At 69.1% G+C, this 45922-nt stretch carries 41 protein-coding genes; 20 read left to right on the top strand and 21 right to left on the bottom strand.

Annotated elements, in window-relative coordinates; genetic code table 11:
* Positions 1 to 111 precede the first annotated feature (111 nt).
* A complete protein-coding gene (locus O1Q03_RS32285; RefSeq protein ID WP_269508633.1) occupies positions 112 to 4137 on the bottom strand; it encodes a DUF3683 domain-containing protein in 4026 nt (1341 codons plus the stop codon).
* A 577-nt stretch (positions 4138 to 4714) separates the two neighbouring features.
* On the opposite strand from O1Q03_RS32285, the gene ilvA reads away from it, so the two are divergent.
* Both ilvA and queF read left to right on the top strand, forming a co-directional pair.
* On the top strand, positions 4715 to 6238 hold the full coding sequence (gene ilvA, locus O1Q03_RS32280) for a threonine ammonia-lyase, biosynthetic (protein WP_269508630.1): 1524 nt from the start codon (positions 4715 to 4717) through the stop codon (positions 6236 to 6238).
* Positions 6239 to 6250: 12 nt separating this feature from the next.
* On the top strand, positions 6251 to 7081 hold the full coding sequence (gene queF / locus O1Q03_RS32275; protein ID WP_269508627.1) for an NADPH-dependent 7-cyano-7-deazaguanine reductase QueF: 831 nt from the start codon (positions 6251 to 6253) through the stop codon (positions 7079 to 7081).
* Between the two features lie 52 nt (positions 7082 to 7133).
* Here the strand turns inward: queF and O1Q03_RS32270 are convergent, their stop codons facing one another.
* The 5 genes from O1Q03_RS32270 to O1Q03_RS32250 form a co-directional block, all read right to left on the bottom strand.
* The gene (locus O1Q03_RS32270) at positions 7134 to 7553 is read right to left on the bottom strand and encodes a bleomycin resistance protein (protein WP_269508625.1); all 420 of its coding nucleotides are present in this window, start codon (positions 7551 to 7553) and stop codon (positions 7134 to 7136) included.
* 114 nt (positions 7554 to 7667) lie between these two features.
* On the bottom strand, positions 7668 to 8105 hold the full coding sequence (locus O1Q03_RS32265) for a hypothetical protein (protein ID WP_269508623.1): 438 nt from the start codon (positions 8103 to 8105) through the stop codon (positions 7668 to 7670).
* A gap of 177 nt (positions 8106 to 8282) precedes the next feature.
* Positions 8283 to 8669 carry a RidA family protein gene (locus tag O1Q03_RS32260; RefSeq protein ID WP_006751946.1) on the bottom strand — a complete coding sequence of 129 codons (387 nt, stop codon included), beginning with the start codon at positions 8667 to 8669 and terminating at the stop codon, positions 8283 to 8285.
* Positions 8670 to 8793: 124 nt separating this feature from the next.
* A complete protein-coding gene (locus tag O1Q03_RS32255) occupies positions 8794 to 10275 on the bottom strand; it encodes an N-acyl-D-amino-acid deacylase family protein (RefSeq protein WP_269508621.1) in 1482 nt (493 codons plus the stop codon).
* Positions 10276 to 10277: 2 nt separating this feature from the next.
* Complete coding sequence (locus tag O1Q03_RS32250) at positions 10278 to 11213, bottom strand: MurR/RpiR family transcriptional regulator (RefSeq protein WP_269508618.1); 936 nt, start codon at positions 11211 to 11213, stop codon at positions 10278 to 10280.
* A gap of 121 nt (positions 11214 to 11334) precedes the next feature.
* Here O1Q03_RS32250 and O1Q03_RS32245 point away from each other — a divergent pair, with 121 nt between their 5' ends.
* Positions 11335 to 12615, top strand: coding sequence for an amino acid deaminase (locus tag O1Q03_RS32245; protein WP_269508615.1), 1281 nt, complete (start codon positions 11335 to 11337; stop codon positions 12613 to 12615).
* Between the two features lie 171 nt (positions 12616 to 12786).
* Positions 12787 to 13368: a DJ-1/PfpI family protein gene (locus tag O1Q03_RS32240; protein WP_269508612.1), complete on the top strand. Its 582-nt coding sequence runs from the start codon at positions 12787 to 12789 to the stop codon at positions 13366 to 13368.
* 149 nt (positions 13369 to 13517) lie between these two features.
* On the opposite strand, the gene O1Q03_RS32235 is transcribed toward O1Q03_RS32240, so the two are convergent.
* Both O1Q03_RS32235 and O1Q03_RS32230 read right to left on the bottom strand, forming a co-directional pair.
* Entirely contained in the window at positions 13518 to 13964 is a 447-nt protein-coding gene (locus O1Q03_RS32235; RefSeq protein WP_269508650.1) for a MarR family winged helix-turn-helix transcriptional regulator, read from the bottom strand.
* Between the two features lie 26 nt (positions 13965 to 13990).
* Entirely contained in the window at positions 13991 to 15586 is a 1596-nt protein-coding gene (locus tag O1Q03_RS32230) for an MDR family MFS transporter (protein WP_269508609.1), read from the bottom strand.
* A 108-nt stretch (positions 15587 to 15694) separates the two neighbouring features.
* Between O1Q03_RS32230 and O1Q03_RS32225 the strand changes: the two genes are divergently transcribed.
* The gene (locus O1Q03_RS32225) at positions 15695 to 16537 is read left to right on the top strand and encodes an EcsC family protein (RefSeq protein ID WP_269508606.1); all 843 of its coding nucleotides are present in this window, start codon (positions 15695 to 15697) and stop codon (positions 16535 to 16537) included.
* On the opposite strand, the gene O1Q03_RS32220 is transcribed toward O1Q03_RS32225, so the two are convergent.
* Together O1Q03_RS32220 and O1Q03_RS32215 are read right to left on the bottom strand one after the other, a co-directional pair.
* Positions 16507 to 17469, bottom strand: a complete 963-nt coding sequence (locus tag O1Q03_RS32220; RefSeq protein ID WP_269508604.1) for an alpha/beta hydrolase — start codon at positions 17467 to 17469, stop codon at positions 16507 to 16509. The two genes, O1Q03_RS32225 and O1Q03_RS32220, sit on opposite strands and share 31 nt — an antisense overlap.
* Before the next feature lie 97 nt (positions 17470 to 17566).
* Positions 17567 to 18001, bottom strand: coding sequence for a CHRD domain-containing protein (locus tag O1Q03_RS32215; RefSeq protein ID WP_269508602.1), 435 nt, complete (start codon positions 17999 to 18001; stop codon positions 17567 to 17569).
* A 545-nt stretch (positions 18002 to 18546) separates the two neighbouring features.
* Here O1Q03_RS32215 and O1Q03_RS32210 point away from each other — a divergent pair.
* A complete protein-coding gene (locus O1Q03_RS32210; RefSeq protein ID WP_269508599.1) occupies positions 18547 to 19512 on the top strand; it encodes a hypothetical protein in 966 nt (321 codons plus the stop codon).
* A 19-nt stretch (positions 19513 to 19531) separates the two neighbouring features.
* On the opposite strand, the gene O1Q03_RS32205 is transcribed toward O1Q03_RS32210, so the two are convergent.
* From O1Q03_RS32205 to O1Q03_RS32195, 3 genes are all read right to left on the bottom strand, one after another.
* A complete protein-coding gene (locus tag O1Q03_RS32205) occupies positions 19532 to 20305 on the bottom strand; it encodes a class II aldolase/adducin family protein (RefSeq protein WP_269508596.1) in 774 nt (257 codons plus the stop codon).
* 240 nt (positions 20306 to 20545) lie between these two features.
* A complete protein-coding gene (locus O1Q03_RS32200) occupies positions 20546 to 22171 on the bottom strand; it encodes a phospholipase D family protein (protein ID WP_269508593.1) in 1626 nt (541 codons plus the stop codon).
* A 231-nt stretch (positions 22172 to 22402) separates the two neighbouring features.
* Complete coding sequence (locus O1Q03_RS32195) at positions 22403 to 23119, bottom strand: FadR/GntR family transcriptional regulator (protein WP_269508590.1); 717 nt, start codon at positions 23117 to 23119, stop codon at positions 22403 to 22405.
* Positions 23120 to 23253: 134 nt separating this feature from the next.
* Here O1Q03_RS32195 and O1Q03_RS32190 point away from each other — a divergent pair, with 134 nt between their 5' ends.
* Genes O1Q03_RS32190 through O1Q03_RS32175 form a run of 4 tightly spaced genes read left to right on the top strand, consistent with a single transcriptional unit; the run spans position 23254 to position 27978 of the window.
* The gene (locus O1Q03_RS32190; RefSeq protein ID WP_269508587.1) at positions 23254 to 24054 is read left to right on the top strand and encodes a (Fe-S)-binding protein; all 801 of its coding nucleotides are present in this window, start codon (positions 23254 to 23256) and stop codon (positions 24052 to 24054) included.
* Entirely contained in the window at positions 24051 to 24779 is a 729-nt protein-coding gene (locus O1Q03_RS32185; protein ID WP_269508584.1) for a LutC/YkgG family protein, read from the top strand. The genes O1Q03_RS32190 and O1Q03_RS32185 overlap by 4 nt, the downstream gene beginning before the upstream one ends.
* Positions 24776 to 26221, top strand: coding sequence for a LutB/LldF family L-lactate oxidation iron-sulfur protein (locus O1Q03_RS32180; protein WP_269508581.1), 1446 nt, complete (start codon positions 24776 to 24778; stop codon positions 26219 to 26221). The genes O1Q03_RS32185 and O1Q03_RS32180 overlap by 4 nt, the downstream gene beginning before the upstream one ends.
* Positions 26222 to 26271: 50 nt before the next feature.
* Entirely contained in the window at positions 26272 to 27978 is a 1707-nt protein-coding gene (locus tag O1Q03_RS32175) for a lactate permease LctP family transporter (RefSeq protein ID WP_269508579.1), read from the top strand.
* Positions 27979 to 28106: 128 nt separating this feature from the next.
* Here O1Q03_RS32175 and O1Q03_RS32170 read toward each other — a convergent pair whose 3' ends face one another.
* The 5 genes from O1Q03_RS32170 to O1Q03_RS32150 form a co-directional block, all read right to left on the bottom strand.
* Positions 28107 to 28868 carry a M48 family metalloprotease gene (locus tag O1Q03_RS32170; RefSeq protein ID WP_269508577.1) on the bottom strand — a complete coding sequence of 254 codons (762 nt, stop codon included), beginning with the start codon at positions 28866 to 28868 and terminating at the stop codon, positions 28107 to 28109.
* A gap of 150 nt (positions 28869 to 29018) precedes the next feature.
* Positions 29019 to 29825 (bottom strand): glycosyltransferase family 2 protein, encoded by an 807-nt coding sequence (locus O1Q03_RS32165; protein ID WP_269508575.1) that lies wholly within the window; start codon positions 29823 to 29825, stop codon positions 29019 to 29021.
* Between the two features lie 125 nt (positions 29826 to 29950).
* A complete protein-coding gene (locus O1Q03_RS32160; protein ID WP_269508573.1) occupies positions 29951 to 31204 on the bottom strand; it encodes a chorismate transformation enzyme, FkbO/Hyg5 family in 1254 nt (417 codons plus the stop codon).
* Between the two features lie 103 nt (positions 31205 to 31307).
* Positions 31308 to 32024, bottom strand: coding sequence for a 3-oxoacyl-ACP reductase FabG (gene fabG, locus O1Q03_RS32155; protein WP_269508571.1), 717 nt, complete (start codon positions 32022 to 32024; stop codon positions 31308 to 31310).
* A 115-nt stretch (positions 32025 to 32139) separates the two neighbouring features.
* Positions 32140 to 32424 (bottom strand): phosphopantetheine-binding protein, encoded by a 285-nt coding sequence (locus O1Q03_RS32150; RefSeq protein ID WP_269508568.1) that lies wholly within the window; start codon positions 32422 to 32424, stop codon positions 32140 to 32142.
* Positions 32425 to 32994: 570 nt separating this feature from the next.
* On the opposite strand from O1Q03_RS32150, the gene O1Q03_RS32145 reads away from it, so the two are divergent.
* From O1Q03_RS32145 to O1Q03_RS32100, 10 genes are all read left to right on the top strand, one after another.
* Positions 32995 to 33639: a hypothetical protein gene (locus O1Q03_RS32145; RefSeq protein WP_269508565.1), complete on the top strand. Its 645-nt coding sequence runs from the start codon at positions 32995 to 32997 to the stop codon at positions 33637 to 33639.
* A gap of 65 nt (positions 33640 to 33704) precedes the next feature.
* Positions 33705 to 35462 carry an AMP-binding protein gene (locus tag O1Q03_RS32140; protein ID WP_269508563.1) on the top strand — a complete coding sequence of 586 codons (1758 nt, stop codon included), beginning with the start codon at positions 33705 to 33707 and terminating at the stop codon, positions 35460 to 35462.
* Positions 35459 to 36433, top strand: a complete 975-nt coding sequence (locus O1Q03_RS32135) for an LpxL/LpxP family acyltransferase (RefSeq protein WP_269508559.1) — start codon at positions 35459 to 35461, stop codon at positions 36431 to 36433. Before O1Q03_RS32140 ends, O1Q03_RS32135 begins: the two co-directional genes overlap by 4 nt.
* The gene (locus O1Q03_RS32130; protein ID WP_269508556.1) at positions 36430 to 37056 is read left to right on the top strand and encodes a LolA family protein; all 627 of its coding nucleotides are present in this window, start codon (positions 36430 to 36432) and stop codon (positions 37054 to 37056) included. The genes O1Q03_RS32135 and O1Q03_RS32130 overlap by 4 nt, the downstream gene beginning before the upstream one ends.
* The gene (locus O1Q03_RS32125; protein WP_269508553.1) at positions 37056 to 39545 is read left to right on the top strand and encodes an MMPL family transporter; all 2490 of its coding nucleotides are present in this window, start codon (positions 37056 to 37058) and stop codon (positions 39543 to 39545) included. The genes O1Q03_RS32130 and O1Q03_RS32125 overlap by 1 nt, the downstream gene beginning before the upstream one ends.
* Positions 39542 to 40420 carry a polysaccharide deacetylase family protein gene (locus O1Q03_RS32120; RefSeq protein WP_269508550.1) on the top strand — a complete coding sequence of 293 codons (879 nt, stop codon included), beginning with the start codon at positions 39542 to 39544 and terminating at the stop codon, positions 40418 to 40420. Before O1Q03_RS32125 ends, O1Q03_RS32120 begins: the two co-directional genes overlap by 4 nt.
* Positions 40421 to 40483: 63 nt before the next feature.
* Positions 40484 to 41707: a beta-ketoacyl-[acyl-carrier-protein] synthase family protein gene (locus tag O1Q03_RS32115; protein ID WP_269508548.1), complete on the top strand. Its 1224-nt coding sequence runs from the start codon at positions 40484 to 40486 to the stop codon at positions 41705 to 41707.
* The gene (locus O1Q03_RS32110; protein WP_269508546.1) at positions 41704 to 42522 is read left to right on the top strand and encodes a beta-ketoacyl synthase chain length factor; all 819 of its coding nucleotides are present in this window, start codon (positions 41704 to 41706) and stop codon (positions 42520 to 42522) included. Before O1Q03_RS32115 ends, O1Q03_RS32110 begins: the two co-directional genes overlap by 4 nt.
* The gene (locus O1Q03_RS32105) at positions 42519 to 43043 is read left to right on the top strand and encodes a hotdog family protein (protein ID WP_269508543.1); all 525 of its coding nucleotides are present in this window, start codon (positions 42519 to 42521) and stop codon (positions 43041 to 43043) included. The genes O1Q03_RS32110 and O1Q03_RS32105 overlap by 4 nt, the downstream gene beginning before the upstream one ends.
* A gap of 22 nt (positions 43044 to 43065) precedes the next feature.
* Positions 43066 to 43359 carry a hypothetical protein gene (locus tag O1Q03_RS32100; protein ID WP_269508540.1) on the top strand — a complete coding sequence of 98 codons (294 nt, stop codon included), beginning with the start codon at positions 43066 to 43068 and terminating at the stop codon, positions 43357 to 43359.
* 100 nt (positions 43360 to 43459) lie between these two features.
* Here O1Q03_RS32100 and O1Q03_RS32095 read toward each other — a convergent pair whose 3' ends face one another.
* The 3 genes from O1Q03_RS32095 to O1Q03_RS32085 form a co-directional block, all read right to left on the bottom strand.
* Complete coding sequence (locus tag O1Q03_RS32095; RefSeq protein WP_269508537.1) at positions 43460 to 43660, bottom strand: hypothetical protein; 201 nt, start codon at positions 43658 to 43660, stop codon at positions 43460 to 43462.
* Positions 43661 to 43769: 109 nt separating this feature from the next.
* Positions 43770 to 44513 carry an acetoacetyl-CoA reductase gene (phbB, locus tag O1Q03_RS32090; RefSeq protein WP_269508535.1) on the bottom strand — a complete coding sequence of 248 codons (744 nt, stop codon included), beginning with the start codon at positions 44511 to 44513 and terminating at the stop codon, positions 43770 to 43772.
* Between the two features lie 227 nt (positions 44514 to 44740).
* On the bottom strand, positions 44741 to 45922 hold a 1182-nt coding region (locus O1Q03_RS32085), incomplete at its 5' end, for an acetyl-CoA C-acetyltransferase (protein ID WP_269508533.1).

Raw genomic sequence — 45922 nt, 5'->3', positions numbered from 1 at the left:
TCCCGTCAAAAACCCCATTCCCCTCGCCTCCCCCTTGGGGCGGGGCGCCGGCGCTTCAGCGCCGGCGCCCGCTCCCAACCCAAGCCCCGCCGGGCGGTCGTCATGCCCGCATTAGACCAGCACGCGCTCGATCCCGCCATTGTTCGCGTGTGCGACATAGTCGGCCATCCAGTTCTCGCCGAGCACCTGGCGCGCAATTTCGACCACGATGTAGTCGGCCTCGAGGTTCGCGTCCTCGCTGTAGCGCGACAGGCCCTGCAGGCACGACGGGCAGCTCGTCAGGATCTTCACGTCCGGGCCGTTCGCGGCCGCGGCAGCCGGCGCCGACGCGTCGCCCGCCACCACGGGAATCGCGCGCAGCTTCGCGGCGCCCTTGCGGATCTCCTCTTCCTTGCGGAAACGCACCTGCGTGGAGATGTCCGGGCGCGTGACCGCCAGCGTGCCCGATTCGCCGCAGCAGCGATCGTTCTTCTCGATCTTGTAGCCGTCCTTCTCCGTACCCATCAGCTCGTTGACGAGCTTCACCGGATCCATCGTCTTGATCGGCGTGTGGCACGGGTCGTGATACATGTAGCGCGTGCCCGTGACACCGTCGAGCTTCATCCCCTTCTCGAGCAGGAACTCGTGGATGTCGATGATCCGGCAGCCCGGGAAGATCTTGTCGAATTCATACCCGGCAAGCTGGTCGTAGCACGTGCCGCACGACACGACCACCGTCTTGATGTCGAGGTAGTTCAGCGTGTTCGCGACGCGGTGGAACAGCACGCGGTTGTCGGTGACGATCTTCTCGGCCTTGTCGTACTGGCCCGAGCCGCGCTGCGGATAGCCGCAGCACAGGTAGCCCGGCGGCAGCACCGTCTGCACGCCCGCCTCCCACAGCATCGCCTGCGTCGCGAGCCCGACCTGCGAGAACAGCCGCTCGGAGCCGCAGCCCGGGAAGTAGAACACCGCTTCCGAATCGACGGTCGTCGACTTCGGGTTGCGGATGATCGGCACGATCTTGTTGTCCTCGATGTCCAGCAGCGCACGCGCCGTCTTCTTCGGCAGGTTGCCCGGCATCTTCTTGTTCACGAAGTGGATCACCTGCTCGACCACCGGCGGCTTGCCGGTCGTCGCGGGCGGATGCTGAGTCTGCTTCGTCACGACCTTCTTCAGCATGTCGTTCGCGAAGCGCTGCACCTTGTAGCCGACGCCCATCATCACGCCGCGCGCGACGTTGATCGTCTGCGGATTGGTCGCATTCAGGAAGAACATGCCCGCCGCATTGCCGGCGTTGAACTTCTTCTTGCCCATCTTGCGCAACAGGTTGCGCATGTTCATCGTGACGTCGCCGAAGTCGATCTTCACCGGGCACGGCGTCGCGCACTTGTGGCACACCGTGCAGTGGTCGGCCACGTCGTTGAACTCGTCCCAGTGCTTGATCGACACGCCGCGACGCGTCTGCTCTTCGTACAGGAACGCCTCGACCAGCAGCGACGTCGCGAGGATCTTGTTGCGCGGGCTGTACAGCAGGTTCGCGCGCGGCACGTGCGTCGCGCACACCGGCTTGCACTTGCCGCAGCGCAGGCAGTCCTTCACCGAATCGGCGATCGCGCCGATGTCGGACTGCTGCATGATCAGCGATTCGTAGCCCATCAGCCCGAAGCTGGGCGTGTACGCGTTGCGCAGGTCAGCGCCGTCGAGCAGCTTGCCCTTGTTGAAGCGGCCGTTCGGGTCGACGCGCTGCTTGTACGCGCGGAATTCGGCGATCTCGTCGTCGGTCAGGAATTCGAGCTTCGTGATGCCGATCCCGTGTTCGCCGGAAATTACGCCGTCGAGCGAGCGCGCGAGCTTCATGATGCGTGCGACGGCGGCGTGCGCGTCCTGCAGCATCTCGTAGTTGTCGGAGTTGACCGGGATGTTCGTGTGGACGTTGCCGTCGCCCGCGTGCATGTGCAGCGCGACGAACACGCGGCCGCGCAGCACGCGCTTGTGGATCGCCTGCGCTTCGTCGAGGATCGGCTTGAACGCGCCGCCGTTGAAGATCGCGCGCAGCTCCGCGCGGATCTCCTGCTTCCACGAGATGCGGACCGTGCGGTCCTGCGTGATGTGGAACACGGTCGCGCCCGGCTGCTCGTCCGCGCGATCGGCGAACTTCTCCGCGAGCGCCTCGTAGCCGAGCTGCACGAGGTAGTGCTGCGCCTCGCGCAGCGGCTGGTCGAGCCGGTCGCGCACGAATTCCCAGCGTGCGCGCACGCGCTTGAGCAGTTCAAGCGCCTGCTGCACGCGGTCTTCCAGCAGTTCGGCGCTCGGGATCTCGTTCGCGTCGTCGGTCTTGCCGAGCGGCAGGTTGCCGCCCTTGAAGAACGCTTCGAGCGCGTCGATCAGTTGCAGCTTGTTCTTCAGCGACAGCTCGATGTTGATCCGCTCGATGCCGTCGGTGTACTCGCCCATCCGGTTCAGCGGGATCACGACGTCCTCGTTGATCTTGAACGCGTTGGTGTGCTTCGCGATCGCGGCCGTGCGGCTGCGGTCGAGCCAGAAGCGCTTGCGCGCCTCCGCGCTGACCGCGACGAAGCCTTCGCCGCTCTTGCCGTTCGCCATCCGGATCACTTCGGACGTCGCCTGTGCGACCGCATCGGCGTCGTCACCGACGATGTCGCCGATCAGCACCATCTTCGGGAACGCGTTGCGCTTGCTCTTGGTCGCGTAGCCGACCGCGCGCAGGTAGCGCTCGTCGAGGTGCTCGAGGCCCGCGAGGATCGCGCCGCCCTGCTTCGACGTCTCGAACAGGTAGTCCTTGATCTCGACGATGCTCGGGATCGCCTCGCGCGCCTGGCCGAAGAATTCGAGGCAGACGGTGCGCGTGTGCGCGGGCATCTTGTGCAGCACCCAGCGCGCGGACGTGATGAGCCCGTCGCAGCCTTCCTTCTGCACGCCCGGCAGGCCGGCGAGGAACTTGTCGGTCACGTCCTTGCCGAGCCCTTCCTTGCGGAACCGGCGGCCTTCGATCTCGAGCATCTCGGTGCGCAGCAGCTTCTCGCCCGGCGCATACGCGCCGTCGAACCACTTCAGCTCGAAACGCGCGACCGCGATGTCGTGGATCTTGCCCTGGTTGTGCTCGTGGCGCGTGACCTCGAGCCAGTTGCCGTCCGGGTCGACCATCCGCCACCAGGCCAGGTTGTCGAGCGCGGTGCCCCACAGCACGGCCTTCTTGCCGCCCGCGTTCATCGCGACGTTGCCGCCGATGCACGATGCGTCGAGCGAGGTCGGATCGACCGCGAACACGTAGCCGGCCGCTTCGGCCGCTTCCGTCACGCGGCGCGTGACGACGCCCGCGCCGGAGAAGATCGTCGGCACCTTGTGCGCGACGCCCGGCAATTCGGTGAGTTCGACCGCGCCGAGCTGTTCGAGCTTCTCGGTGTTGATCACCGCGGAGAACGGCGTGAGCGGCACCGCGCCGCCCGTGTAGCCGGTGCCGCCGCCGCGCGGGATCACGGTCAGGCCGAGCTCGAAGCACGCCTTGATCAGCGCGGCGATCTCGGCTTCGGTGTCCGGCGTCAGCACGACGAACGGATATTCGACGCGCCAGTCGGTCGCGTCGGTCACGTGCGACACGCGCGACAGCCCGTCGAAGCGAATGTTGTCCTTCTGCGTGCAGCGGCCGAGCGCCTTGGTCGCGCGGCGGCGCAGGTCGGCCAGTTTCTCGAATTCGTCGGCGAACTCGTCGACCGCCCGTTGCGCAGCCTTCTCGAGCATCTCGACACGCGATGCGCGCTCGCGCCCCGCATCGTCGTGGTGCTCGGTCAGGTCGGCGCGGCGGCGCTTGCCGATCTCGGTCAGGCGGTGGTTCAGCGCCTCGATCAGCAGCGCGCGGCGCTTCGGGTTGTCGAGCAGGTCGTCCTGCAGGTACGGGTTGCGGCGCACGACCCAGATGTCGCCGAGCACCTCGTACAGCATCCGTGCCGAGCGGCCCGTGCGCCGTTCGGCGCGCAACTCGTCGAGCACCGCCCACGCCTGATCGCCGAGCAGGCGGATCACGATCTCGCGATCGGAGAAGGACGTGTAGTTATAGGGGATCTCGCGCAGTCGGGGCGCGGGGTCGGCGGCGACGGTGGCGGCCGCGCCGTGCGGATCGAAAACTTGTGGTGCGTTCATGTTCGGACGACTCGGAGGGCCGATACACCGTGAACGGGCGTCGGCAAGCGCGTACGCGCAATCTTGGGGAAATCTGTTCTGGTGCCAGGCGCGCGACTATCTCGCATGGGGCCAGGGCGGGTCTTCACTCACCGCTCCCGGTCGGCAGCGCCTGGCGGCACTCGGAGCCATCAGCACGATCGCGCGCGGCGCGCATGCCGTTCCGCCGCGGGGCTGGCTGCGCGCGGCGACGGCTTCAACGGGGCGATCCGAGGGTGCCTCTGCATCTTCCGAATCCTTGATTCAAAACGGAATTCTAACCCATGATCGGGCCGCCCGTGACACGCCGGACAGGCCGTGGGGCTATCGCCGCAACCCGCGCCACGCCTGGGCCTGCGCCGTTTTGCGGCGGCATTCGCCGTCCGTCCGGTCGGTAACCGTGCAGTTAAACCGGTAAAAAAAGGGGGGGCATCCGTCAAATGCGCGCGCGCGGGCCGCGCCGCGACGATGCGCCCGGCATGCCGCTTGCGTGCGGACGGACCCTTGGCGCTATCATTGATCCTTTACCGTCTGCTTTCCGCACTGCACGCGAGCGTCCATGGCATCCCACGATTACCTGAAGAAAATCCTGACTGCGCGCGTCTACGACGTCGCGCTCGAGACGGAACTCGAACCCGCCCGCAACCTGTCGGCACGGCTGCGCAACCCCGTGTACCTGAAGCGCGAGGACAACCAGCCGGTGTTCTCGTTCAAGCTGCGCGGCGCGTACAACAAGATGGCGCACATTCCGGCCGACGCGCTCGCACGCGGCGTGATTACGGCGTCAGCCGGCAATCACGCGCAGGGCGTCGCGTTCTCGGCGGCCCGGATGGGCGTCAAGGCCGTGATCGTCGTGCCCGTCACGACGCCACAGGTGAAGGTCGATGCGGTGCGCGCGCACGGCGGCCCGAGCGTCGAGGTGATTCAGGCCGGCGAATCGTACAGCGATGCGTATGCGCATGCGATCAAGGTGCAGGCCGAGCGCGATCTCACGTTCGTCCATCCGTTCGACGATCCGTACGTGATCGCCGGCCAGGGCACGATCGCGATGGAAATCCTGCGCCAGCACCAGGGCCCGATCCATGCGATCTTCGTGCCGATCGGCGGCGGCGGGCTCGCGTCCGGCGTGGCCGCGTACGTGAAGGCGGTGCGCCCGGAAATCAAGGTGTTCGGTGTGCAGGCCGAGGATTCGTGCGCGATGGCGCAGTCGCTGCAGAAGGGCGAGCGCGTCGAGCTGAGCGAAGTCGGCCTGTTCGCGGACGGCACCGCGGTGAAGCTCGTCGGCGAGGAAACCTTCCGGCTGTGCCGCGAATTCCTCGACGGCGTCGTGACGGTCGACACCGACGCACTGTGCGCGGCGATCAAGGACGTGTTCCAGGATACGCGCAGCGTGCTCGAGCCGTCGGGTGCGCTCGCGGTCGCGGGCGCGAAGCGCTACGCGGAGCGCGAAGGGATCGAGAACCAGACGCTCGTCGCGGTCACGTCGGGCGCGAACATGAACTTCGACCGGATGCGCTTCGTCGCCGAACGCGCGGAAGTCGGTGAAGCGCGCGAAGCCGTGTTCGCGGTCACGATCCCCGAGGAGCGCGGCAGCTTCAAGCGCTTCTGCTCGCTCGTCGGCGACCGCAACGTCACCGAGTTCAACTACCGGATCGCCGATGCGCAGTCCGCGCATATCTTCGTCGGCGTGCAGATCAAGCGCCGCGGCGAGTCGGCCGAGATCGCCGCGAACTTCGAGTCGCACGGCTTCAAGAGCGTCGATTTGACGCACGACGAGCTGTCGAAGGAACATATCCGCTACATGGTCGGCGGCCGCTCGCCGCTCGCGCTGGACGAACGCCTGTTCCGCTTCGAATTCCCGGAACGGCCGGGCGCGCTGATGAAGTTCCTGTCGTCGATGGCGCCGGACTGGAACATCAGCCTGTTCCACTACCGCAACCAGGGCGCGGACTACAGCTCGATCCTCGTCGGGCTGCAGGTGCCGCAGGCCGATCACACCGAGTTCGAACGCTTCCTCGCGGCGCTCGGCTATCCGTATGTCGAAGAGAGCGCCAATCCGGCTTATCGCCTCTTCCTGTCGTAAAGGCGTCACGCAATGAATCCCGAACATTCCCCGCTCGGCAAGGCCACCGTCTACGCAACGCAGTACGACGCGTCGCTGCTGTTCCCGATCCCGCGCGCCGGTGCGCGCGAGCAGCTCGGCATCACGTCGGCGCTGCCGTTCTTCGGCACCGACATCTGGAACGCGTACGAGCTGTCGTGGCTCAATGCGCGAGGCAAGCCGCAGGTCGCGGTCGCGACGTTCTACGTGCCGGCCGAGTCGCCGAGCATCGTCGAATCGAAGTCGTTCAAGCTGTATCTCGGCTCGTTCGCGCAATCGAAGTTCGACTCGCTCGACGCGGTGCGCGACGTGCTCAAGCGCGACGTGTCGGCCGCGTGCGGCGCGAGCGTGTCGGTGCAGCTCGTGTCGCCGCACGATTTCGGCAAGCTCGAGATGGACGAACTCGACGGGCTGTCGCTCGACCGGCTCGACCTCGACACCGACGTGTACGAACCCGATCCGTCGCTGCTGTCGGCGGCCGACGCCGAGGACGAAGCGCCGGTCGAGGAGACGCTCGTGTCCGACCTGCTGCGTTCGAACTGCCCGGTCACCGGCCAGCCCGACTGGGGCAGCGTGCAGATCCACTACGTCGGCCCGCAGATCGATCATGCGGGGCTGCTGCGCTACATCATCTCGTTCCGCAATCACACGGGGTTTCACGAGCAGTGCGTCGAGCGCATTTTTCTCGACATCCTGCATGCGTGCAAACCGGTGAAGCTGGCGGTGTATGCGCGCTATACGCGCCGCGGCGGGCTCGACATCAATCCGTTCCGCACGAACTACAACCAGCCGATGCCGGACAACGCGCGGACGGCGCGGCAGTGAAACCCGCCGGCGGCCGTTCGCCTGCCCGTTGCGGGTGGCGGACGGTCCGCGGTCAGCGTTGCGCCGCGCGCTCCGGCAGGATTTCCACCAGTCGCAGCAGGTAACCGTCGGGGTCTTGCACCAGCATCTCGATCTGGCCGTGCTCGATGTCGTCCTGCCGATACCACGAGGTTCGGGGCTCGACGAACAGTGCCACGCCCGCCCGGACGATCCGGTCATGGATCGGGCCGATCGAATCGACCTCGATCTGCAGATTGATCCCTCGCCCGAACGGCCGGTCCATCGGACCCGTCACCCAGCTTTCCGGACTCCGCTGCTCGAGCATCAGCTGGGCCGCCCCCATCTCGATATAAGCGAATCCGTCCTCCGGGCGTTCGAACCGGATTCGAAAGCCCAGCACGTCACGATAGAAGCGCACGCTGTTGGCGACGTCCGAGCAGATCAGCTCAGGTACAAGGGCAGCCCATTCCATACGGTTCCTTTCAGTCGTTCGTGCAGCACGTTACACGAACGGACGGGAAATGAAGGGGCGCTCGCGGGCGCTTTGCGGGCCGCCAGCACCGCCTGCTTGCGGAAGAAGTGCTCGCTAGTTCGGCGCGAATACGTCGGTTCGGCACTTCGGACAATACAGGTAGATTGTTCGACCATCGGGCTCGGTAATGAAGCCTCGCCTTGCCTGGTCTATCGTCCATTTCACCGTGCTGCCGTCCACGAAACGTGCGTTGCCTTCGGCATAGCAATTCGCCGCATCCAGATCATGGCTGTACGCCCGCTCCGTTACGCGGTTCGCACGCTTGAAAAACGCGCTGACATCCGCCTGCCGAAGAACGAACGCACGACACGTCTCTGCCGTTTCATCCCCGCTGATATCGGCCGACCACGCACCGTTCCTGACGATTTCGACTGACTCCGGCACGACAGCGGGGACTGCCCCGCCACGCGACACCCTGTCGGACAGCGTGCCTGCAACCGCACTGTGGCCGACCAAGAGCGTCAACATCAACATTGCGATCCGAATCACCATTGCACCCTCGCCACCTCCGTCCGGTTCGTCCGCGATACCACCGGGTGACGAAAAACCTCTGTCATCGGAACATTCAGCGTTACAGAAAGTTCAGCGGCTTCGTGTCCGCCGCCACGAGGCTTTGGGAGGATCTTGGCCAGACCGGCGACGAGTTCTACAGCTTCTGCCCTCGCCGCGTTACTTCGCCGGCGCCTTGTAAGCGATGCAATCGACCTCGACCTTGCAGTCGATGACCATGCTCGATTGCACGCACGCGCGTGCCGGCGGGTGCTCGCCGAAGTACGACACGAACACCTTGTTGAACGACGCGAAATCGCGTGCGTCGTCGAGCCACACGCCGCAGCGCACGACGTGCTCGAGGCCGTAACCGGCCTCCTTCAGGATCGCGATCACGTTCTCGATCGTCTGCTTCGACTGCGTGACGATCCCGCCTTCGACGACCTCGCCGTTCACCATCGGCGTCTGGCCCGACACGTACAGCCAGCCGTCGGCCTCGACCGCACGCGCAAACGGCATCACCTGGCCGCCGGTACCCTTCGCTTCGCCCACGCCATATCGCTTCATCGTTTCACTCCTTGTTTGTCGGCCGGAGCCGGCGCTTCAGCGCCTCTCCCGCCCCATGCAACGCACGGTTGCGGATGCGCGCGCCGACCCTTGGCGCGCGCGGCAGATCGAATCAAAACCGCGCTCAGAACGCGGCGTCGGCACTCGCCGGCACGCGCTCGCCGCGCGCAACGAAACCGCCGGCGCGCTCGCCGGTCGGCTGGCCGTTCTCGTAGGTCAGCACGCCGTTTACCCACACCGCGTCGATCCCGTGCGCGGGCTGCTGCGGCTTCTCGAACGTCGCCGCGTCGATCACACTCGCCGGATCGAACAGCACCAGATCCGCGTGGTAGCCGACGTGCACTTCGCCGCGCTTCGCGATGCCATAGCGGCGCGCGGACAGCGACGTCATCTTGCGGATCGCTTCCTCGAGCGGCAGCAGGTTGGTGTCGCGCACGTAATGGCCGAGCACGCGCGGGAACGCGCCCCACAGCCGCGGATGCGGCAGCGGATCATTCGGCAGGCCGTCGGAGCCGACCATCGTCGCCGGATGCGACAGGATCCGGCGCACGTCGTCCTCGGACATGTTGTGGTACACCGCGCCGGCCGGGCGGATCCGCTGCGCGGCTTCCTGCTCGGTCACGCCCCAGTCGGCCGCGATCGCCTTCAGCAACTTGCCGGCGACTTCCGGATGCGGCTCCGACCACGTGATCGTGATGTCGATGTCGCCCGTCACCTGCTTCAGGTCGAGCGTCGACGAACTGCGGCTGTACGGATAGCAGTCGCAGCCGATCGGCTGGTAGCGGCGCGCGCCTTCGAGCGACGCGAGCACCTCGGTGCTGCGCCCCCAGTTCGACGGGCCCGCGCACTTCAGGTGCGAGATCACGACCGGCACCTTCGCGTGACGGCCGACGCGATAGGCCTCGTCCATCGCGTCGAGGATCGCGTCGAACTCGGTCCGCATGTGGGTCGTGTACAGCGCGCCCGCGTTCGCGAGCGGCTCGGCGAGCGCCATCACTTCCTCGGCCGGCGCCGCGAACGCGGAGCCGTACGCGAGGCCCGACGACAATCCGAGCGCGCCGTTCGCGAGCGCCTCCTCGAGCTGCGCGCGCATGCCGGCGATTTCGCCGTCGGTCGCCGCGCGGTCGAGGCGGTCCATCTGGTTGTTGCGCAGCGCGGTGTGGCCGACGAGCGCCGCGACGTTCACGGCCGGGCGCGCAACGTTCACGGCCGCGACGTAATCGGCGAAGGTCGGATACCGGAACGCGCCGCGCTCGCCGAGCAGGTTCATCGGGTCGGGCGGATCGCCCGCGAGCGTCACCGGCGACGCGCTGATCCCGCAGTTGCCGACGATCACGGTCGTCACGCCCTGCGAGATCTTCGGCAGCATCTCGGGCGCGCGGATCACGTGCGTGTCGTCGTGCGTGTGCACGTCGACGAAGCCCGGCGCGAGCGCGCGGCCGTTCGCGTCGACGACGTTCTCGGCCAGCCAGTTCGACAGGTTGCCGATCGCCGCGATCATGCCGTTGCGGATCGCGACGTCGCGCGTGACGGGCGGCGCGCCGGTGCCGTCGTACAGCTGCGCGCCGATGATCAGCGTATCGGCGGCTTCGGGATGCGAATGCATGGTCAGTCTCCTACCGGTTGACGGTCTCCGCCGCCGCGGTGCGCATCGAGCGCGTGTTTGATGCGGCGCAGCGATTCCCGGCCCGCATCGCCGAGCCGCAGCGCGACGCCGGTGACGAGCACGTCGATCGCCATCATCATCGCGTAGCGCGATGTCGAAGGCTTGTAAATGAAATCGGTTTCGAACGCGACGACCGGGACCAGATGGTCGGCGAGCGTCGCGAGCGGCGACGCCGGCGCGGTGATCGCGATCAGCCGCGCGCCGTAGCGCTTCGCAAGCCGGCAGCTCTCGAGCAGCTCGGGCACGCGCCCGCTGACCGACAGCGCGACCACCACGGCGTCGCGCGACAGCGTCGCGGACACCATTCGCTGCAGCAGGCTGTCCTGGTAGGTCGCGACCGGCCGGCCGAAACGCACGAGCCGGAAACGCAGTTCGTCGGCGAGCGCGGTCGAGCCGCCGCCCTGCCCGTACACGTAGATCATCTTCGCGCCGGCGAGCAGGTCGGCGGCCGCGTCGAACGACGTGTTGCGCAGCAATTGATGGTTGTGCGCGAGCGCCACGCGGATCTCGTCGTAGACGACCGAAGCGGGGCTCGCGTCTTCCGCGGGCCGCTCGTCGGACGGCACGAGAAAGCGCTGGCCGACGGCCGCCGCCTGCGCGACGAGCACCTTCAGTTCGCGCACGTCGCGGCAGCCGACGGCCTTCGCGAAACGCGTGACCGTCGCGACGCTCACCTCCGCGTCGCGTGCCAGCGCGCCGATGCTCGCATGCGCGGCGCGCGCGAGATCGGCGAGGATGAACGCGGCGACCTTGCGCTCGGCTTCGCGCAACTCGGGCGCGCATTCGGCGATCCGCGCGACGATGTCGAGGACCGGCGGCGCGATCGGAACCGGTGGCTCGGCGCCGGACGAAGCGGACGGGGTAGCGGGCGTATTCATCTGCGGAAAAGGGGATGTGGAGCTTGATGTTACTAAATAACATCACCGCGCCGATGCTACTTTCTGTACCATCTGCATGTCAACTTCAGTGCAATGCATAGTGATGATGGAGCGGGATGACATGAAAGTTACAAACTATCAGGCACCGACGATCGATCCGTTGGGCAAGGGCCTCGGCAACGTACCGAGCGCGAGCGTGCCGCTCGACGACGCGAGCCGCCTCGAGTGGAACCTGCTCGCGGAAGACGTCAGCCTGCCGGCCGCGGTGCTGTACGCGGATCGCATCGAACACAACCTGAACTGGATGCAGGCGTTTGTCCAGCAGTACGGTGCCCAGTTCGCGCCGCACGGCAAGACGACGATGGCGCCGCAACTGTTCCGCCGCCAGCTCGCCGCGGGCGCATGGGGCATCACGCTCGCGACCGCGCACCAGACGCAGGCCGCGTATCACGGCGGCGTGCGGCGCGTGCTGCTCGCGAACCAGCTGGTCGGCCGGCAGAACATGACGATCATCGCGGGGCTCTTGTCCGATCCCGATTTCGAGTTCTTCTGCCTCGTCGATTCGGCCGACAGCGTCGACCAGCTCGGCCGCTTCTTCGGCGACGCGAAGAAATCGCTGAACGTGCTGATCGAGCTCGGCGTGCCGGGCGGCCGCGCGGGCGTGCGCGATGCCGCGCAGCGCCAGGCGGTGCTCGACGCGATCGCGCGCTATCCGGACACGCTGAAGCTGGCCGGCATCGAGCTCTATGAAGGCGTGCTGAAGGAGGAAGGCGAGATCCGCGCGTTCCTGCAGGGCGCAGTCGCGCTCACGCGCGAACTGGCCGCAGCCGGCCGCTTCGCGCGCACGCCGGCGATCCTGTCGGGCGCGGGCTCGGCATGGTACGACGTGGTCGCGGAGGAATTCGCGAAGGCATCCGACGCGGGTTTCGCGGAAGTCGTGCTGCGTCCGGGCTGCTACCTGACGCACGACGTCGGCATCTACAAGAAGGCGCAGACCGACGTGTTCGCGCGCAACCCGATCGCACGCAGGATGGGCGAAGGGCTGCTGCCGGCGCTGCAGCTGTGGGCGTACGTGCAGTCGGTGCCGGAGCAGGATCGCGCGATCATCGCGCTCGGCAAGCGCGACGCCGCGTTCGACGCGGGCCTGCCCGAGCCGGCGCGGCATTTCCGTCCGGGCCGCGACACCGCACCACGTGAAGTCGCCGCGAGCGAAGGCTGGGCCGTCACCGGGATGATGGACCAGCACGCATACCTGCAGATCCCGCCGGGCGCGGACGTGAAGGTCGGCGACATGGTCGCGTTCGACATCTCGCACCCGTGCCTGACGTTCGACAAGTGGCGCCAGCTGCTCGTGCTCGATCCGCAGTACCGCGTGACGGAAGTCGTCGAAACCTTCTTCTGACGCATCGCACGCGCGATCGCACCGCCCCGCCGCCGCGCGGGGCGGCCGTCACGCGCGCTTCAATCTGCCGGAGTACACTGCGCTTTCGTCCTCGGGGCCGCTTCGCTGCCGTTGCACCGTCTGCCGCACGCGGCGCGAACGGACCCTCAACGCTGTTCAATGGAGAAAGCCATGGCCGCGAAGAAGATCCTGTTCCTGACCGGTGATTTCGCCGAAGACTACGAAACGATGGTGCCGTTCCAGGCGCTGCAGGCCGTCGGCCATCACGTCGATGCAGTGTGTCCGGGCAAGCGCGCGGGCGACAAGGTCAAGACCGCGATCCACGATTTCGAAGGCGACCAGACCTACACCGAAAAACCGGGCCACAACTTCACGCTGAACGCGACGTTCGACGACGTCGACGCGGCCGGCTACGACGCGCTCGCGATCGCCGGCGGCCGCGCGCCCGAATACCTACGTCTCGATGCGAAGGTGATCGCGCTGGTGCGCGCGTTCGCGGAAGCCGGCAAGCCGATCGCCGCGATCTGCCATGCGGCGCAGCTGCTCGCGGCCGCCGACGTGATCCGCGGCAAGCGCATCTCGGCCTACCCGGCCTGCGCGCCCGAAGTGAAGCTCGCAGGCGGCGAATACGCGGACATCCCCGTCGATGCAGCCGTGACCGATGCGCCGTTCGTCACCGCGCCCGCGTGGCCCGCGCATCCGGCATGGATCGCGCAGTTCCTCGCGCTGCTCGGCACGCGCATCGAGCTGTGAACCAAGTGAAATGAGATGAGATGAAAGGCCGGCCGGCGGCGGGTTCGTGCGACGACCCGTGTGCCGGTCGCCCGCGGCCGGCGCGCACGCCGCTCCGTGCCGCGCTGCCTCCAACCCGCCCTGCTTCCCGCCCGTTCCCGCCGCACCATTCAGTGCGACGCCGGCCTCGACGCGACGTCCGCGATCCGCGACTCCAGCATCGCCAGCGCACCCGACAGCGCACCGAGCACGTCGTCCGGCAGTTGCGCCATCGTCTGGTCGAGGAATGCCTTGCGGCGCGGCAAACACGCGTCGAATGCGGCGCGGCCGGCGGCGGTCAGCGTCACGTTGGTCACGCGGTTGTCGCGTGCGTCGGACGCGCGCTCGATCCAGCCGAGCGCATCGAGCGACTTCAGCTGGCGCGTGAGCGCGCCCGGATCGATGCGCAGCACCTCGACGAGCTTCTTCTGCGACGCATGGCCGCCCAGCGTGTGCAGCGCGACCATGATCCGCCAGCGCGGCATCGGCTGTCCGACGTGCGTTTCGAACGCGGTCATGAACGCGCGATACGTGCGTCCGAATTGCTGCAAGATCGCGACGCGGTCCTGTTCTTCCATGCGCTGAGTTCTATTCATTCAATCGATCAATCGGCCGCGACATGCGGCTCGACTTTGCGCCGCAGCGCGATCGGCGGCACGCGGCGGCACTGCCACACCGACACGACGGCAACGACGGCCGCCATCGCGACGCCCACGTGAATCGCGCCGACCAGCGATTCGCGGGCCGCTTCCAGCAGCAGCGCGCCATTATGCCCGGCGCGCGTGAGCGCCGCGACGAGGCCGCCCTGCGCCGCGCGGTCGATCAGGATCTGCGGATCGGCGAGCTGCGCATGCCACTGCAGTGCGTGGTCGCTCGACAGCGCGTCGCGCACGCCGCTCGAATACAGCTGGTTGACGAGCGTGCCCGTCAGCGCGGTGCCGATCATCCCGCCGACCATCCGCAGCGACTGCAGCAGCGCGGTCGCGATGCCGAGATGCTCGCGGCCGGCCGTCTGCTGCGCGAACACGGTGAGGTTCGGCAGCACGAAGCCCAGGCCGATGCCGCCCGACACCATCAGCGCCATCAGCACCCAGGTCGGCGTCGTATGCGTCGACACGACGACGCCCGCGCACGCGATCGCGAACAGCACGAAACCGACGTGCAGCATCGCGTTCGGATTGCGGATGCGCGTGACGACGCGGCCGTTCATGATGCTGCCGATCGTAATGAACACGACGAGCGGCGTGATCACGAGCCCCGCCTCCTTCGGCGACATCCCGAAGCCGCCCTGGAACAGCAGCGGCGCGTAGAACAGCAGCGAGAACATCGAGAAGCCGGCGAGGATCGCGAGCACGAACAGCGCGGACAGCGCGCGGTTGCCGAACATGTCGAACGGCAGGATCGGCTGCGCGCAGCGCTTTTCCCAGTGCCACAAGCCGATGCCCGCGCCGACCGCGACGACCAGCAGCAGCGACGCCCAGCTCATCACGCCGTACTTCGGCAGCCATTCGACAAACAGCTGCAGCGCGCCGAGCGACAGCGCGATCAACAGCGCGCCGGGCCAGTCGAGCCGCATCTTGCGGTCGTGCTCGACGTGCCGCAGGTGCGGCAGGTAGCGCCACACGAACAACAGCGACAGGATGCCGATCGGCAGGTTCACGTAGAACACCGAGCGCCAGCCGAACGACTGGGTCAGGAACCCGCCGAGCGACGGCCCGACCGCGTTCGCGATGCCGAACGCGGAGCTCATCAGCACCTGCCAGCGCAGCCGCACGACGGAATCGGGGAACAGGTCGGGAATGCACGCGAACGCGGTGCCGACCAGCATCCCGCCGCCGATCCCCTGCAGGCCGCGCGCGAGCACGAGGTACAGCATGTCGTTGGCCATCCCGCACAGCACCGACGCGCCGGTGAACACGACGATCGACACGATCACGAACGGCTTGCGGCCGTAATAGTCGCCGAGCCGGCCGAAGATCGGCACGGTAATCACGGAACTGAGCAGGTACGACGTCGCGACCCACGCGTACAGGTCGAAGCCCCGCAACTCGGCGACGATGGTCGGCAGCGCGGTGCCGACGACCGTCTGGTCGAGCGCGACGAGCATGGTGACGAACGAGATCCCGATCATCGCCAGCAGCGATTCCCGGAACGGCAGGACTTGCCCGCTCGAATGGTGGGCGGCAGTATGGACGGCCATTTTTTGTTGGCGCAACTTTTGACGAGTCAAATAATCTCAAAATTCTAGCATGGCGGAGTAATCTAGGTTGGCGAGGGTTCAGGGCCGGCCCGGCCGAGAAGGAGAAAGATGGAACCGATTTCAATCACGCCTGGCGCGCCGCTGTCGCCGGAAGATCAGGACGCGCTGCGGCGCGCGAAACAGGTGCTGGAAAGCCCGTCGCTGACGATGAAGCTCACGCGCGTGCTGGGCGCGCCGGTCGAGAAAATGATCGCGCGGCTGCCGGACTTCGCGACCGGCAAGATCAACGACGCGACGCAGCTCGCGCTGCGCAAGTGCCTGAACATCGCGCTGCGCACGCTGGGCAAGCCGCAGACGCCCGATGCCGAACCGGAGAAGCCGAGCAACCTGCTGCACAAGCTCGCGGTCGCGACGACCGGCGCGGCGGGCGGCGCGTTCGGCTTCCTCGCGCTGCCGGTCGAGCTGCCGGTGACGACCACGCTGATCTTCCGCTCGGTGTGCGACGTCGCGCGCAGCGAGGGCGAGGATCTGGGTTCGGTGGATACGCAGCTGCAGTGCCTGGCCGTGCTCGGCATGGGGAGCACCGCGGACAAGCACGAAGACGAGGCCGATCTCGGCTACTTCGTGCTGCGCGGCGCGCTCGCGCAGGCGATTTCGAAGGCGTCGTCGGACATCACCGCGAAAGGGATCGCCGCGCACGGCTCGGCGGCAGTGTTCAAGCTCGTGCAGACGGTGGCGTCACGCTTCTCGGTGCAGGTGACCGAGCAGATGGCCGCGAAGTCGATCCCGGCGATCGGCGCGGTGCTCGGCGCGACGGTGAACACGCTGTTCATCGACCACTTCCAGCAGATGGCGCACGGCCACTTCACCGTGCGCCGCCTCGAGCGCAAGTACGGCACGGTGGCCGTGAAGGCCGCGTATCAGGCGATCGACGCGTCGCCGGCGGGCTGAACCGCCGGTTCGACCGCGACGCGGCGCAGGAACGCGGCCGCCCGGTCGAGTGCATCGCGCGCCTCCGGCACCATCGGCGTATAGAGCTGCCACACGTGCGGCATGTCCGGCCAGATCTCGATCTCGACCGGCACGCCGGCCGCCTTCGCGTGGTCGGCGACGCGGCGCGAATCGTCGAGCAGCACTTCGGTGCTGCCGACCTGGATGTACAGCGGCGGCAGCCCGGTGAAATCCGCATAGAACGGCGACGCGTACGGATGCGTCGCCGCCTCGTCCCCCAGGTACAGCTTGGCCGCGTTCGGCAGCGCCGCGCCCGCGAACATCGGGTCGCGGCCGTCGTTGGTGCGCATCGTGTCGCCCGTGCCGGCCAGGTCCGTCCACGGCGAGAACAGGATCGCACCGGCCGGCAGCGGTTCGCCGCGATCGCGCAGCGCGACGAGCGTCGCAAGCGCGAGGCCACCGCCCGCCGAGTCGCCGCCGAACACGATCGATTCGGGCGGCGTGCCGAGCGCGAGCAATTGGCGGTACGCGGCGAGCGCGTCGTCGAGCGCGGCCGGGAAGCGGTGCTCGGGCGCAAGGCGGTAAGCGAGCGAGAACGAGCGCCCGCCCGCGCGCTTCGTCAGGCCGAATACGATCGGCCGATGGGTTTTCGTCGAACAGAAGTAGTAGCCGCCGCCGTGGAAGTACAGCAGCGTGCGGCCCGGCCCGCGCGCGGGCGCCGCGTCGGCGCGTTCGAGCCACTCGCCGCGCAGCGGTGCATCGCCGGGGCCGTAGCATTCGCGCAGCCGGTAGCCCGATGGCACGCGGCGCGGCACAACCGTCCTGAGATCCGCGAAGCGCCGCGCGCGGGCAGGATCGAGCACCGGACGCGTGGTCTCGGGACGAAACTGCCGCCGCAGCAGCCAGCACGCGAACCTGCTTTGCCAACTCATCGAACGCACTCCGTCCTCACATGTGACGATGGCAGGTGCGCGCGCTCCGGCGCCGCTCGACGCGACGCTCTGGATCAAACGCGCCGCCCGGCTCGCGTCAGTTCGCCGGCATCATCTGGCCGCGGATCTCGCCGGACGGGTGCTCCTTCGTGTGGATGTTGAAGTACCACTTGCCGCTCATCAGCGCGGCGACCTGCGTGTCGGTGAGTTCCTTCGATCCCTTGATCGGGCTCGCGAGCTCGTCCTTCGGAATCGGCACCTGCACGCCCGCGTTCTGGCCGACCGGTGCGGGCCCGTGGAAATGCGCGGCGGTCGCCGGCCCCGTGAGGTGTTCGTAAGTCACCGTCCACTGCAGCAGGTGGCTGGCCGTGTCGTAGGTGGCGTCGACCGCGCCGGAGCCTTTCGTCGCGGTCGGCGGCACTTCGCTCGACGGTTGCAGGTTGGCGGACAGGCGCACCGTTTCGGCGGCGGCGCTGCCGGCGGCCAGCACGCCCGCGAGTAACGCCATCTGGAGCAAACGCAGCTTCGGCATGAATCCTCCTTGTACGACGTGGTACGCCACCCGGCCGGTGACGCTCCATGATGGTAGTCGATCGGCGCGGATCCGGCAGCCTGCCGCAACCAGGAACAGACCTTTGCAGCGCGGGCCCTGAATCCGCTCGCGGCGTTTCGCTACACTTCGTCTCACAGTTGCTTGTTTCCTTCGTCCGAAGGAGTCTGCGAGTATTCACGCGGCCATCCGGCCGCGTTTTTTTTCGCCCGTTGCGCATCGCATGCGGGCCACGCCGGCGTCGCCATGCACGCGGCTCTCGCCGGATTACCAAGCATCACCAATCAATTTTCGCGGTCCGGCTTCCGCATCGGACCTCGTGCCGCCGACCTGCGTGCGACGCGACGCCGCCCACCGCGCGCTATCACGATACGTAACAGGTTATTGTGCAAACCCGCGTCGACACGGGCTGGCCTGCACACGAAAATGGAGCGCGTATTGTCGTGACTGGAGAGTGAACCGTGCCGGCCCGTACCCCGCTACGCCGCCCGCCCGTCGCCGTCCGTGTCCGTGGCTGTGTCCCCCCGATGATGGCGGGCCTCTGCGCCGCAGCGGCGCTGTACGGCGCGCCCGCCGATGCGCAGGAATTCTCGCTGTTCGCCGGTTCGCTGTGGGGTGGCGACGACCGCACGTATTCATGGGCGTTCGACTATCAGGAAGGCCTGAGCGCGCACACTGCGCTCGGCTTCACCTGGTTCAACGAGGGGCACATTCCGAATCACCATCGCGATGGCCAGGCAATCCAGTTCTGGGGCCGCGTGCCGCTCGAGAACCGTCGCTTCGTGCTGTCGGCCGGCGCCGGCCCGTATCGCTACTTCGACACGGTGCCGGCCGCCGAGGGTCGTGGCTACTCGAACACGCACGGCTGGGGCGTACTGATGAGCGTGCGCGCCGCGTACTACACGTCGCACCGCTGGATCGCGCAGCTCCAGCTCAATCGCGCGCAGATATTCGGCGGCCCCGACACGACGTCGGTGATGTTCGGCGTCGGCTACCAGCTCGACGCGCCCGCTACGCCCGGCCCGCGCGACACCGCGCCGCCGCGCACGCGCAAGGTCACCAACAACGAAGTGACCGCCATGCTCGGCGAGACGATCCTGAACAGCCGCTCGTCGCCGTCGACGCTCGGCGGCAGCCTCGAATATCGACGCGGCCTCACGCGGTCGATCGACTGGACCGCGACGTGGATGTACGAAGGCGCGAAACAGGCGGTCCGCCGCAACGGGATCGCATCGGAACTCTGGCTCACGCGCGCGTTCCTGAACGACAAGGTCACGCTGTCGGCCGGCGCCGGCGCGTATTTCACCGTCAACCAGCGCAACCGCGAAGGCCAGCCGGGCCCCGGCGACGGCCGGTTCTCCGGCATCGTGTCGATCTCGGCCAGCTACCGGATCTCCGATCGCTGGCTCACACGCGTCACGTGGAATCGCGTGGTCACGCGCTACGACCGCGACACCGACGTGATCCAGGCCGGCGTCGGCTACCGCTTCTAGCCGGCGCGCGCCGCCCGCATCACGCGCGATAGCCGGGATCGATCCGGTCGACGATGCGCTGCAGCGCGTCGAACGCGTCCTGCCCGGCGCCGTGCTTCGGATCGAAATTCAGCGAATCGCGCACGCACCCTTCGAGTACGGGCGGCGCAATCGGCAACGCGTCACCGATCGCATGCGTCGCGACCTGCACCTCGCACGCACGGTTGAGCAGCCACATCAGCGAGAACGTCTGAGCGAGCGTCGTGCCGATCGTCACCGGCCCGTGATTGCGCAGCAGCAGCACGGGCCGCCCGCCCGCGCTCTCGACGATGCGCCGCCCTTCTTCGAGATGCACGGTGATGCCTTCGAAGTCGTGATACGCAATCTTCCCGTACAGCTGCGCCGAGTAGAAATTGGAGAACGACAGCCCGTCGCGCGAACAGCACACGGCCATCGTCGGCGTCGTGTGCACGTGCATCACGCAGTGCGCATCGGGGAGCGCCGCATGGATCGCGCTGTGAAACGTGAAGCCGGCCGGGTTGATCGGCCAGTCGGAATGGCCGATCACGTTGCCGTCGATGTCGATCTTCACGAGGTTCGACGCGCACACTTCGCGGTAATGGAGCCCGAACGGGTTGATCAGGAAATGGCCGTCCTCGCCCGGCACGCGCAGCGAGATATGGTTGTAGATCAGCTCGGTCCAGCCGAGGGTGTCGAAGATGCGGTAGGCGGCCGCGAGCTGCACACGCGCCTGCCATTCGGCTTCGGAGAAGCGCGCGGGACGCGCGAACGGCTGATTCGGTACACGTTGCATGGGGAACTCCGGTTGCGGGTGCGCGGCCGGCACGGGCCGCGGCGCGCATCGTCCAGCGTCGGCCGGCGCCGCATGCGGCGCGCACTGCGGATGTACGGCGCGGCGTTCGGCGCCGTTCCGGCCCGCATTGCGCGAGCGATCCGGCCGCGCGCTTCACGATACGCATATCGTTGCGCACACAACCATATCACCTTTGCCCGCGCACCGGTATCGCGGGTTTGACCCGAGCCGTTCCGGCCCTTACAACTGGTCGTCCACCGGCAGCAGCGTGAACACGCCGGTCATCAGATTGCGCAGCAGCCCCGCGCGCGGATCGACGTGATAGGTGGTCATCGTGCCGTTGTCCAACCCGGTCCACTCGAGTTCGGGCGCGCCCCACCCCGCCGGCGCGACGACGCTCAGGCGATAGCTTTCGTCGGGCTGCGTCGCTCGCGCGAACATCGCCGCGGCCTGCTGCGCGATCGTCGGGCTGTGGATCACGAGCGCCAGCTCCGTATTCAGGTGCGCGGAACGCGGGTCGAGATTCAACGAGCCGATCACGAGGATCTGCCGGTCGATCACGTACGCCTTCGAATGCAGGCTCGCCCGCGAACGCGAGCCGAACAGGCGCGCACGCGGCGGGCCCGCCTGCGCCTTGAATTCGTACAGCTCGACGCCGCGCTGCAGCAGCGGCACGCGATACGGCGCGTAGCCGGCCTGCACGGCGACCGCGTCGGTCGCGGCGAGCGAGTTGGTGACGATCGCGACGCGCACGCCGCGCGCGGTCATGTCGCCGAGAATCTTCACGCCCGCGTCGTGCGGCACGAAGTACGGCGAAAACGCGAGGAACTCCTTTTGCGCGGAGCGCGTCAGCTCGGCGAGGCGCTGCATCGGCGGGCTCACGTAGGTCTCGGTCGGCCGCGCGACCTTCGATGGCGCGTCGACCTTGAATTCGGTCGGCGCCCACACGAGCTCGAGCTCGTCGCGCGCGATCTGCTGCGCGAGCGGCGTCGCGTTCAGCGGCTTCGCGTTGTACGGATCGGCGTTCTTGCGCCAGTGATCGCGCAACTCGTCGCGCATCGCATCGAGATCCTTCGCGTCGAACGACTGATGATTCAGCACGCGCAGCGGATAGCTGCTCGGGCTCGCCCAGTAGTCGTCGAAGCTCTTCGAGATGTCGTTCGTCACGGGCCCGGCGGCCAGCACGTCGAGATCGCGGAACTGCAGCGTCGGGCTCGCGCTGAAGTATTCGTCGCCGAGGTTGCGGCCGCCGACGATCGCGAGCTGGTTGTCCGCGATCATCGCCTTGTTGTGCATCCGGCGCGTGAAGTTGTCGATGCGCGTGAAGAAGTTGGCCGTGCGCTCGACCATCCCGTGCTGCGACGCGCCGAACGGGTTGAACACGCGGATCTCGATGTTCGGATGCGTATTGAGCGCGGCCATGATGCGGTCGATGTCGCGGAAGTTCAGGTCGTCGACCAGCATCCGCACGCGCACGCCGCGATCGGCCGCGTACAGCGCGGCGCCGAGCAGCAGCTTGCCGGTCGTGTCCTCGGTCGCGATGTAGTACTGCATGTCGAGCGTCTTGGTCGCTGCGCGCGCGAGCGCGATGCGCATCTGCAGCGCGGTGGCGCCTTCGGGCAACAGCCGGAAGCCCGACTGGCCGGGGTGCGCGGCTTCCGGCGCGACCAGTGCAGCGCGCAGCGGCGTCGCGGCATCGGGCGGCAACGCGTGCGAGACGGGACGATCGAGGGACGTGGCGGGCGGATGCGTCGCGCAGGCGGCGACCAGCGATAGCAGCACGCAGACGGCCAGCGCGCGGGCCGGGCGGCACACGGCGCGCCACGTGAGCGCGGCCGGCGCGCGCCGGATCAAAGACGTGAGCACGAGAGCTTCCTCGACAGGCGGATCAATGGGTCCGCAATCGCCGCGGCGCGCGGCTGACGGGCGGTTCCGGCCGATTCTAGTGGGCGCCGGACGAACCGGTCAATCGCGCGGCCGGTTCGCGCGCCGCCGCCAGGCCGCGTGCCTGCGCGATGCACGGTGCCCGCCGGACCGCGAACCGCGGCGCGCGGGCGCCCGTCGGCCGGGCCTCCCGCGGCTGTGGCCCAACCAATCTCACGGCATATCGCCGCTTCGCTCGAAGTGGCTGCGCACGTAGTCGATATGGGTCTGCATCGCGGTGCGCGCCTCCTCGGGCCGGTGCGCGCAGATCGCGTCGCACACCACGCGGTGCTGCAGCAACAGCAGCTCGGACGCCTGTTCGTCGTGCGTCGTCATCCCCGCGACGTTGATCGAAATGTGCTCGCGCAACATTCCGATCACGCTCGTGTGCAGGTGCAGGAACATCGTGTTGTGCGACGCGAGCGCGATCGCCTCGTGCAGCTTCGCGTCGGTCGACGCCTCGACCGCCGCATCCCCGTTCGCATGCGCGGTTTCGAGCTCGCGCAGCAGCGTACGGATCCGGCGCCGGTCGTTCGCATCGGCGCGCAGCGCGGCGAAATACGCGGTCGCGCCTTCGAGCACGCGGCGGAATTCGAGGATGTCGTCGCGCAGCGCCGGATGGTCGGCGACCAGCTGGCCCCACGGCGACGCGATGCCGGCGCGCAACTGATCCGTCGCGTAGACGCCCGCGCCGCGCCGGCTCTGCAACAACCCGCGCGCGACGAGCCGCTGGGTCGCCTCGCGCACCGTATTGCGCGCCACGCCGTACTGCTGCGCGAGCACGCGCTCGGCCGGCAGCCGCGCGCCGGCCGGCCACGTGCCGTCGAGCAGCGCCGTCTCGATCTTGCGCATCACCACTTCGGTCCGGCCCCGTGCTGTCATCGCCGCCATCGCCGCCTCTCCATCCGGAATGTCCGTCGCGCCGATTGGCCCAACCAATTTGAGCTGCGGCGCCGTCGCGGGAATTATGCAGCGAAATCGTCGCCCTGCATTCGGATGCCGGGCGGCCGCCCCTGGAGCGAGACATGAACACAAGGCCCCACCCCGCCACCCCGCCCGCGCACGTCTATCTGTTCGCGACCTGCCTGGTCGACCTGTTCGTCCCCGAAGCCGGGCTCGACGCGGTTCGCCTGCTGGAACGCGAAGGCCTGACCGTCCACTATCCGCGCGGCCAGAGCTGCTGCGGACAGCCGGCCTACAGCAGCGGCAATCCCGACGAAGCGCGCCGCGTCGCGGCCGCCCAGCTCGACCTGTTCGGCGCGCCGTGGCCCGTGATCGTGCCGTCGGGCTCCTGCGCGGGCATGATCCGGCACCACTGGCCGGCGCTCTTCGCCGACGATCCCGTGCACGGCCCGCAGGCCCGCGCGATCGCGGAACGTACCTACGAACTCACGGAATTCCTCGTCCACGTGCTCGACGTGCGACTGGACGCCGTCCCCCCGAACGCCGGCCCGGAAGAACGCGTGGTGCTGCACACGTCGTGCGCGGCGCGTCGCGAGATGGGGACCCGCGCGCATGGCGTCGCGCTCGTCGACGCGCTGCCCGGCGTCACGCGCATCGAACATGAGCGCGAATCCGAATGCTGCGGCTTCGGCGGCACGTTCTCGCTGAAGCATCCCGACATTTCCGGCGCGATGGTGCACGACAAGGTCGCGTCGGCCTGCGCGACCGGCTGCGACCGGCTCGTGTCGGCAGACTGCGGCTGCCTGCTGAACATCGGCCACGCCGCGGCCAAGGCCGGCGCGGCGCTGCCCGTCGAGCATCTCGCGAGCTTCCTGTGGCGCCGCACGGCCGGCGCCCCGTCGCTGCGCGGAGACCAGCAATGAGCGCGCGCGACGCCATCCTCGCGCGCCTGCGCAACGCGGCTCCCGGCGTCGCCGCGGGCGCCGCGCCCGCGCTCGATGCGCGCATCGACACGCATTACGCGGCACGGCGCGCGCCGCTTGCCCGCGATCCTCACGCACTCGCGCAGACGATGCAGGCCGCGCTCGCCGCATCGCACGCGGACGTCTGGTGCGCCAGCGCCGATGCGTGGCCCGCGCAGCTTGCCGCGCGTCTCGCCGAAGCCGGCGTGCGCCGCTTGCTGCTCGATCCGGCCCGCGCCGAATCCGCGGCGCTCGCCCGCGCGCTGCCCGACACGGTTGCGCCGGTGCCGTTCGACCGTCCGATCGACGCGTGGAAGGCCGAACTGTTCGCGACCATCGATGCGGGCTTCACCGTCGCGCGCTCGGGCATCGCGGCAACCGGCACCGTCGTGCTCGCACCCGATCCCGGCACGCCGCGCACGGTATCGCTGGTGCCGCCGCTGCACATCGCGCTGGTGCATGCGAACACGCTGCACGCGGATCTTCATGCAGCCGTGCACGCGGAACGCTGGCACGCCGGCATGCCGACCAACGTCGTGCTGGTATCGGGCCCGTCGAAAACCTCCGATATCCAGCAGACCCTCGCGTACGGCGCACACGGCCCGCGCCACCTCTGGGTCGTGATCGTCACCGGACCGGCCACCGCCGAACCGAGCCCAACCGCCTGCCAGGACCTGCCGCGATGAGCGACCGACCGCTTCAATTCGTCGCCCCCGGCGACTTCAAGGCCCGCGCGCGCGCCGCGCTCGACGATCCCGCGCTGCGCAGCAGCTTCCGCGGCGCGATGGACTTCCTGCAAGGCAAGCGCGCGACCCAGTTCCCCGACGACACCGAGCTGCAGCAACTGCGCGATCTCGGCGAAGCCGTGCGGCAGCATGCGCTCGCGCAACTGCCGACGCTGCTCGAGCGGCTGGAAGCGAAGCTGACCGAGGCCGGCGTGCACGTGCACTGGGCCGAGACGGCCGCCGACGCGAACACGATCGTGCTCGGCATCGCGCAGGCAAGGAACGCGCGCCGCGTGATCAAGGGCAAGTCGATGGCGAGCGAGGAAATCGAGCTGAACCATTACCTCGCCGATCACGGCGTCGACTGCATCGAGTCCGACATGGGCGAGTTCATCGTGCAGCTCGCGGGCGAGAAGCCGTCGCACATCGTGATGCCGGCGATCCACAAGACGCGCCGCGACATCGCCGGGCTGTTCGAGCAGCACATCCCCGACACGCGCTACACGGAGGACGTCGACGAGCTGATCCAGACCGGCCGGCGCGCGCTGCGCCGCGCGTTCGCCGAAGCCGACATCGGCCTGTCGGGCGTGAACTTCGCGGCGGCCGACACGGGCACGCTGTGGCTCGTCGAGAACGAAGGCAACGGCCGGCTGTCGACGACCGTGCCCGACACGCACGTCGCGATCATGGGGATCGAGAAGGTCGTCGAGAAGCTCGAGCACATCGTGCCGCTGTCGAGCCTGCTCACGCGCTCGGCGACCGGCCAGGCGATCACGACGTATTTCAACCTGATTTCCGGCCCGCGCCGCGACGGCGAACGCGACGGCCCGCGCGAGCTGCACCTCGTGCTGCTCGACAACGGCCGCACGCAGGCCTACGCGGACGAACAACTGCGCGCGACGCTGCAGTGCATCCGCTGCGGCGCGTGCATGAACCACTGCCCCGTCTATACGCGCATCGGCGGCCACGCGTACGGCACCACCTACCCGGGCCCGATCGGCAAGATCATCTCGCCGCACCTGCTCGGCCTCGACGCGACGGCCGACCTGCCGACCGCGTCGACGCTGTGCGGCGCATGCGGCGAGGTGTGCCCGGTCCGCATTCCGATCCCGCAATTGCTCGTGCGGCTGCGCGCCGAGGCGAACCGCAAGCCCGACGAAGCCGTCGCGCACCCGCTGCGCGGCCAGGGCGCGAACTACACCCGCGCGGAAGAGCTCGTATGGCGCTTCTGGTCGGGCGCGTTCGCGCATCCGCGCGCGTATCGCGCATTCCGCTGGACCGCGACACGGCTGCGCGCGCTGACGCCTGCGAAGCAGATGGGCTGGACCCGGCACCGCACGCCGCTCGAGCCCGCGCCGCGCAGCCTCTCCGACCTGCTGCGCGCACGCGGCCAGCCCGAATAGCCCGTCCGTTTTCAAACCCGTACCCACAGAAATCCATGGAGGAGACACCCATGCAGGTTTGGCATCAGATCTACACCCCGCTCGGCAGCCTAGGGCTGTCGGCACTCGTCGCCGCAATTCCGATCATCTTCTTTTTCGTCGCGCTCGCCGCGCTGCGGATGAAGGGCCACGTCGCCGCCGCGATCACGCTGCTGCTGTCGCTCGGCGTCGCGATCCTCGCGTACGGCATGCCCGCGCCGCAGGCGCTCGCGGCGGCCGGCTTCGGCTTCGCGTACGGGCTGTGGCCGATCGCGTGGATCATCGTCGCGGCCGTGTTCCTGTACAAGATTGTCGTGAAGACCGGCCAGTTCGACGTCATCCGCGCGTCGGTGCTGTCGATCACCGACGACCAGCGGCTGCAGATGCTGCTGATCGGCTTCTCGTTCGGCGCCTTCCTCGAAGGTGCCGCCGGTTTCGGCGCGCCGGTCGCGATCACGGCCGCGCTGCTGGTCGGCCTCGGCTTCAAGCCGCTGCACGCGGCAGGATTGTGTCTAATTGCAAACACCGCGCCGGTCGCGTTCGGCGCGATGGGCATTCCGATCATCGTCGCCGGGCAGGTGACGGGCATCGACCCCATGCACATCGGCGCGATGGCCGGCCGCCAGTTGCCGCTGCTGTCGCTCGCGGTGCCGTTCTGGCTCGTGTTCATGATGGACGGGCTGCGCGGCGTGCGGCAGACGTGGCCGGCCGCGCTCGTCGCGGGCGGCAGCTTCGCGATCACGCAGTACTTCACGTCGAACCACATCGGGCCCGAGCTGCCGGACATCACGTCGTCGCTCGTCAGCCTGGTCGCGCTCGCCGCGTTCCTGAAGGTGTGGCAGCCGAGCAGCGCGAAGCAGACGGCCGGCGGCATCGTCGCGTCCGGCGGCGCCGTGGCGCTGGGCGGCCACGGTGCGGGCGGCCACGTTGCGGGCGCACGCATGAGCCGTCAGGCGTCGCCGTACACGCTCGCGCAGACCGTGCGCGCATGGTCGCCGTTCCTGATCCTGACCGCCGTCGTCACCGTGTGGAGCATCGCGCCGTTCAAGGCGCTGTTCGCCGCGCACGGCGCGCTGGCGTCGACCGTGCTGAAGTTCCACGTGGCGGGGCTCGACCAGCTGGTCGTGAAAACCGCACCGATCGCCGCGACGCCGAAGGCGCTCGAGGCCGTGCTGAAGATCGATCTCGTGTCGGCGGTCGGCAGCGCGATCCTCGTGACCGCGCTGATCTCGATGGCGCTGTTGCGGATGAAGCCGCGCGATGCGCTCGTCACGTTCGGCGAAACGCTCGCGGAGCTCACGCGCCCGATCCTGTCGATCGGCCTCGTGCTCGCGTTCGCGTTCGTCGCGAACTACTCGGGGATGTCATCGACGCTCGCGCTGATGCTGGCCGCGACCGGCGCCGCGTTCCCGTTCTTCTCGCCGTTCCTCGGCTGGCTCGGCGTGTTCCTGACGGGCTCGGACACGTCGTCGAATGCGCTGTTCTGCTCGCTGCAGCAAACGACCGCGCACCAGCTCGGCGTGCCGGAAACGCTCGCCGTCGCCGCGAACACGACGGGCGGCGTGACGGCGAAGATGATCTCGCCTCAGTCGATCGCGGTGGCCTGCGCGGCGACGGGCCTCGTCGGCAAGGAATCCGAGCTGTTCCGCTTCACGGTGCGCCATAGCCTGCTGTTCGTGGTGATCGTCGGCCTGATCACGCTCGTGCAGGCCTACGTGCTGCCGGGGATGGTGCCGTAAGCCGCGCCGTCGTTGCGCGCATCGCCGAAAAACGAAAACCCCACGCCCGAACGAGCGTGGGGTTTTTCTTCATCGTGCCGGACGCCGGGGCGGACCGCACCGGCGCCGCACGAGGCGATCAGCTGCGATCAGCTGCCCTTGGCGATGCGATCCTCGATGTGCTGCGCACGGCTCGTCGACGACGGGTGCGAGCTCATCATCGAGCTCTTGCCGCCATCGAGCTGCGCGAGCTTCTGGAACGCGGTGACGAGGCCCTTCTGGTTCATCTTCTTCTGCTTCATCAGGTCGAACGAGTAGTCGTCGGCCGCGCTTTCCTGCGTCTGCGAGAACTGCGCGTTGATGAACTTCTCGGTGATGTCGCCGAGCTGCGAACTCGTCAGTGCCGCGACGCCCGGCGAAGCCGCGCCGGCCGCGGTACGCGCCGCGCTGACCGCGTACGCCGTCTGCATCGCCTTCTTCGAATGGCCCAGTGCGACGTGGCCCATTTCATGACCGATCACGCCGCGCAATTCGTCGTCGTTCATCATGTCCATCAGGCCGCTGTACACCCGCACGCAACCGTTGCCCATCGCCCACGCGTTGACGTCCTTGGTCACGTAGACCTTGTAGTTGATCTTCTGGCCGTTCAGCGTCATGTCGCCGAAGCCCTTCATCACCTTCGTCAGACGCTTCGAGTACGCGCTGTTCGGTGCCGCGACCTTCGATTCCGCGTCGCTCGCCTTGCACGAGTCGTTCGACAGCGCGGCGATGTCCGCGTCCGACAGCGTCGCTGCCTTGAACAGGCTGGTCCCCGCCGACGTCAGGCTGTTCGCGTCGAGATTCTGTACCCCGCCGCACGCGCTCAACAGGAACGCCACGCCACATGCCGCCGCCGCTTTCTTGATATGCATCCCGGATCCCTCGGTAGTTGTATTTGGAAGCGAGGATTTTGCATAATTCGGCAGAAAATTACCAGCCGTTTACATCAGATGACAACTTTATTACTGCGCCGTTCGACACGCAATGCCCGATCGTCGGGCTGATTGATGACGAAAATGCAGTCAATCGCCGCGACCCGGCGACCGGCTGAGCGGAGCGCGCGACCGGCGGGTCAGCCGTCGCGCGACGAGCATCGGCAGCCGCGCGACGAAACCGGCGAACAGCCGCAGATGCATCCAGGCGAGCAGCGCGTTGTCGCGGCCATAGTGGAAATGCGACACGCCGCCCTCGTGCCGGCCGAAGTAGCGCACCGGCGCTTCGATGCGGATCGGCCGCACGCCGGCCCAGCACAGGCGCACGGCCGCTTCGGGATCGAAGTCGAAGCCGCGCATCCACGGCTGCCGGTGCATGATCGCGGCGAGCGGCGCGACGGGGTACACGCGAAAACCGTACAGCGAATCGCCGATCCCGGCCCACAGCGTCTCGAGGTCGGCCCACGCGTTCGACAGCCTGCGGCCCTGCACGCGCAGTTGCGGCGCGCTCGCATCGAACTTCGGCAGCCCGAGCACCATCGCGCCGGGCGCCGCCTGCGACGCGGCCATGAAGTCGGGAATCAGCTGGGCCGGATGCTGGCCGTCGGAATCCATCGTCAGCACGTGCGTGAAGCCGCTCGCGGCGGCCGCGTCGAGCCCGGCGAGCACCGCGGCGCCCTTGCCGCGGTTCTCCGGCAGCACGATCACGCGCAGCCCCGGATCGCGCTCGGCCATCGCCTGCAGCCGCTCGGCGCTGCCGTCGGTGCTGCCGTCGACGACGACCCACACCGGATTCCACTGCGCGCGGGCGTTGCGCACGGTCGTGTCGACCTTGGCGCCCGGGTTGTAGCTCGGAATCAGAACGAGATGGGTGGACGACGCGTGCAGCTTGGACATGGGAACGGCCGATTGCGAAGACGATGATCCTGACAAAAGTTTATGACCTGCGGGCGACCGCGGACAGGCTTCGTCGACGCCGCCCGCACGCGTCGACGGTTCGCGCAGCGACAGGCCCGCGCGCTTCACGACAACCGCTCCAGCGGATGCCCGGCGCTCGCCTCGATCTCGACCAGCAGATCGTCGCGGCACACGTGCGCGTGGACGAACAGCGGCCGCACGTCGCGGCCGGCCGCGGCGCGCAACTCGCGCTCGATCGCGGCGAGCGCCGCGGCATCGGCGGCGTCGCGCACGTAGACGCGATAGCTCAGGTCGGCGAGCGCGAACGGGCCGTGCCCCTGCCGCGCGGCCTGCTCGAGCACGGCGGCCAGGTTCGCGATGGTCTCGCGCGTCTGCGCGACGACGTCGCCGCGATGCACGGTGCGATGTCCGACGATGCTCGCGGTGCCCGACACGAACAGCAGCGGCCGCGCGTCGCCGCCGGCCCATGCCGCCGCGCGCGCGAACGTCGGCGCCCGCGGGCCGTACTCCGCCGGGTAGTGATACGCGCTGATCTGGCGCGGATTCTCGACCGGCTCGGCCGGCGTGCGGCTCGCGATGAAATGAATCGCGAGCGGCGCGGCCGGCGGCGTGTCGCCCGCGACCGGCACGACCGAGCCGAGCGCGCACGCGGCCGGCACGCTGCCCGTCAGCGCGCGCCGACACGCGTCGAATGCACGCTGGCGGCCGATATTGAACTGACGATAGCGCTCGATGCCGAACTGCTGCGCATTGATCGCCGGCACGGTATTCCAGATCCGCAGCGGATGCGCGATGCCGAGCGTATCGAGCACGTCGAACAGCGCGCGGTACGCATCGTGGGTCGCCCGTGCGAGCGGCGTGCCGCCGTCGCGATCCGCAGCGGTCACGGCGGTCGCTTCCTGCACGACGATGCTGCCGAACACGAGCCCGGCCGTTTCGCTGTAGCGGTACTGCAGCGCGCCGCGCCGTTCGCTGCGCAGGTCGTGCGCATCGCACTGCCAGATTTCGCAGACGGCACCGGCGCCTGCGTAGCCGCCGGCGTCGAGCAGCGCCATCTGCACCGGCGCAAGCGGCAGATCGGGGGCGGCATCGGTCAGCACGCGCGCCATCGCATCCGCCGACGCGCCGATGCACACCGCGCCGAGCGCGCCGGGAAACACCTGATCGAATGCGTCGCCGCGCCGTTGCGCGTCGTGCAGGAGCGCCGCGACGCGCGCGTGATCGATCTGGACGAGTCGCAGCGCATGATTGCCACCGTTCGCGGCGGCCCCGGCTGCCATGTGTCCGTGCGCGACCGCGGTCGTGGCGGACGATCGGGAACACGCTCGCCGTTCGGCGTCGACTGGATGCACTGACACTTCGATTTCCTCACTATGCGGCGCACGCTCGCGGCACCGCGGTTACGACGCGCCGCGTTGCGCGCCGTTGCGCCGCGTCACGCCGACGCGGCGCGCGTCGTCGTCATGCGAGCCCGCCGTTGACGGACAACACCTGCCCGGTCACATAGGCGGCCGCATCGGATACCAGATACGCGACCATCGCCGCGACTTCGTCGGGCCGGCCCGCGCGTTGCGCAGGCACGAGCTGCTTGATCCGGTCGGCGGGAAACGCGTGCTCGGCCATCGGCGATTCGATGATGCCGGGCGCGACCGCGTTCACGGTGATGCCGCGCGACGCCAGCTCCAGCGACAGCGACTTCGTCGCGCCGATCAGTCCCGCCTTCGCGGCCGCATAATTCGCCTGCCCGCGGTTGCCGGTCACGCCGGCGACCGACGCGATGTTGACGATCCGTCCGCGCCGCGTGCGGATCATCGGCAGCAACAGCGGCTGCGTGACGTTGAAGAACCCGTTGAGTGTCACATCGATCACGCTGCGCCACTGCTCGCGCGACATGCCGGCCAGCGGCGCGTCGTCGTGGATGCCCGCGTTGTTCACGAGGATCTGCACCGGCGCAGCGTCGATGAACGGCGCGAGCGCGGCGAGCGTCGCATCGGCGTTGGTCACGTCGAACGCGATGGCGTGCGCGATGCCGCCGGCCGCGACGATCTGCTGCGCGACCGCCTCCGCCTGCGCGCGATTGCGGTTCGCATGCACCCACACTTCATGGCCGGCCTGCGCGAGCGCCGTGCAGATCGCCTGCCCGAGTGCGCCGCTGCCGCCCGTTACGAGCGCCCGCATCGAATTGCTCCGTTCATCGCGTTCCCCCTCGATCGACGCGGCGGCGTGTCGCTCGGCGACCGCCGCCGCATGCCGTCATCCTGTGCGTATCGCGTCGCGCCCGCGCGCGCCGCCGTCACTTCGTGCGATGGGCGGCGACGTACGCGGCCAGCGCGCCGAGCGTCGCGAAGATCTGTTTGTTGTCCGGATTGTCCGAGCGCAGCTCGAAGCCGTACTTCTTCGAGATCAGCAGCGCGATTTCGAGGATGTCGATGGAGTCGAGCCCGAAGCCCTCGCCGTACAGCGGGGTCCCGGCCGTCACCGTGTCGAGCGGGACGTCTTCGAGATTCAGTTCGCCGATGATCAGCGTCGCGAGCTCTTGTTCCAGTGCGTTCATCATGCTTGTGGGCAGGCGGCCCATGGCAGCGGAAGGCCACCGGAAACGGCGACAGTCGTGCACGCCCGGCGCGTGCAGCTCTCCCGTCCCTCCAGCGTCTGCCGGCTTCCCCGCCTGCGTGTTTTGGGGATCGTTTGTAAAAGTTACGCGGATTCTAGACGATGGGTATCGGCCCGTATACCGCGAATGGTTACAGACTGAAGGGCCTCGCCGCGGCCCCGGCCCGCACCGGATCGGACGAGACGCTTGAGCCGCTGCGGATGTAAACGAATCGTCATCGGCAAGCGTTCGACCCAATGCCATACATTCGGTTACAAAACCCGGCCACGCCCGCTCCGAACCACGGTGCCGCGGCCCTAAAATGTGCGTGCACGACAGCCGGGCGGTCGCCCGTCCCGACCGCCATTCATATGATGTTTAACGGCCCGACGCCCGCGTCCGGGCCTCGATTCGTCCGATGTTTCCAGCCGCCATGCCGCGCCCCTTCGACCGTTCCGCCCAGCTTCGCTCGCCGCCTTGCTTGCCGCGTTGCCGCCATGCCGCAGCCGCAGCCGCGGGCAACGCGCGCGTGCCCGGCACGCATGGAGCGCGGGAATGAGCACGCCGCTGAACGTCGCGCGCGGCGTCGGCGCGGTCGGTGCGGTGGCGGCCTACCAGATCGGCGCGCACCATGCGGCCGCGACGCCCGGCGCGCATGGCTTCGGCCTCGCGATGGCGCTCGTGCCGCCGCTGCTGCTCGCGCTCGGCGCCGCGTTGCGCTCGCCGCGCCGCGCATGGCTGGTGCCGGCGTGGCTGGCGGTCGCCGTCGCGCTGTGGGCCGCACGCATGCCGCTCGCGCGGCATTTCGAATGGGGTTTGTATCTGGAGCACGCAAGCTTCAACCTCGCGATGGCGCTGCTGTTCGGCCGCACGCTCGCGGCCGGCGAAGTGCCGCTCTGCACGCGCTTCGCGACGATGATCCACGGCACGATCACGCCGGCCGTCGCACGCTATACGCGCCGCATCACGCTCGCGTGGACGCTGTTCTTCGTCGCGATCGCCGCGGTGTCGACGCTGATGTTCGCGAGCGCGCCGATCGTCGCGTGGTCGACCTTCGCGAACTACCTGTCGCTGCCGCTCGTCGCCGTGATGTTCGCCGCCGAGCATGCGTGCCGGCGCTTCGCGCTGCCCGACGACGCGCGGCCGCGGATGATCGACGCGGTGCGCGCGTACCGCGCGTCGACGCAGCCGTCACAATGAATTCACGACCGGCGCGGCAACGCCTCACGGCCGCACCGGTTACCGCCTTCCGTTTCCGTTGATTTATGCCGACTCACCCGCTGGTATTCCATTCCTCGCCGGACCAGACGATCGCCTGGCGCGACGGCACGCCCGTCACCGTGCGCGCGTTCGTCGCCGACGTCATGCGCGTGGCCGCCGCGCTGCCCGCCGGCGGCCACGTGTTCAACGTGTGCCGCGACCGCTACCGCTTCGCCGTCAGCCTGTGCGCGGCGCTCGTCGCCGGCAGGATCAGCCTGCTGCCGTCGACGCACACACCGGAAACGGTTCGCCAGCTCGCGTCGTTCGCACCGGATGCGTTCTGCCTGCACGACGCGCCGGACTGCACGATCGACCTGCCGCGCTTCGCGTATCCGGACGCCGCCCCCGCCGCGCTCGCCGACGACGCACACTTCGCGGTGCCGCAGATCGACGCGGCGCGGATCATGGCGTACGTGTTCACGTCCGGCTCGACCGGCGCGCCGGTGCCGCACCGCAAGACCTGGGGCTTCCTCGTCGGCTGCGTGCGCGCGGCGGCCGAGCGCCTCGGCCTGCTCGACGGCGACGCGGCCACGCTGATCGGCACCGTGCCCGCGCAGCACATGTACGGCTTCGAATCGACGGTGCTGCTCGCGCTGATCGGCGGCCTCGCGTTCAGCAACCGGCAGCCGTTCTACCCGGTCGACATTCGCGAGGAGTTGCGGGCCATCCCGCAGCCGCGCGTGCTCGTCACGTCGCCGATCCACCTGCGCGCGCTGCTGTCGGCCGGCCATGCGCTGCCGCCGGCCGCGCTCGTGCTGTCGGCCACCGCGCCGCTGTCGGAAAAGCTCGCGTGCGAAGCCGAAGCCGCGCTCGACGCGCCGCTCATCGAGATCTACGGCAGCACCGAGACCGGCCAGATCGCCACGCGCCGCACGTCGCGGGGCGCGACCTGGTCGTTGTTCCCGGGGATCCGGCTCGACGCACGCGACACGCCGGACACACCTGACACGCATGACGCGGCGGATCACCGCCACGCGAGCGACGACGGCGGGCCGACCGTGTGGGTGTCGGGCGGGCACGTCGAGACGCCCGTGCCGATGGGCGACGCGCTCGAACTGCTCGGCGACGGCCGGTTCCTGCTGCACGGCCGCAAGGCGGACCTCGTCAACATCGCCGGCAAGCGCACGTCGCTCGCGTACCTGAATCACCAGCTGAACGCGATTGCCGGCGTCGTCGACGGCGTGTTCTTCATGCCGGACGACACCGCGCCGGCCGACGGCGATGCCGACCGCGAATCCGTCACGCGTCTCGTCGCACTCGTGGTCGCGCCGACGCTTGCCGCATCGGAACTGCAGCGCGCGCTGCGCGAACGGATCGATGCCGCGTTCATGCCGCGCCCGCTCGTGTTCGTCGACGCGTTGCCGCGCAACGAAACCGGCAAGCTGCCGCGCGACGTGCTCGCGACGCTCGTCGCGCAGCACTCACGCAGCGCGGTGGCCGATGCGCGGCCGCTCGCGTTCACGATTCCCGCCGACCATCCGGCGCTGCCCGGCCATTTCCCCGGTCATCCGATCGTGCCGGGCGTCGTGCTGCTCGATCACGCGATCGCGGCACTCGGCGCGTCGCTGAACCGCCCGCTGCACACGTGGCGGCTCGCTTCCGCGAAATTCCTGAGCCCGGTCGCGCCCGGCGAACCGGTCGATCTCGCGTTCGATGCGGCGGCAGGCGGCGCGATCCGCTTCACGCTGCGGGTCGGCCCGCGCGATGTCGCGACCGGCATGCTGTCCGCACCGCCGGGCCCGCAGGACGGCGTGCAGCCATGAAACGCACCGCGTGGGCCGAGCACCAGGAGCGCAGCAACGCCGCGCTGCTGCGCGCGATGACGTGGATCTCGCTGCACTTCGGTCGACGGCCGTCGCGCGTGGTGCTGCACGCGATCGCCGCGTATTTCGTGCTGTTCTCGCCGGCCGCCTGCGCGGCGTCGCGCGACTATCTGCGCCGCGCGCTCGGCCGTCCCGCGCGCTGGCGCGACGTGTACCGCCACGTGTTCACGTTCGCGGCGACGATCCACGATCGCATCTACCTGATGAACGGCCGCTTCGACCTGTTCGACATCCGGCTGCACGGCGCGACGCGCGTCGACGACGCGCTCGCCGGCGGGCGCGGCGCGTTCCTGATGGGCGCGCACCTCGGCAGCTTCGAAGTCGTGCGCGCGATCGGCCGCACGCGCCCGGACCTGCGTGTCGTCGTCACGATGTATGAGAAAAACGCGCGCAAGATCAACGCGACGCTCGCCGCCGTGAACCCCGCCGCGAAGCCCGAGGTGATTCCGCTCGGGCAGGTCGATTCGATGCTGAAGGTGCGCGAGCGGCTCGACGCGAACTGCATGGTCGGCATGCTGGCCGACCGCACGCTGCTCGACGATGCGGCCGCGTCGCTGCGGCGGCTGCCGCTGCTCGGCGCGCCGGCCGCGTTTCCGCTCGGGCCGCTGTACATGGCCGCGATGCTGCGGCGTCCGGTGCTGTTCATGACCGGGCTCTACCGCGACGGTAACCGCTACGATGTGCACTTCGAGACGCTCGCCGACTTCTCCGACGTGCGCCGCGATGCGCGCGCGGCGGCCGTCGACGCGGCGCTCGCGCGCTACGTCGCGCTGCTCGACCAGTACTGCCGCGCGGCGCCGTACAACTGGTTCAACTATTTCGATTTCTGGCGGGACGCCGACGCTGCCGCGCACCGCGACGATGCGCGCGCACCCACCGAGCTGACCGCCACGAGGAACTCCGACGCATGACCGCCGTTCACCGCTCCCTGCTTCCGCTCGCGCTGCGCCGCGCGGTGCGAACGTTCGCCGTCACGGCCGCCGTCGTGCTGGCCATGCCCGCGCATGCCGCCGACACCGGTTCGGCGTGGACGCTCGACCGGCTGATGTCGACGCTCGCGCAGCACAAGTCCGGCCGCGCGACGTTCACCGAGACGAAGACGCTGTCGATCGCCGCGCAACCGGTCGAATCGTCGGGCGAACTCGTGTTCGTCGCGCCCGACCATCTCGAGAAGCACACGCTGAGCCCGAAGCCCGAGCATCTCGTCGTCGACGGCGACATGCTCACCGTCGAGCGCAACAACCGCAAATACACGCTCGCGCTGTCGCGCTACCCGGAACTCGGCGCGTTCATCGACAGCATCCGCGCGACGCTCTCCGGCAACCGCTTCGCGCTCGAGCAGGTCTACAAGGTCGCGCTCGCCGGACGCGGCGACGACTGGACGCTGACGCTCACGCCGCTCGATTCGCGGATGCTGAAGGTGGTCAGCACGATCACGCTCGACGGCACGCGCGACGTGTTGCGCAGCGTCGCGATCCGGCAGGCCGACGGCGACCATTCGGTGATGCGCCTGCAACCCGTTGCCGCGAACTGATGGACCAACGCACCCGGCCGCCCGCCCCCGTCGCGCGCCGCGCGCCCGCGTGGCGGCAGCGCGCCGTGCTCGTGTGGCTGCTCGCGCTCGTCGCATGCGGGATCGCCATCGCCCGCGCGCACTTCACGGCCGACCTGTCCGCGTTCCTGCCGCGCGCGCCGAGCGCCGGGCAGCGTGTGCTCGTCGACCAGTTGCGCGACGGCATCGTGTCGCGGCTGATCCTCGTCGCGATCGACGGCGGCGACGCGACCACGCGCGCCGCGCTGTCGCGGCGCGTGGCAGGCACGCTGCGCGCGGACCGGCAATTCTCGGCGGTCAACAACGGCGAAGCCGTGAACGACGCGCGCGACCAGCAGTTCGTGTTCGACCATCGCTACCTGCTGAGCCCGACGGTCACGCCGCAGCGCTTCAGCGCCGACGGGCTGCATCAGGCGCTCGGCAACAGCCTCGACTTGCTCAGCTCGTCGGCGGGCCTCGTCGCGAAGGCAATGCTGCCGCGCGACCCGACCGGCGAAGTCAGCGCGCTCGTCGACCAGCTCGACAGCGGCGCGCAGCCGGCCATGCGCGACGGCGTGTGGGCGTCGCGCGACGGCACGCGCGCCGTGCTCGTCGTGCAGACGGCCGCCGCCGGCTCCGACACCGACGCGCAGGCGCGCGCGATCGACGCGGTGCGCCGCGCGTTCTCCGCCGCGACGCAGGCGCTGCCGAACCCGGCCGCGTACACGCTCGCGATGACGGGCCCCGGCGTGTTCTCGGTCGACACGCGCGACACGATCCGGCACGACGTCGAGCGGCTGTCGACGGCGAGCGTCGTGCTGATCGTCGCGCTGCTGCTCACGCTGTATCGCTCGCCACGCACGCTCGCGCTCGGGCTGCTGCCGGTGCTGACGGGCGTCGCGGTCGGCATCGCCGCGGTCAACATCGCGTTCGGCACGGTCCACGGGCTGACGCTCGGCTTCGGCACGACGCTGATCGGCGAAGCCGTCGACTATTCGATCTACCTGTTCGTGCAATCGGCGCCGCATGCGGCACGCGGCGCCGATCGGCCCGCCGACGCGACGCGCGCGTGGATCGCCGCATACTGGCCGACGATCCGGCTCGGCGTGCTGACGTCGGTGTGCGGCTTCGCGTCGATGCTGTTCTCGGGCTTCCCCGGCCTCGTGCAGCTCGGGCTGTATTCGATCGCCGGGCTGACGTCGGCCGCGCTCGTCACGCGCTTCGTGCTGCCGCACCTGCGCGGCGGGCACGTCGCGATTCGCGACGTGTCGCGCGTGGGCGCCGTGCTCGCACGCGCGGCCGCTGCGGCGCCGCGGCTGCGCTGGCCGCTCGCCGTGCTCGTGCTCGCCGCATGCGCGGCGCTCGTGCTGCATCGAGGCGGCCTGTGGAGCCGCGAGCTCGCCGCGCTGAGCCCCGTTCCGGCCCGCGCGCAGGCGCTCGATGCGCGCCTGCGTGCCGACGTCGGCGCCCCCGACGTGCGCTACCTCGTCGTGATTTCCGCGCCGACCGAGCAGGCTGCGCTCGAGCGCGCGGAAAAAGTCGCCGCGCAATTGCAGCCGCTCGTCGATCGCGGTGCGCTCGCGGGCTTCGAAAGCCCCGCGCGCTACCTGCCGAGCGACGCTGCGCAGCGCGCGCGCCAGGCGAGCCTGCCGGCGCCCGACATGCTCGCCGCAAGGATGCGCGACGCGGTCGAGAACCAGCCGATCACGGTCAAGCCCGAGCGGTTCGCGCCGTTCATCGCCGACGTCGACGCCGCGCGTGACGCGCCGCTGCTCACGCGCGCGGATCTGCGCGGCACGTCGATGGCGCTCGCCGTCGACGCGTTGCTGACCGAGCGCGCGGGCCGCTGGAGCGCGATGCTGCCGCTGCGCGCACCGGACGTCGCGCGCACCGCCACGCAGCCGGCGCCCGCACTCGATGCCGCGCCGATCCGCGCGGCCGTCGCGCGCGCCGGCGTGCCCGATGCGCTGTTCGTCGACATGAAGGCCGAAGCCGATCGCCTGTACGTGGACTACGTGCGCGAGGACATCCGGCTGTCGCTCGCGGGCTTCGCGGCAATCGCCGTGCTGCTGCTGATCGCGCTGCGCTCGCCGCGACGTGTCGTGCGCGCGCTCGCGCCGCTCGTCGCGGCCGTGCTGGTGGTGGCCGCCGGCTTCGCGCTCGCCGGCGTGCAACTGACGATCCTGCACCTCGTCGGGATGCTGCTGATCGTCGCGGTCGGCTCGAACTACGCGCTGTTCTTCTGCAAGCGCGACGACGCGCAGCCGGTCGCACCGTCCACGCTCGTATCGCTGCTGATCGCGAACCTCGCAACCGTCACCGGCTTCGGGCTGCTCGCGCTGTCGCGCGTGCCGCTGCTCGAAACCTTCGGGCTGACCGTCGGCCCCGGCGCGATGCTGGCGCTCGCGTTCGCGGCGATTCTCGCGCCGCACACGCGGCGCACGGCGCACACCGGTAGCCCGCATCCGCTTCCGACTGGAGATCGTGCATGAACGCGCGTTCATCCGCTTCGTCCGTTGACGACGCACGCCGCTGGAAGCCGACGCCGCTGATTGCCGGCACGGCCGCGCTGCACGTCGGCGCGCTCGCGGCCGTGGTCGCGCAGCCGGCCGCGTGGACGTGGGCCGCCGGCGGCGTGGTCGCGTCGCATCTCGCGCTGACCGCGGCCGGCCTGTGGCCGCGCAGCACGCTGCTGGGCCCGAACTGGACGCGCCTGCCCGCCGGCGCCGGCCGCCGCATCGCGCTGACGATCGACGACGGCCCGGACCCGGACGTCACGCCGCGCGTGCTCGACCTGCTCGACCGCCACGATGCGCGCGCCACCTTCTTCTGCATCGGCGATCTCGCGCGCCGCCATCCGCGGTGGATCGAAGCGATCGTCGCGCGCGGCCATGCGATCGAGAATCACAGCGAGCGGCACCGGCATACGTTCTCGCTGTCGGGGCCCGCCGCACTGCGGCGCGAGATCGCGGCCGCGCAGCAGACGCTGACCGACATCGCCGGCACGCGCCCGCGGTTCTTCCGCGCGCCGGCCGGCCTGCGCAATCCGTTTCTCGAACCGGTGCTGTGCGAGCTCGGCCTGCAGCTCGCGAGCTGGACGCGGCGCGGCTTCGACACGCGCGCGCACGACGCAGGCACCGTCGCGCGCCGCCTGCTGAAAGGCCTCGCACCGCGCGACATCCTGCTCGTGCACGACGGCCACGCGGCCCGCGATGCACGCGGCGAGCCGGTCGTGCTCGACGTGCTGCCGACGGTGCTGCGCGCGGCCGCCGACGCGCAGTTGCACTGGATCACGCTGCGTGCCGCACTCGAGCCCGAACCGCCCGGCCGGACGGGCGTCGCGGCACCGCCGTTTGATAAAATCTGACCACGCCCGGCGCGCCCGCGAGCCTCGCCGCGGCGCCCGTTCCGGCCACCGGATGCGACCTTCGTGAAACCTCTCCTGCTCTCGCACTTCACCGCCACCAGCTGCATCGGCCGCGGCCTCGACGCGACGCTCGACGCACTGCGCAATGCGCGCGGCGGCCTCGTGCCGTGCAACTTCGAACGCGCCGCTCTCGACACCTGGATCGGCGCCGTGGACGGCGTCGATGCGCAGCCCGTGCGCGCGGATCTCGCCGACTTCGACTGCCGCAACAACCGCCTCGCGCAACTCGGCCTTCTGCAGGACGGCTTCGACACGCACGTCGCGGCGGCCGTCTCGCGCTACGGCGCGGCGCGCGTCGGCGTGTTCATCGGTACGAGCACGTCCGGGATCCTCGAGACCGAGCGTGCGTACGCGCATCGCGATCCGGCGAGCGGCGCGCTGCCGGCCGGCTTCCGCTATGCGCACACGCACAATCCGTATTCGGTCGCCGCGTTCGTGCGCGCGTATTTCGCGCTGCGCGGGCCCGCCACGGCGATTTCGTCCGCATGCTCGTCCGGCGCGAAGGTGTTCGGCTCCGCGCGCCGGATGATCGACGCGGGACTGATCGACGCGGCCGTCGTCGGCGGCGTCGATTCGTTGTGCCTGACGACGCTGTACGGCTTCAATTCGCTCGAACTGTTGTCGCGCCAGCCGTGCCGGCCGTTCGACGTCGCGCGCGACGGCATCTCGATCGGCGAGGCGGCCGCGTTCGCGCTGCTCGAACGCGTGCCCGATTCGCCCGCCGCGCGCGACGACGAAGCGATCCTGCTGCTCGGCATCGGCGAATCGAGCGACGCGCACCACATGTCGTCGCCCCATCCCGAAGGGCTCGGCGCGCGGATCGCGATCGAGCAGGCGCTCGCATCGGCCGGCCTCGACGCGAGCGGCATCGACTACGTGAACCTGCATGGCACCGCCACACCGAGCAACGATGCTGCCGAAAGCCGCGCCGTCGGCGCACTGCTCGCGCGCACGCCGTGCAGCTCGACCAAGGGCGCGACCGGCCACACGCTCGGCGCCGCCGGTGCGCTGGAAGCCGTCGTCGCCGCGCTCGCGTTGCGCGAGCAGTTCGTGCCGGCCGGCGTCAACACGACGCACCCCGACCCGGCGCTGGCCGCCGATTACGTGCTCGCCAGCCGCGACGCGCGCATCCGCGTGGTCCTGTCCAATTCGTTCGGCTTCGGCGGCACGAATTGCAGCCTGATCTTCGGCCGCGCCGAGGCTGCCAACCGCCGGGAGCCGACATGATGCTGACCGCCTTCATCGAAAGCGTCGGCCTGATCGGGCCGGGACTGACCGACTGGCCGCATGCGGCCGACGTGCTCGCGGGGCGCGCAGCCTATGCGAGCGAGCGCACCGTGCTGCCGCCGCCGGCCGGCCTGCCGAGCGCGGAACGCCGCCGCACCGGCCCCGTCGTGCGCGTCGCGCTCGCGGTCGGTCACGCAGCCGCGGCCGCGAGCGGGCGCGACGCAGCCACGCTCGCGACCGTGTTCAGCGCATCCGGCGGTGACGGCCAGAACTGCCACGCGATCTGCGAAACACTCGCCGGCGACGATCGCCAGCTGTCGCCCACGCGTTTCCACAACTCGGTGCACAACGCGCCCGCCGGCTACTGGAGCATCGCGGCGCGCGCGATGGCGACGTCGAACGTGCTGTGCGCGCACGACGGCAGCTTTTGCGCGGGCCTGCTCGAGAGCCTGTGCCAGGTCGTGGTCGACCGCGTTCCGGCACTGCTGATCGCGTACGACACCGACTATCCGGAGCCGCTGCACGCGGTGCGGCCGATCGTCGATGCATTCGGCGTCGCGCTCGTGCTCGCGCCCGACGCGACCGATCGCACGCTCGCACGCATCGACGTGCAGCTGACCGACGCACCGGCGACCACGCTCGCGAACGCCGAATTCGAAGCGCTGCGCAAAGGCAATCCGGCCGCACGCGCGCTGCCGCTGCTCGACGCGCTCGCTGCGCGGCGCGCGGCGCGTGTCGTGCTCGACTATCTGCCTGATACGCGCGTGCAGGTCGATGTCGCGATGCTCGATACCGCCGCGGAGCACGCGCAATGAGCGCGCCCGTATCGACACCGATGCCGACGCTCGATCGCGCGTGGATCGCCGCGCATATCCCGCACGACGGCGCGATGTGTCTGCTCGATCGCGTCGACGCGTGGGATGCCGCACGAATCCGCTGCAGCGCGACGAGCCATCGCGATCCGCACAATCCGCTGCGCGCGCAAGGCCGGCTCGCGTCGGTCTGTGGAATCGAATATGCGGCGCAGGCGATGGCCGTGCACGGCGCGCTGCTCGGCACGCAGCAGCCGGAGCAAGCAGAGCATGCGCGCACGCGCGTCGGCTATCTGGCGAGCGTGCGCAACGTCGATGCGTTCGTCGACCGGCTCGACACGCTCGAGCTGCCGCTGACCATCGACGCCGAGCGCATCGGCGGCGACGGCCGCTCCGTGCTGTACGGCTTCGCGCTGCGCTGCGGCGAGCGCATGCTGCTCAGTGGCCGTGCCGCCGTGATGCTCGATGCATCGGCGGCCGGCGCATTTCGTCCGTCGCCGGCCGGCGACGCCGATCCCCGATGAATTTGCCCAAGGAAATCAGGTCGTGAAAGCACGTCAGTTCATCAGCACCGCGCTCGTTCTTGCGCTGATCAGCCCGATCGCGCACGCGGACATGTCCGAAGTGAAGCAGGACATCAAACGGGATTCGAAGGAAGCCGCTCACAAGACCGGCGAGGCCGCGCGCGGCTTCGGCCATGCGACCGCGAGCGCCGCGAAGACGGTCGGCCACGGCATCGCGCATGCGTCGCGCGAAGGCTGGAATGCCACCAAGCGCACGACGAAACGGATCTTCCACAAGAACGATTCGGGCGAAGGCGCGCAGACGAAGAGCGATTGAACGCGGGCGCAACGCGCATCGCCGGGCGGATGCGCGAGATGGGGGATACGAAGCACGAGGTGCGGCACGGCGTGCGCATCGCGCCGCCGTACCGCCGCCGTCATCGCGCGCCGCTGCGGGAGCGGCGCGCCGGCCCGCGCGCGAGGCGCTTGCCGTACGCGAAGAACCAGCAATCGCGATGATCGAAGTTGCGCAGCAGCCGCGCGCGGCGCCGCTCCAGCCAGTGAAGCGCGATCGCCATCGTCAGCGCGATGGTCAGTGCCGAGCTGCCGATCACGAGTCCCATCCAGGTGTCGCCCATGCGTCCTCCGGAATGCGAGGCCGGTGCTGCGCGCGTGCGCGCCGCCCCGGCGCTGGATACAGCGGGAGCGCGGCCCGGCGACGCGCGAGCGCCGTCGGGCCGCCGCGCGTCACTGCATGTGCTGGCCGCCGTTGATCGCGATATTGGAGCCCGTCACGAAGCCGGCTTCGTCCGAGCAGAGATACGCGACCAGCGCGGCGACTTCCTCCGGCTGACCGAGCCGTCCCGCCGGAATCTGCGGAAGGATCTTCGTATCGAGGATGTCCTGCGGGATCGCCGTCACCATCTTCGTCGCGAGGTAGCCCGGCGACACCGTGTTCACCGTCACGCCCTTGCGCGCAACCTCGAGCGCGAGCGACTTGGTGAAGCCGTGCATGCCGGCCTTCGCGGCCGCATAGTTGGTCTGGCCCACCGAACCCTTCGAGCCGTTGACCGACGAGATGTTGACGATACGCCCCCAACCGCGCTCGACCATGCCGTCGCAGACCGGCTTCGTCATGTTGAACACGGAATCGAGGTTGGTGCGGATCACCGCATCCCAGTTCACCTTGTCGAGCTTGCGCATCGTCATGTCGCGCGTGATGCCCGCGTTGTTCACCAGAATGTCGACCGCGCCGACGTCCCGGGCGACCTTCTCGATGCACTGCTGGCACGAGTCGTGATCGGCCACGTCGACCGGATACGCGTGGAACGCCCGGCCGGCCGCGTGCATCTCGGTCAGCCAGCGATCGGCGCCGGTATTGCTCGGCGAATACGTGACGACGACCTGGTGACCCGCATCGTGCAACCGGATGCTGATCGCTTCACCAAGCCCCCCCATCCCACCTGTCACAACTGCAATTCGCTTAGTCATCCTATTATTTACCGACAAAGAAATTAATCAATGGTGCGAAGCGACGGCATGGCACATGCTGCCGCCCCACCGCTGCGATGCGCAGCCGCCCTTTGCGGGCGGGCGCGCACCGGAACATCACGCTTGTTGTTGGCTGCTTGTTGCGCGAGAAAACCGCTTCGCGCGTGTGCGGCGCAGGCCGGCGCCGCACACGTACGATATCGTCAGACCCGTGCGCGCGGCCCTGCTCACGCGCGTTCGACCGCGAGTGCGACGCCCATCCCGCCGCCGATGCACAGCGACGCCAGCCCGCGCTTCGCGTCGCGCTTGACCATCTCGTGCAGCAGCGTGACCAGGATCCGGCAGCCCGATGCGCCGATCGGGTGGCCGATCGCGATCGCGCCCCCGTTCACGTTCACCTTCGACGTGTCCCAGCCCATCTGCTTGTGCACCGCCAGCGCCTGCGCCGCGAATGCCTCGTTGATTTCCATCAGGTCCAGGTCGCCCGGCGTCCAGCCCGCGCGCTCCAGCGCACGGCGCGACGCCGGCACCGGGCCCATGCCCATCACGCTCGGATCGACGCCCGCGTTCGCGTATGCCTTGATCCGCGCCAGCGGCGTGAGGCCAAGAGCCGCCGCCTTCTGCGCCGACATCACCAGCACCGCCGCCGCGCCGTCGTTCAGGCCCGACGCATTCGCGGCCGTCACCGAGCCGTCCTTCGAGAACGCCGGCTTCAGGCCCGACAGCGATTCCGCCGTCACGCCGTGACGCACGAATTCATCGGTCGCGAACTGCAGCGGCTCGCCCTTGCGCTGCGGAATCGACACCGGCACGATCTCGTCGTTGAAACGGCCGGACTTCTGCGCGGCTTCCGCCTTGTTCTGCGACAGCGCGGCGAATGCGTCCTGCTCTTCGCGCGTGATCCCGTATTCCTTCGCGACGTTCTCCGCCGTGATGCCCATGTGGTACTGGTTGTACACGTCCCACAGGCCATCGACGATCATCGTGTCGACCAGCTTCGCGTCGCCCATCCGGAACCCGTCGCGCGAGCCCGGCAGCACGTGCGGCGACGCGCTCATGTTTTCCTGACCGCCTGCGACCACGATCTCCGCGTCGCCCGCGACGATCGCGTTCGCCGCCAGCATCACGGCCTTCAGGCCCGAGCCGCACACCTTGTTGATCGTCATCCCCGGCACTGCATTCGGCAGGCCGGCCTTGATCAGCGACTGGCGCGCCGGGTTCTGCCCCGAGCCGGCCGTCAGCACCTGACCCATGATCCCTTCGCTCACCTGATCGGGCTTCACGCCCGCGCGCTCCAGCACCGCGCGGATCACCGTGGCGCCCAGTTCCGGTGCTGCAATCTTCGCAAGCGAGCCGCCGAATTTGCCGACCGCGGTCCGCGCGGCCGATACGATCACTACGTCCGTCAT

Origin of the sequence: Burkholderia sp. IMCC1007 (assembly GCF_027257875.1) — a bacterium.
Lineage (GTDB): Bacteria > Pseudomonadota > Gammaproteobacteria > Burkholderiales > Burkholderiaceae > Burkholderia.
The sequence above is the reverse complement of the archived record's forward strand: the minus strand, read 5'-3'. Positions and strand labels throughout refer to the sequence as shown.

Excerpts from the sequence above, each read along its gene's own strand:
- O1Q03_RS32235 (WP_269508650.1), bottom strand. The coding sequence starts at position 13,964 with ATGGAAGAACAGGACCGCGTCGCGATCTTGCAGCAATTCGGACGCACG.
- O1Q03_RS32210 (WP_269508599.1), top strand. The coding sequence starts at position 18,547 with ATGATGGCGGGCCTCTGCGCCGCAGCGGCGCTGTACGGCGCGCCCGCC.
- O1Q03_RS32220 (WP_269508604.1), bottom strand. The coding sequence starts at position 17,469 with ATGAGTTGGCAAAGCAGGTTCGCGTGCTGGCTGCTGCGGCGGCAGTTT.
- O1Q03_RS32140 (WP_269508563.1), top strand. The coding sequence starts at position 33,705 with ATGCCGACTCACCCGCTGGTATTCCATTCCTCGCCGGACCAGACGATC.
- O1Q03_RS32190 (WP_269508587.1), top strand. The coding sequence starts at position 23,254 with ATGAACACAAGGCCCCACCCCGCCACCCCGCCCGCGCACGTCTATCTG.
- O1Q03_RS32240 (WP_269508612.1), top strand. The coding sequence starts at position 12,787 with ATGGCCGCGAAGAAGATCCTGTTCCTGACCGGTGATTTCGCCGAAGAC.
- queF (WP_269508627.1), top strand. The coding sequence starts at position 6,251 with ATGAATCCCGAACATTCCCCGCTCGGCAAGGCCACCGTCTACGCAACG.
- O1Q03_RS32255 (WP_269508621.1), bottom strand. The coding sequence starts at position 10,275 with ATGCATTCGCATCCCGAAGCCGCCGATACGCTGATCATCGGCGCGCAG.
- O1Q03_RS32195 (WP_269508590.1), bottom strand. The coding sequence starts at position 23,119 with ATGGCGGCGATGACAGCACGGGGCCGGACCGAAGTGGTGATGCGCAAG.
- O1Q03_RS32260 (WP_006751946.1), bottom strand. The coding sequence starts at position 8,669 with ATGAAGCGATATGGCGTGGGCGAAGCGAAGGGTACCGGCGGCCAGGTG.
- O1Q03_RS32105 (WP_269508543.1), top strand. The coding sequence starts at position 42,519 with ATGAGCGCGCCCGTATCGACACCGATGCCGACGCTCGATCGCGCGTGG.
- O1Q03_RS32145 (WP_269508565.1), top strand. The coding sequence starts at position 32,995 with ATGAGCACGCCGCTGAACGTCGCGCGCGGCGTCGGCGCGGTCGGTGCG.
- O1Q03_RS32170 (WP_269508577.1), bottom strand. The coding sequence starts at position 28,868 with ATGCATATCAAGAAAGCGGCGGCGGCATGTGGCGTGGCGTTCCTGTTG.
- O1Q03_RS32250 (WP_269508618.1), bottom strand. The coding sequence starts at position 11,213 with ATGAATACGCCCGCTACCCCGTCCGCTTCGTCCGGCGCCGAGCCACCG.
- O1Q03_RS32215 (WP_269508602.1), bottom strand. The coding sequence starts at position 18,001 with ATGCCGAAGCTGCGTTTGCTCCAGATGGCGTTACTCGCGGGCGTGCTG.
- O1Q03_RS32180 (WP_269508581.1), top strand. The coding sequence starts at position 24,776 with ATGAGCGACCGACCGCTTCAATTCGTCGCCCCCGGCGACTTCAAGGCC.
- O1Q03_RS32185 (WP_269508584.1), top strand. The coding sequence starts at position 24,051 with ATGAGCGCGCGCGACGCCATCCTCGCGCGCCTGCGCAACGCGGCTCCC.
- phbB (WP_269508535.1), bottom strand. The coding sequence starts at position 44,513 with ATGACTAAGCGAATTGCAGTTGTGACAGGTGGGATGGGGGGGCTTGGT.
- O1Q03_RS32130 (WP_269508556.1), top strand. The coding sequence starts at position 36,430 with ATGACCGCCGTTCACCGCTCCCTGCTTCCGCTCGCGCTGCGCCGCGCG.
- O1Q03_RS32125 (WP_269508553.1), top strand. The coding sequence starts at position 37,056 with ATGGACCAACGCACCCGGCCGCCCGCCCCCGTCGCGCGCCGCGCGCCC.
- O1Q03_RS32270 (WP_269508625.1), bottom strand. The coding sequence starts at position 7,553 with ATGGAATGGGCTGCCCTTGTACCTGAGCTGATCTGCTCGGACGTCGCC.
- O1Q03_RS32095 (WP_269508537.1), bottom strand. The coding sequence starts at position 43,660 with ATGGGCGACACCTGGATGGGACTCGTGATCGGCAGCTCGGCACTGACC.
- O1Q03_RS32205 (WP_269508596.1), bottom strand. The coding sequence starts at position 20,305 with ATGCAACGTGTACCGAATCAGCCGTTCGCGCGTCCCGCGCGCTTCTCC.
- ilvA (WP_269508630.1), top strand. The coding sequence starts at position 4,715 with ATGGCATCCCACGATTACCTGAAGAAAATCCTGACTGCGCGCGTCTAC.
- O1Q03_RS32225 (WP_269508606.1), top strand. The coding sequence starts at position 15,695 with ATGGAACCGATTTCAATCACGCCTGGCGCGCCGCTGTCGCCGGAAGAT.
- O1Q03_RS32110 (WP_269508546.1), top strand. The coding sequence starts at position 41,704 with ATGATGCTGACCGCCTTCATCGAAAGCGTCGGCCTGATCGGGCCGGGA.
- O1Q03_RS32230 (WP_269508609.1), bottom strand. The coding sequence starts at position 15,586 with ATGGCCGTCCATACTGCCGCCCACCATTCGAGCGGGCAAGTCCTGCCG.
- O1Q03_RS32165 (WP_269508575.1), bottom strand. The coding sequence starts at position 29,825 with ATGTCCAAGCTGCACGCGTCGTCCACCCATCTCGTTCTGATTCCGAGC.
- O1Q03_RS32150 (WP_269508568.1), bottom strand. The coding sequence starts at position 32,424 with ATGGGCCGCCTGCCCACAAGCATGATGAACGCACTGGAACAAGAGCTC.
- O1Q03_RS32135 (WP_269508559.1), top strand. The coding sequence starts at position 35,459 with ATGAAACGCACCGCGTGGGCCGAGCACCAGGAGCGCAGCAACGCCGCG.
- O1Q03_RS32245 (WP_269508615.1), top strand. The coding sequence starts at position 11,335 with ATGAAAGTTACAAACTATCAGGCACCGACGATCGATCCGTTGGGCAAG.
- O1Q03_RS32175 (WP_269508579.1), top strand. The coding sequence starts at position 26,272 with ATGCAGGTTTGGCATCAGATCTACACCCCGCTCGGCAGCCTAGGGCTG.
- O1Q03_RS32285 (WP_269508633.1), bottom strand. The coding sequence starts at position 4,137 with ATGAACGCACCACAAGTTTTCGATCCGCACGGCGCGGCCGCCACCGTC.
- O1Q03_RS32120 (WP_269508550.1), top strand. The coding sequence starts at position 39,542 with ATGAACGCGCGTTCATCCGCTTCGTCCGTTGACGACGCACGCCGCTGG.
- O1Q03_RS32265 (WP_269508623.1), bottom strand. The coding sequence starts at position 8,105 with ATGGTGATTCGGATCGCAATGTTGATGTTGACGCTCTTGGTCGGCCAC.
- fabG (WP_269508571.1), bottom strand. The coding sequence starts at position 32,024 with ATGCGGGCGCTCGTAACGGGCGGCAGCGGCGCACTCGGGCAGGCGATC.